The 53,228-nt window shown below is 64.0% G+C and carries 63 protein-coding genes and 1 pseudogene (1 of these 64 running past the window's edge); 25 read left to right on the forward strand and 39 right to left on the reverse strand.

The genetic code is table 11. From position 1 onward, the window contains the following. Together LQT98_RS00375 and hemL are read right to left on the reverse strand one after the other, a co-directional pair. Positions 1-819: pseudogene (locus LQT98_RS00375) on the reverse strand (DEAD/DEAH box helicase); the annotation flags it as partial. A 40-nt stretch (positions 820-859) separates the two neighbouring features. After that, a complete protein-coding gene (gene hemL, locus LQT98_RS00380) occupies positions 860-2,137 on the reverse strand; it encodes a glutamate-1-semialdehyde 2,1-aminomutase (protein ID WP_231460732.1) in 1,278 nt (425 codons plus the stop codon). A gap of 156 nt (positions 2,138-2,293) precedes the next feature. Here hemL and LQT98_RS00385 point away from each other — a divergent pair, with 156 nt between their 5' ends. Then, positions 2,294-2,887 (forward strand): DJ-1/PfpI family protein, encoded by a 594-nt coding sequence (locus tag LQT98_RS00385; RefSeq protein WP_231460733.1) that lies wholly within the window; start codon positions 2,294-2,296, stop codon positions 2,885-2,887. A 45-nt stretch (positions 2,888-2,932) separates the two neighbouring features. Here LQT98_RS00385 and LQT98_RS00390 read toward each other — a convergent pair whose 3' ends face one another. The 6 genes from LQT98_RS00390 to LQT98_RS00415 all read right to left on the reverse strand — a co-directional run bounded on the left by LQT98_RS00390 (position 2,933) and on the right by LQT98_RS00415 (position 5,833). Continuing rightward, positions 2,933-3,394 (reverse strand): CYTH domain-containing protein, encoded by a 462-nt coding sequence (locus tag LQT98_RS00390; RefSeq protein ID WP_048409006.1) that lies wholly within the window; start codon positions 3,392-3,394, stop codon positions 2,933-2,935. A 55-nt stretch (positions 3,395-3,449) separates the two neighbouring features. Further along, entirely contained in the window at positions 3,450-3,920 is a 471-nt protein-coding gene (locus tag LQT98_RS00395) for a hypothetical protein (RefSeq protein WP_048409005.1), read from the reverse strand. Positions 3,921-3,933: 13 nt separating this feature from the next. Beyond that, positions 3,934-4,350 (reverse strand): CopD family protein, encoded by a 417-nt coding sequence (locus LQT98_RS00400; RefSeq protein WP_107802058.1) that lies wholly within the window; start codon positions 4,348-4,350, stop codon positions 3,934-3,936. Between the two features lie 73 nt (positions 4,351-4,423). Beyond that, complete coding sequence (locus tag LQT98_RS00405) at positions 4,424-4,780, reverse strand: MmcQ/YjbR family DNA-binding protein (RefSeq protein ID WP_231460734.1); 357 nt, start codon at positions 4,778-4,780, stop codon at positions 4,424-4,426. A 2-nt stretch (positions 4,781-4,782) separates the two neighbouring features. Then, positions 4,783-5,601 (reverse strand): M48 family metallopeptidase, encoded by an 819-nt coding sequence (locus tag LQT98_RS00410; protein WP_231460735.1) that lies wholly within the window; start codon positions 5,599-5,601, stop codon positions 4,783-4,785. Positions 5,602-5,668: 67 nt separating this feature from the next. Next, on the reverse strand, positions 5,669-5,833 hold the full coding sequence (locus LQT98_RS00415; RefSeq protein WP_039756174.1) for a rubredoxin: 165 nt from the start codon (positions 5,831-5,833) through the stop codon (positions 5,669-5,671). Between the two features lie 108 nt (positions 5,834-5,941). On the opposite strand from LQT98_RS00415, the gene thiD reads away from it, so the two are divergent. Beyond that, positions 5,942-6,784: a bifunctional hydroxymethylpyrimidine kinase/phosphomethylpyrimidine kinase gene (gene thiD / locus LQT98_RS00420; protein ID WP_231460736.1), complete on the forward strand. Its 843-nt coding sequence runs from the start codon at positions 5,942-5,944 to the stop codon at positions 6,782-6,784. After that, the gene (thiE, locus tag LQT98_RS00425; protein WP_231460737.1) at positions 6,768-7,394 is read left to right on the forward strand and encodes a thiamine phosphate synthase; all 627 of its coding nucleotides are present in this window, start codon (positions 6,768-6,770) and stop codon (positions 7,392-7,394) included. The genes thiD and thiE overlap by 17 nt, the downstream gene beginning before the upstream one ends. 45 nt (positions 7,395-7,439) lie before the next feature. Here the strand turns inward: thiE and LQT98_RS00430 are convergent, their stop codons facing one another. Together LQT98_RS00430 and LQT98_RS00435 are read right to left on the reverse strand one after the other, a co-directional pair. Further along, positions 7,440-7,724, reverse strand: coding sequence for a hypothetical protein (locus LQT98_RS00430; RefSeq protein ID WP_048409001.1), 285 nt, complete (start codon positions 7,722-7,724; stop codon positions 7,440-7,442). Between the two features lie 478 nt (positions 7,725-8,202). Next, on the reverse strand, positions 8,203-9,000 hold the full coding sequence (locus LQT98_RS00435; protein WP_048409000.1) for a hypothetical protein: 798 nt from the start codon (positions 8,998-9,000) through the stop codon (positions 8,203-8,205). Between the two features lie 236 nt (positions 9,001-9,236). On the opposite strand from LQT98_RS00435, the gene LQT98_RS00440 reads away from it, so the two are divergent. Next, a complete protein-coding gene (locus LQT98_RS00440; RefSeq protein WP_231460738.1) occupies positions 9,237-9,608 on the forward strand; it encodes a cupin domain-containing protein in 372 nt (123 codons plus the stop codon). Here LQT98_RS00440 and LQT98_RS00445 read toward each other — a convergent pair. The 9 genes from LQT98_RS00445 to LQT98_RS00485 form a co-directional block, all read right to left on the reverse strand. Next, positions 9,562-10,416, reverse strand: a complete 855-nt coding sequence (locus LQT98_RS00445; protein WP_231460739.1) for an amidohydrolase family protein — start codon at positions 10,414-10,416, stop codon at positions 9,562-9,564. The genes LQT98_RS00440 and LQT98_RS00445 overlap by 47 nt on opposite strands. Before the next feature lie 10 nt (positions 10,417-10,426). Further along, on the reverse strand, positions 10,427-10,681 hold the full coding sequence (locus LQT98_RS00450; RefSeq protein WP_048408997.1) for a hypothetical protein: 255 nt from the start codon (positions 10,679-10,681) through the stop codon (positions 10,427-10,429). A 40-nt stretch (positions 10,682-10,721) separates the two neighbouring features. After that, positions 10,722-11,990 carry an MFS transporter gene (locus LQT98_RS00455; protein ID WP_048408996.1) on the reverse strand — a complete coding sequence of 423 codons (1,269 nt, stop codon included), beginning with the start codon at positions 11,988-11,990 and terminating at the stop codon, positions 10,722-10,724. 75 nt (positions 11,991-12,065) lie between these two features. Then, the gene (locus tag LQT98_RS00460) at positions 12,066-12,800 is read right to left on the reverse strand and encodes a GntR family transcriptional regulator (RefSeq protein ID WP_197081406.1); all 735 of its coding nucleotides are present in this window, start codon (positions 12,798-12,800) and stop codon (positions 12,066-12,068) included. A 470-nt stretch (positions 12,801-13,270) separates the two neighbouring features. Next, complete coding sequence (locus LQT98_RS00465) at positions 13,271-15,292, reverse strand: NADPH-dependent 2,4-dienoyl-CoA reductase (protein ID WP_048409026.1); 2,022 nt, start codon at positions 15,290-15,292, stop codon at positions 13,271-13,273. A 230-nt stretch (positions 15,293-15,522) separates the two neighbouring features. Then, positions 15,523-16,305 (reverse strand): outer membrane protein OmpK, encoded by a 783-nt coding sequence (locus LQT98_RS00470; protein ID WP_048408994.1) that lies wholly within the window; start codon positions 16,303-16,305, stop codon positions 15,523-15,525. Positions 16,306-16,496: 191 nt separating this feature from the next. After that, positions 16,497-16,829 (reverse strand): MGMT family protein, encoded by a 333-nt coding sequence (locus tag LQT98_RS00475; protein WP_048408993.1) that lies wholly within the window; start codon positions 16,827-16,829, stop codon positions 16,497-16,499. 6 nt (positions 16,830-16,835) lie between these two features. Next, complete coding sequence (locus LQT98_RS00480; protein WP_269325873.1) at positions 16,836-17,486, reverse strand: MBL fold metallo-hydrolase; 651 nt, start codon at positions 17,484-17,486, stop codon at positions 16,836-16,838. Positions 17,487-17,714: 228 nt separating this feature from the next. Then, positions 17,715-19,697: a methyl-accepting chemotaxis protein gene (locus LQT98_RS00485; RefSeq protein WP_231460740.1), complete on the reverse strand. Its 1,983-nt coding sequence runs from the start codon at positions 19,695-19,697 to the stop codon at positions 17,715-17,717. 203 nt (positions 19,698-19,900) lie between these two features. On the opposite strand from LQT98_RS00485, the gene LQT98_RS00490 reads away from it, so the two are divergent. Continuing rightward, positions 19,901-20,707, forward strand: a complete 807-nt coding sequence (locus LQT98_RS00490) for a nucleotidyltransferase domain-containing protein (protein ID WP_231460741.1) — start codon at positions 19,901-19,903, stop codon at positions 20,705-20,707. 96 nt (positions 20,708-20,803) lie between these two features. On the opposite strand, the gene LQT98_RS00495 is transcribed toward LQT98_RS00490, so the two are convergent. Next, on the reverse strand, positions 20,804-21,253 hold the full coding sequence (locus LQT98_RS00495; RefSeq protein WP_231460742.1) for a hypothetical protein: 450 nt from the start codon (positions 21,251-21,253) through the stop codon (positions 20,804-20,806). 373 nt (positions 21,254-21,626) lie between these two features. Between LQT98_RS00495 and LQT98_RS00500 the strand changes: the two genes are divergently transcribed. From LQT98_RS00500 to LQT98_RS00550, 11 genes are all read left to right on the forward strand, one after another. Further along, positions 21,627-22,010, forward strand: coding sequence for a GPW/gp25 family protein (locus tag LQT98_RS00500; RefSeq protein WP_231460743.1), 384 nt, complete (start codon positions 21,627-21,629; stop codon positions 22,008-22,010). Further along, a complete protein-coding gene (locus tag LQT98_RS00505; RefSeq protein ID WP_231460744.1) occupies positions 22,007-22,741 on the forward strand; it encodes a phage tail protein I in 735 nt (244 codons plus the stop codon). Before LQT98_RS00500 ends, LQT98_RS00505 begins: the two co-directional genes overlap by 4 nt. Positions 22,742-22,771: 30 nt before the next feature. Continuing rightward, positions 22,772-24,193 (forward strand): phage tail protein, encoded by a 1,422-nt coding sequence (locus tag LQT98_RS00510; protein WP_231460745.1) that lies wholly within the window; start codon positions 22,772-22,774, stop codon positions 24,191-24,193. Continuing rightward, positions 24,190-24,762, forward strand: a complete 573-nt coding sequence (locus tag LQT98_RS00515) for a hypothetical protein (RefSeq protein WP_231460746.1) — start codon at positions 24,190-24,192, stop codon at positions 24,760-24,762. Before LQT98_RS00510 ends, LQT98_RS00515 begins: the two co-directional genes overlap by 4 nt. 96 nt (positions 24,763-24,858) lie before the next feature. After that, positions 24,859-26,004: a baseplate assembly protein gene (locus LQT98_RS00520; RefSeq protein WP_231460747.1), complete on the forward strand. Its 1,146-nt coding sequence runs from the start codon at positions 24,859-24,861 to the stop codon at positions 26,002-26,004. Continuing rightward, complete coding sequence (locus LQT98_RS00525) at positions 25,997-26,653, forward strand: phage tail protein I (RefSeq protein WP_053074283.1); 657 nt, start codon at positions 25,997-25,999, stop codon at positions 26,651-26,653. The genes LQT98_RS00520 and LQT98_RS00525 overlap by 8 nt, the downstream gene beginning before the upstream one ends. Then, positions 26,650-27,336: a phage tail-collar fiber domain-containing protein gene (locus LQT98_RS00530; RefSeq protein WP_048408987.1), complete on the forward strand. Its 687-nt coding sequence runs from the start codon at positions 26,650-26,652 to the stop codon at positions 27,334-27,336. The genes LQT98_RS00525 and LQT98_RS00530 overlap by 4 nt, the downstream gene beginning before the upstream one ends. 193 nt (positions 27,337-27,529) lie before the next feature. Then, positions 27,530-28,330, forward strand: coding sequence for a hypothetical protein (locus LQT98_RS00535; protein WP_231460748.1), 801 nt, complete (start codon positions 27,530-27,532; stop codon positions 28,328-28,330). Between the two features lie 14 nt (positions 28,331-28,344). Then, positions 28,345-28,617, forward strand: a complete 273-nt coding sequence (locus tag LQT98_RS00540) for a hypothetical protein (protein ID WP_231460749.1) — start codon at positions 28,345-28,347, stop codon at positions 28,615-28,617. A 239-nt stretch (positions 28,618-28,856) separates the two neighbouring features. After that, on the forward strand, positions 28,857-29,495 hold the full coding sequence (locus tag LQT98_RS00545; RefSeq protein WP_231460750.1) for a hypothetical protein: 639 nt from the start codon (positions 28,857-28,859) through the stop codon (positions 29,493-29,495). Positions 29,496-29,497: 2 nt separating this feature from the next. Next, positions 29,498-29,734, forward strand: coding sequence for a phage tail assembly chaperone (locus LQT98_RS00550; protein ID WP_231460751.1), 237 nt, complete (start codon positions 29,498-29,500; stop codon positions 29,732-29,734). A 68-nt stretch (positions 29,735-29,802) separates the two neighbouring features. Here the strand turns inward: LQT98_RS00550 and LQT98_RS00555 are convergent, their stop codons facing one another. Genes LQT98_RS00555 through LQT98_RS00565 form a run of 3 tightly spaced genes read right to left on the reverse strand, consistent with a single transcriptional unit; the run spans position 29,803 to position 35,552 of the window. Further along, positions 29,803-31,203 carry an efflux transporter outer membrane subunit gene (locus LQT98_RS00555; protein WP_048408983.1) on the reverse strand — a complete coding sequence of 467 codons (1,401 nt, stop codon included), beginning with the start codon at positions 31,201-31,203 and terminating at the stop codon, positions 29,803-29,805. Continuing rightward, positions 31,196-34,342 (reverse strand): efflux RND transporter permease subunit, encoded by a 3,147-nt coding sequence (locus LQT98_RS00560; protein WP_231460752.1) that lies wholly within the window; start codon positions 34,340-34,342, stop codon positions 31,196-31,198. The genes LQT98_RS00555 and LQT98_RS00560 overlap by 8 nt, the downstream gene beginning before the upstream one ends. 19 nt (positions 34,343-34,361) lie before the next feature. Next, a complete protein-coding gene (locus LQT98_RS00565; RefSeq protein WP_231460753.1) occupies positions 34,362-35,552 on the reverse strand; it encodes an efflux RND transporter periplasmic adaptor subunit in 1,191 nt (396 codons plus the stop codon). A gap of 202 nt (positions 35,553-35,754) precedes the next feature. Between LQT98_RS00565 and LQT98_RS00570 the strand changes: the two genes are divergently transcribed. From LQT98_RS00570 to murA, 5 genes are all read left to right on the forward strand, one after another. Beyond that, positions 35,755-36,402 (forward strand): TetR family transcriptional regulator, encoded by a 648-nt coding sequence (locus LQT98_RS00570; RefSeq protein ID WP_231460754.1) that lies wholly within the window; start codon positions 35,755-35,757, stop codon positions 36,400-36,402. A 147-nt stretch (positions 36,403-36,549) separates the two neighbouring features. Continuing rightward, on the forward strand, positions 36,550-37,455 hold the full coding sequence (locus LQT98_RS00575; RefSeq protein ID WP_048407931.1) for an ABC transporter ATP-binding protein: 906 nt from the start codon (positions 36,550-36,552) through the stop codon (positions 37,453-37,455). Continuing rightward, on the forward strand, positions 37,452-38,207 hold the full coding sequence (locus tag LQT98_RS00580; RefSeq protein WP_048407932.1) for an ABC transporter permease: 756 nt from the start codon (positions 37,452-37,454) through the stop codon (positions 38,205-38,207). Before LQT98_RS00575 ends, LQT98_RS00580 begins: the two co-directional genes overlap by 4 nt. A gap of 20 nt (positions 38,208-38,227) precedes the next feature. Then, positions 38,228-38,476 carry a BolA family protein gene (locus LQT98_RS00585; protein ID WP_231460755.1) on the forward strand — a complete coding sequence of 83 codons (249 nt, stop codon included), beginning with the start codon at positions 38,228-38,230 and terminating at the stop codon, positions 38,474-38,476. Between the two features lie 6 nt (positions 38,477-38,482). Beyond that, a complete protein-coding gene (murA, locus tag LQT98_RS00590; RefSeq protein ID WP_231460756.1) occupies positions 38,483-39,736 on the forward strand; it encodes a UDP-N-acetylglucosamine 1-carboxyvinyltransferase in 1,254 nt (417 codons plus the stop codon). Between the two features lie 216 nt (positions 39,737-39,952). Here murA and LQT98_RS00595 read toward each other — a convergent pair whose 3' ends face one another. From LQT98_RS00595 to dapC, 9 genes are all read right to left on the reverse strand, one after another. Next, a complete protein-coding gene (locus LQT98_RS00595) occupies positions 39,953-40,288 on the reverse strand; it encodes a zinc ribbon domain-containing protein YjdM (RefSeq protein WP_048412700.1) in 336 nt (111 codons plus the stop codon). 74 nt (positions 40,289-40,362) lie between these two features. Continuing rightward, entirely contained in the window at positions 40,363-41,172 is an 810-nt protein-coding gene (locus LQT98_RS00600) for an MlaA family lipoprotein (RefSeq protein ID WP_231460757.1), read from the reverse strand. Between the two features lie 16 nt (positions 41,173-41,188). Further along, positions 41,189-41,482, reverse strand: a complete 294-nt coding sequence (locus tag LQT98_RS00605) for an STAS domain-containing protein (protein ID WP_231460758.1) — start codon at positions 41,480-41,482, stop codon at positions 41,189-41,191. Further along, complete coding sequence (locus LQT98_RS00610; protein WP_231460759.1) at positions 41,482-42,111, reverse strand: MlaC/ttg2D family ABC transporter substrate-binding protein; 630 nt, start codon at positions 42,109-42,111, stop codon at positions 41,482-41,484. Before LQT98_RS00610 ends, LQT98_RS00605 begins: the two co-directional genes overlap by 1 nt. A gap of 87 nt (positions 42,112-42,198) precedes the next feature. Beyond that, positions 42,199-42,666, reverse strand: coding sequence for an outer membrane lipid asymmetry maintenance protein MlaD (gene mlaD / locus LQT98_RS00615; protein WP_048407938.1), 468 nt, complete (start codon positions 42,664-42,666; stop codon positions 42,199-42,201). Positions 42,667-42,677: 11 nt separating this feature from the next. Beyond that, positions 42,678-43,463, reverse strand: a complete 786-nt coding sequence (gene mlaE, locus LQT98_RS00620) for a lipid asymmetry maintenance ABC transporter permease subunit MlaE (protein ID WP_048407939.1) — start codon at positions 43,461-43,463, stop codon at positions 42,678-42,680. Beyond that, entirely contained in the window at positions 43,456-44,274 is an 819-nt protein-coding gene (locus LQT98_RS00625) for an ABC transporter ATP-binding protein (protein ID WP_048407940.1), read from the reverse strand. Before LQT98_RS00625 ends, mlaE begins: the two co-directional genes overlap by 8 nt. 348 nt (positions 44,275-44,622) lie before the next feature. Beyond that, positions 44,623-45,444, reverse strand: coding sequence for a 2,3,4,5-tetrahydropyridine-2,6-dicarboxylate N-succinyltransferase (gene dapD, locus LQT98_RS00630; RefSeq protein ID WP_231460772.1), 822 nt, complete (start codon positions 45,442-45,444; stop codon positions 44,623-44,625). A gap of 84 nt (positions 45,445-45,528) precedes the next feature. Then, complete coding sequence (dapC, locus tag LQT98_RS00635) at positions 45,529-46,722, reverse strand: succinyldiaminopimelate transaminase (protein ID WP_231460760.1); 1,194 nt, start codon at positions 46,720-46,722, stop codon at positions 45,529-45,531. A 49-nt stretch (positions 46,723-46,771) separates the two neighbouring features. Between dapC and LQT98_RS00640 the strand changes: the two genes are divergently transcribed. Both LQT98_RS00640 and LQT98_RS00645 read left to right on the forward strand, forming a co-directional pair. Beyond that, positions 46,772-47,686 carry a DMT family transporter gene (locus LQT98_RS00640; RefSeq protein WP_048407942.1) on the forward strand — a complete coding sequence of 305 codons (915 nt, stop codon included), beginning with the start codon at positions 46,772-46,774 and terminating at the stop codon, positions 47,684-47,686. Next, positions 47,683-48,255 carry a GNAT family N-acetyltransferase gene (locus LQT98_RS00645; protein ID WP_231460761.1) on the forward strand — a complete coding sequence of 191 codons (573 nt, stop codon included), beginning with the start codon at positions 47,683-47,685 and terminating at the stop codon, positions 48,253-48,255. Before LQT98_RS00640 ends, LQT98_RS00645 begins: the two co-directional genes overlap by 4 nt. A 12-nt stretch (positions 48,256-48,267) precedes the next feature. Here the strand turns inward: LQT98_RS00645 and LQT98_RS00650 are convergent, their stop codons facing one another. Further along, positions 48,268-48,489 (reverse strand): SlyX family protein, encoded by a 222-nt coding sequence (locus LQT98_RS00650; protein ID WP_048408029.1) that lies wholly within the window; start codon positions 48,487-48,489, stop codon positions 48,268-48,270. Positions 48,490-48,499: 10 nt separating this feature from the next. Further along, positions 48,500-49,813 carry a Na+/H+ antiporter family protein gene (locus tag LQT98_RS00655; protein WP_048407944.1) on the reverse strand — a complete coding sequence of 438 codons (1,314 nt, stop codon included), beginning with the start codon at positions 49,811-49,813 and terminating at the stop codon, positions 48,500-48,502. Between the two features lie 324 nt (positions 49,814-50,137). On the opposite strand from LQT98_RS00655, the gene LQT98_RS00660 reads away from it, so the two are divergent. Both LQT98_RS00660 and LQT98_RS00665 read left to right on the forward strand, forming a co-directional pair. Continuing rightward, a complete protein-coding gene (locus tag LQT98_RS00660) occupies positions 50,138-50,434 on the forward strand; it encodes a DUF2325 domain-containing protein (protein ID WP_048407945.1) in 297 nt (98 codons plus the stop codon). After that, positions 50,431-50,586, forward strand: coding sequence for a hypothetical protein (locus LQT98_RS00665; RefSeq protein ID WP_231460762.1), 156 nt, complete (start codon positions 50,431-50,433; stop codon positions 50,584-50,586). Before LQT98_RS00660 ends, LQT98_RS00665 begins: the two co-directional genes overlap by 4 nt. A 16-nt stretch (positions 50,587-50,602) precedes the next feature. Here the strand turns inward: LQT98_RS00665 and rlmH are convergent, their stop codons facing one another. The 5 genes from rlmH to LQT98_RS00690 form a co-directional block, all read right to left on the reverse strand. Then, positions 50,603-51,073, reverse strand: a complete 471-nt coding sequence (gene rlmH, locus LQT98_RS00670; RefSeq protein WP_048407946.1) for a 23S rRNA (pseudouridine(1915)-N(3))-methyltransferase RlmH — start codon at positions 51,071-51,073, stop codon at positions 50,603-50,605. 73 nt (positions 51,074-51,146) lie between these two features. Beyond that, on the reverse strand, positions 51,147-51,515 hold the full coding sequence (gene rsfS / locus LQT98_RS00675) for a ribosome silencing factor (protein WP_048407947.1): 369 nt from the start codon (positions 51,513-51,515) through the stop codon (positions 51,147-51,149). A gap of 173 nt (positions 51,516-51,688) precedes the next feature. Further along, positions 51,689-52,327, reverse strand: coding sequence for a nicotinate-nucleotide adenylyltransferase (nadD, locus tag LQT98_RS00680; protein ID WP_231460763.1), 639 nt, complete (start codon positions 52,325-52,327; stop codon positions 51,689-51,691). Positions 52,328-52,331: 4 nt separating this feature from the next. Next, positions 52,332-52,910 carry a beta-class carbonic anhydrase gene (locus LQT98_RS00685; RefSeq protein ID WP_048407949.1) on the reverse strand — a complete coding sequence of 193 codons (579 nt, stop codon included), beginning with the start codon at positions 52,908-52,910 and terminating at the stop codon, positions 52,332-52,334. A 252-nt stretch (positions 52,911-53,162) separates the two neighbouring features. Then, positions 53,163-53,228, reverse strand: partial view of a DUF2804 domain-containing protein gene (locus LQT98_RS00690; protein WP_048407950.1) — the end only. Its footprint extends 972 nt past the window's final position; 66 of the gene's 1,038 nt are visible here — the last part of the coding sequence; its start codon lies off the right edge, out of view; its stop codon occupies positions 53,163-53,165.

Consider the following 53,228-nt stretch of genomic DNA (forward strand, 5'->3'; position numbering starts at 1 on the left):
GGCGTGGACCTGGCGCTGACGGGCGCGTTCGGCGGCGAGGTCGCGCTTGAGCTGCAGCGCGACGCCGTCCACGCTCACCACCAGTCCGGGCGCGCCGCGTCCGGGCGCGTACAGCGCGCTGGCCGGGTGCGGACGCACTTTCAGCTGCAGCCGCAAGCCGGTCTCGTCCAGCCGCAGCAGCGCGCGCAGAACGGCGTCGGCCGGCTGGCTGGGCAGGCTGTCGTCGAAGCTGGCGCTGACGTCGTGCAAGGGCAGTTCCGGCGCGATGTCGCGGATGGCGTCCAGCACTTTCTTGCGGGCGTGCCAGGGCAGGCTCAGGCTGTGGCCAAGCAGGGCGGCGATCTGGCGCACTTCCTCGTCCAGCCGGTAGACCGCGAGCCGGTCCGGCGCCAGCTTGCGCCACAGCACGCCGGCGCAGGCGGCGATGCCGGGCGGGCTTAGCCGCAGGGAGATCTGTTCGCCCTGGCGCTCGAGTTCCAGCGCCACTTGGCCGGCTTCCACCCGCAGCGGCTGTTCCGGCGCGTCGGCCCAATACAGCGCCGGGTGGCCGACCAGCAGCGGCAGCGCGGCTAGCGCGTCCAGCGCCGCGTGCCCGTCGGCGGCGATGTCGGCCTGCAAGGCGGCCAGCGCGCGCAGGATCAGCCGGTCCTGGCCGCTGAGCCAGTCCAGTTGCTCTTGTTCCGCCAGCAGCCTGGCCAGCGGCAGGCGCCGGCCGCGGCCATGGCCGTCGGGACCTCGCGTTTGCTCGCAGGGCTGCAGTTCGACGCCGGAGGCTTCGATGCGCAGCCGCCAGGCCAGGCGGGTGGCAGGGATGTGCATGCGGGAAGGCGCCGCCGCATCGAAGCGGCGGCGTTCAGGCTTAGACGCGGCTCAGCGCGCGGGCGGCGGCGGCCAGGGTCTGCTCGATGAGGTCGTCGCTGTGGGCGCTGGAGACGAAACCGGCTTCGTAGGCGGACGGCGCCAGGTAGACGCCTTCGTCCAGCATCGCGTGGAAGAAGCGCTTGAAGCGTTCGATGTCGCAGCGGGTGGCTTCGGCGTAGGACTTGGGCGCGTGCTCGCTGAAGTAGAAGCCGAACATGCCGCCCACGCTGTCGCTGCTCATGGTCACGCCGGCCGCGCGCGCGGCGTCGGCCAGGCCCTGGGCCAGGCGCGCGGTGCGGCGGCCCAGCTCTGCGTGGAAGCCCGGCTGCTGGATCAGCTTGAGGGTGGCGAGGCCGGCGGCCACCGACAGCGGATTGCCGGACAGGGTGCCGGCCTGGTAGACGTTGCCCAGCGGCGCGATGCAGGCCATGATGTCGGCGCGGCCGCCAAAGGCCGCCAGCGGCATGCCGCCGCCCACCACCTTGCCCAGCGTGGTCAGGTCCGGCTTGATGCCGTGCAGGCCCTGGGCGCAGTTCAGCGCCACGCGGAAGCCGGTCATCACTTCGTCGTAGATCAGCACCGCGCCGTGTTGCTCGGTCAGGCTGCGCAGCGCCTGGACGAACTCGGCCGAGGGCTGGATCAAGTTCATATTGCCGGCGATCGGTTCCAGGATCACGCAGGCGATCTGGTCGCCGATTTCGCGGAAGGTCTTGTCCAGCTGTTCGACGTCGTTGTACTGCAGCACCAGGGTGTGCTTGGTGCAGTCGGCCGGCACGCCGCCGGAGGACGGGTTGCCGAAGGTGAGCAGGCCGGAGCCGGCCTTGACCAGCAGGCTGTCGGAGTGGCCGTGGTAGCAGCCTTCGAATTTGACGATGAGGTCGCGGCCGGTGAAACCGCGCGCCAGGCGGATCGCCGACATGGTGGCCTCGGTGCCGGAGGAGACCAGGCGCACTTGCTCGACCGAGGGCAGCAGCTTGCGGATTTCCTCGGCGATCAGCACTTCGCCCTCGGTGGGCGCGCCGAAGGACAGGCCGCCGACGGCCGCTTCCTGCACCGCGCGCACCACGTCCGGGTGGGCATGGCCGACGATGGCCGGGCCCCAGGAACCTACGTAGTCCAGATACTGTTTGTCGTCGGCGTCCCAGAAGTAGGCGCCTTCGGCGCGCTTGACGAAGCGCGGCGTGCCGCCGACCTGGCCGAAGGCGCGCACCGGCGAGTTGACGCCGCCGGGGATGGATTTCTTGCCACGTTCAAACAGTTCCAGATTGCGGGACATGTGCGTTTCCTTGTCGGGCGGCCGCGGCCGCGGGTGTGTTCGGATTGGGCGCGGGCGCTGGACCCGCCATTGGCCGCTATTTTAACCGAGGCTGGTGTGGGTGGGCTATGAGTGATATATGCTTTTGACCATGTCATTTTCGATAGAGAACGCGTCATGAAAAAAGCCGTATTTTTCTTATTGGATGAGTACGCCGAGTGGGAAAGCGCTTTTCTGGCCAGCCGGCTGGCGATGAGCAAGCAGTGGTCGGTGGCCACGGCCTCCTTGGAGCGGGGCGTGTGCAAATCCATGGGCGGTTTTACAACGGTTGTTGACTACTCTCTGATGGATATTCCCGGCGATACCGCGCTGTTGGTTTTAGTCGGCGGCAACGGCTGGGGCCTGGACAGCCCTGAGTTGAGGGAGAGGGTTGCCGCTTGCTTGGCAACAGGGGGTGTCGTGGCGGCAATTTGCGGGGCGGTGGATTTTTTGGCGCGAAATGGCTTGTTGAATGATTATCGCCACACCGGCAATGCCCAGCATTTGTGGGCGGAATATCCGGAATATCGCCATCACGCAGGCTTTATCGCAGCGCAAACGGTGCGGGATAGAAACCTGATCACGGCGAATGGAACCGCGGCCATGGAGTTTTCGGAAAGCGTATTAAAATCTGTGCACGCGGGTGATGCGGCGGGAATAGAGATGGAGCATAGGCTATTCAGAATGGGCTACCATGATTACGTTCTGCAATATGGCAACCCATTCGCATAGCGCTGATCCAAGCTGGAAGTAGCCTATAGCGGCAGACCGGCAAGACTACCAGCGGCTATAAGGGTTCTTGGACAGATAGGCGTTGGTGTAGCGGCCGTCCTCGGTGACTTCCGCGCCTATCCATTCCGGCTTGTCGAAGGGGGTGCTTTCATCCGGCAGTTCGATTTCTGCCAAGACCAGGCCGGCGTTTTCGCCGAAGAATTCGTCCACTTCCCAGATGAAGCCTCCATGCTCGATGCGGTGGCGCAGCTTGTCCACCACCATCGGGCACATCGCTCCCATGATGGTTTGCGCGTCGGCCAGCGGCACCGGGTATTCGAACTCGTGGCGGCTGACGTTGCTGATATTGCTTTTCAGCGTCAGCCAGGCTTGGTCGCCGACCACGCGCACGCGCACGGTGCGCTCCTTTTCCACCGATAGATAACCCTGGCGGTATTGCACGCCGGGGGCCAGGCCGCGCCAGGCGTCGCCGATGACGACGAAGCGGCGTTCGATTTCCACTGCCATTTCTTGCTCCTGAGAGCCTGTTCAATGCCGACACGCGGCGGCGATTGAACCGGTTCTAATGGGCGATCTGTTCGCCCTTGGGTTTGCCACAGGCTTCCGCGCGCGGCGAAATCTGCAGATACAGCGATAGGCTGCTTTGTTGGGACACCACGCCGCTGGCCTGGCCGTAAGGCGTGGCGCGCTGCGGCCAGCTGCCCACCAGTTCCGGCTGCGCGCCGATCAGGGTCTGGGCGCTGATCATGCGCTTGCCATCCTGGTCGCTCCAGCTGGCGCTGGCGCTCAGCAGCGGCTTGGCCTGGGCGCGCACCGCGGCGACGTTGCCGCCGATGCTGAGCAGGGCGTCGCCCACTTCGCGCTGGCCGGAGAAGGCGCCCTTGGCGTCCACGCACATCGGCAGCCGCAGCAGTTCGGCGCCGTCGCGGCGCAGCGTGGCCACCACTTCCGGCGGCAGCGCCGGCTTGGGCGGCAGCGGGGTGGCGGCCCAGGCGGGCAGACAGCCCAGCCACAATGCAATCCATTTGCGCATGCGATCCATCTCCTCAGAACGGTTTGACCACCACCAGAATCACCACCGCCAGCAATACCAGCACCGGCAGTTCGTTGAACACGCGGAACCAGGTATGGCTGCGGCGGTTGGTTTTGGCGGCGAAGTCGCGGTAGAGCTTGCCGCAGCAGCCGTGGTAGCCGACCAAGAGCAGCACCAGGGTCAGCTTGGCGTGCAGCCAGCCGCCGCCGATGCCGAAGCCCAGCCACAGGCCAAGACCGGTGGCCAGCGCCAGCGCGGCCAGCGGGGTCATGAAGCGGTAGAGCTTGCGCGCCATCAGCAGCAGGCGCTGGTATTCGGCGTCCTGTTCCGCCAGCGCCAGGTTCACGTAGAGGCGCGGCAGGTAGAACAGCCCGGCGAACCAGGACACCACGAAGAAGATGTGGAAGGCTTTCAGATAAAGGTAGCTCACGATGTCCTTGTCGTTGCGGAGGGTCTGTCCATGGGTGTCGGCGCCGGGCGGCGCCGGGCCTGGCCGGCGGTGTTCACGCCGACGCCTCGTAGCGTTGCCTGAGCGCCTTGGGCAGCTTGGCCAGCACCAGGCGCCGCGCGTCGGCGAGGCCGACGTGCAGCTGTTCCAGGCTCAGCGCCTCCAGCGACGACACTTCTATCCAGCGCGCCCGCGCCAGATACGGCGCCGGTCGCACGCCGGGCAGGCCGCTGAGGACGAGAAAATCGTCGGCGGCCACCTTGTACATCACCGTGTCGTCGTGGAACAGCGCGAACATCTTGCTTTCCAGGCTGAGCACGCGCCGGGTTTCCCACTTGATGTCGAACTGGGCGCCCGGCAAGGCGCGGGCCTGGGCCAGCAGCGCGTCCACGTCCTCTTTGCTCAAGCCCATGCTCAGCCTTTCTTCGCCGCCTGGTACAGCGGCATCACTTGCGGGATGCGCTGCTGCAGGTCGCGGATGCGGGTGGGGCCGGACGGATGGGTGGACAGGAATTCCACGCCGCCGCCATTGCCGGCCGCCTGCATCTTGTTCCACACATTGACCGCGGCGTTGGGGTCGTAGCCGGCGCGCGCCATCAGTTCCAGGCCCATGATGTCGGCCTCGGATTCCATGGTGCGGCTATTGGGCTTGGACAGCGCCACATCGGTGACCATGGCGGCCATGTCCATCTGGTTCTGCTTGAGACCGGCCACCGCGCCCACCAGCGACAGGCCGACTTGCTGGGCGTAAGCCTGGCTCATGCCCTCGCGCGAGTGTTCGCGCAGCGCGTGCGAGATTTCATGGCCGATGACGGCGGCCAGTTCGGCGTCGCTCAGCTTGAGCTTGGTGATCAGGCCGGAGTAGACCATGATCTTGCCGCCGGCCATCGCATAGGCATTGGGTTCGTCATTGCGCATCACATTGACTTCCCAGCGCCATTTGGCGGCGTCGGGACGGAATACCGGCGCCTGGGCGATCAGGCGCTGGGATATCCGGCGCACCCGCGCCGTCATCGCCGCGTCGGTATTGAGCTGGCCGCCGGCGCGCGCCTTGCCCAGCTGCTGGGCATAGGATTTGGCCGACATCTGCTCCACTTCCTGGCTGGACAGCAGCATGGTCTGACCGCGGCTGACGCCGACGGCGCCGCCCTGGGTGGTGTTGACCTGGGCACAGCCGGCCAGGGTGGTTGCGGCCAGCAGGGCGGCCAGGGTTTGACTCCAGAAACTTTTCATTGCGGTATGGCCTCGTGGCCGCTTGTCGGCGGCGCGGCGGAGCATCCCGGCGGGCGTTGGCGCCGGCTCAGATTTCCACCATTTCGAAATCGTCTTTGCGCGCGTCGCAATCCGGGCAAGTCCAGTTGGGCGGAATGTCTTCCCACTTGGTGCCCGGCGGGATACCATCCTCCGGACGGCCGGCTTCCTCGTCGTAGATAAAGCCGCAGATCAGACACATCCAAGTACGCATCGCATCACCTTGTGATCGAGTAAAACAGTTATTCTAAGAGTGGTCCGCGACACTGACAATGCGCCTGCCGGCCGCTCCGCCCATATACAGAACGAAGAGGTTTCCGTCTTGACCACTCAGCCCACTCCTCCCGTGGTCCTTACCCTGGCGGGCTCGGACCCTTCCGGCGGCGCCGGCATCCAGGCCGACATTCTGACGCTGGCCAGCCTGGGATGCCATCCTTTGTCGGTGATCACCGCGATTACGGTGCAGGATACCGTCGGCATCAATGACTTTATGGTGCTGGACGCGGACTGGGTCAATGACCAGGCGCGTTTTCTGATGGAAGACATTCCGGTCACCGCTTTCAAGATCGGCATGCTGGGCAGCGTGGAGAACGTGGCGGTGGTGGCGCAGCTGATCGCGGACTACCCGGACATCCCGGTGGTGCTGGATCCGGTGCTGGCCAGCGGCGGCGGCCACGAGTTGGCCGACGAGGACCTGATCGCCGCGATGCGCGACATGCTGATTCCGCAGGTGTCCATCCTGACGCCCAACAGCATAGAAGCGCGGCGCATCGCCAGCAACGACGCCGACGAGGACGAGGATCTGACGCTGGAGCAGTGCGCGCAGCGCATCCTGGCGCTGGGCTGCCCGCACCTGCTGATCACCGGCACCCACGAAAACACCAAGGAAGTGGTCAACCAGCTGTACGGTCCCGGCGGCCTGGTGCGCTCCGACGCCTGGGAGCGTCTGCCGGGCAGCTACCACGGCTCCGGCTGCACGCTGGCCTCGGCCATCGCCGGCATGCTGGCCACCGGCCTGTTGCTGCCGGAGGCGGTGCGCGAGGCGCAGGAGTACACCTATCAATCCCTGATCAACGGTTTCCGTCCCGGCATGGGCCAGTTCCTGCCCGACCGCATGTTCTGGGCGCGCGGCGACGAGGACGAAGACGATGCCGCCCAGGCTTGAGGGCTTGTACGCGGTCACGCCGGACACCGTGGACAGCGTGAGCTTGCTGAGCCAGGTGGCGGCGGTGGCGCCGCACATCGACATCCTGCAATACCGCAACAAGAGCGAGGACGCGGCGCTGCGGCTGGAACAGGCGCGGGCGCTGGCCGATCTGTGTCGGCGTCATGGCGTGCTCTTCATCGTCAACGACGATGTGGAGCTGGCGGTGCAGACGGGCGCCGATGGCGTGCACTTGGGGCGCGATGACGCGGCGCTGAGCGCGGCGCGGCGGCGGCTGGGCGCGGCGGCGGTGATAGGCGCTTCTTGTTACGACAGCCTGGAGCGGGCGCGGCGCGCGGTGGAAGCCGGCGCCAGCTATATCGCCTTCGGCGCGGTGTTTCCATCCGCCACCAAGCCGCAAGCGGCGCAGGCGCCGCTGAGCCTGTTCGCCGCCGCGCGGGCGCTGGGCGCGCCCATGGTGGCGATAGGCGGCATAGACGCCGGCAATGCCGGCCAGGTGTTGCGGGCGGGGGCGGATGCGCTGGCGGTGATCGGCGGCCTGTTCGCGCGGCCCGATCCCGCCGCCGCCGCGCGCGAACTGGCCGAGGCTTGCCGCCGGGCCGGCCGCTGAAAACAAAACCGCCGCGCTGGGCGCGGCGGTTGGCGGAGGGAAGGCTCAGCCTGGCGCTGGGCGCGAACTGCCGGCTATCAAGGCCCTGCTCACTTCCCCTGGCTTGATGATGCCGTGTTCCACGCTGTAGGCCAGCAGCTCCAGCAGATAGTCGTGGCGGAAAATCAAGGACCCTTCCCATTCACTGCCCTGTTCGCCCTGGATGGCGGGCAGGGTGATGATCACGCGCTCGCCGTCTATCGTGTCCAGCGCGAACGCTTCCACGTTTCTGGCGATGCCGGATAAGGATCTGGCGGAAGGCTTGCCATAATTCAAGGCGCGTATGCTCATTGCTGACTCCTGTCGCATCGTGGTTTCTCTTTGGCCCGCGTTGATCTTGAAATGGCCCCGCGCTTGCCGCGGACGCCGGCTTGGCGCCGTTGGCCGCTGCGCGGAGGCCTGATACCTCGTCGCGTTTTCTGACCGCGCCAATCTGTTGTCGGCGTCGGTGTTGGGTGCAGCTGAAGTTTTGATTTAGACCCGCTAACAAAACCCCTGATCCTGCGTTGCGCTTCCTTGTCGTGCTACGGGTACTGCCTGCGTCGGCGCGCCTTGGCTCAGGTTCTCTGCGAGGTGTTGTTAGCGGCTCTTAGTCGCTGTCGGGCGCCGCGCGTGCATGGCGGCATGTCGGCGGGGGATGGCAGTCCGTCCGCGCGGCAGGCTGTCCCGCGCGGGCGTTGCCCGCGCAGCCTACCGCTTCAGGCTCAGAGCATAGTCTTTTTATGCTTTTTGAGTAACTCCAGGAAAATGGAGAATCGCCGGGAAGGCGTCATAGCTGCTTGGAACCGATCAGGCGGCTGAACAGCGAGGCCGGCATTTTGCGATGCATGCCGGCGGCGATCAGCGCGTCGCAGAGCTCGGCACGGCGTTGCGACGGCAGCCCCAGCTTTTCACAGATATAGTTCTTGCTCTTGATGATGGAGTCCGCCACCCGGGTTTTGGGCTTGGGCCGGTATTTATTCATGAAATCGGCGATTTGCTTGAAATCCCAATTCAATAGCAGCAGGAAACTCACTTCCTGTTCGTATTCGGTCAGTTCCACGTCTTGCAGTTTGAATTTGCCTTGCACCTGTTCAATGCTGCAGCCGGAGCCGAACTCCAGAATGTAATTGGGCATCAGGCTGATGAAGTTGGCGACTTCGATTTCATGGGCGTAATAGACGGTGCCGAGGATGGCGCGCGTAGGCTCGTGCCGGAGCAGATGCTTGGAAAACACCCGTGCCTTGAGACCGTCGCCGTATTCATGCACGTTGAGGATGGATGCTTTGGCGTTGGGGTCGCCGCCGCGCATCAGCGCCAGGTCTTCCTGCACATAGCAATCGGCGAACTGGGCGGTGCCTTCGCAGGGCATTTCCTTGTCCAGGCGGTCGATGACATCGGCGCCGCGCGCGAGCGCCACGATCCTGGCGTAGGCGTCGCTGGCCACCAGATGGCGCGAGTTGACGTCCTTGGCGCCGACTATCATGTCGGTTTGACCGGAGAGCTGGAAGATGGACTCGCGGAACTTCGACACAAATTCGCTTTGCTCCTCGGAGAAATGTTCAGGGGATACGAGTTGGTAGTCCATAGGTGCCGCCAGAGGGTAGTGGTTTGTCATGTCGGTGCTGGGCACTTATAGGTTTTTTGTTCCGATAATGTCAATGCGAAGGGCTGTTTGGAATTGATTAACTGTACTAAAGGATGGAGCCGGCAAAATGGGCGAGGGATTGGCGACTTAGCGAATAGGCTATAGGCTTCGCATCTTTTTGTTTATTTGGCGCGCGAATTTTTTCGCTCGATAGTACTGTTTAATTTAGGAATGTAATGAACGTAATTGATTGGAAATCGGAGCTGGACCAAGGCATATACGACGGCAGTGTCGGCATCAAGATTGTTAAATTGGCCGGCGACGCCGGTTTTAGCACTTATTTGACCGAAATCGCGCCCGGCGTGGCGATCAACGGCCATTACCATTGTCATGGCGACGAGCACTACCACATCGTCAGCGGCAGCGGTGAGATGAGACTGGTGGATGTGGCCACCGGCGCGGCGCGCGAGCACGCGGTGGCGGAGCAGTGTTCCTTCGTGGTGCCGGCCAACACCCAGCACCAGCTCAGCAATACCGGCGCCGCGCCGCTGGTGTTGATGTTCAGCTGTCCGGCCAGCCATCTGGCGGACGACCGCCATTTTCTGTAGCGGCCGGCGCGTCGAAACGGAACAGTTCGGCCGGGGTGTCGTGGGTGATTTGCCGGCGGCGCCCGGCGTCCGGCAGCCACTGCTCCAATAGTTCCAGCGTGCGAGCGTAGCGGATGGAGCCGAATTGGGTGTGCGGCCAATCGCTGCCCCACAGCATGCGCTCCGGGCCCAGCGCGCCGTCGAGCAGCGGCAGCGCGGCGCGGGCGATGTCCTCGCCACGGCCGGCCAGGCCGTTGCGGTAGGCGGCGGAGATCTTGACCCAGATGCGGCCGCTGGCGGCGCCGGCGTCCAGCAAGTAGCGGAAGCCGGGGTCGTCGACGCCCAGCGCCGGGTGGGGGCGGCCGAAGTGGTCGATGACCACCTTGACTCCGGCGTCCAGCAGCGGCGGCAGCAGCAAGGGCCAATCCTGCGCCGGACGGTGCACTTCCACCTGCCAGCCCAGCCTGGCGGCGCGCGCCAGGCAGCGGCGCCACGCGCGCGACCTCAGGTCCGGCAACGGTCGGCCGAACAGATTCAGCCGCAGGCCGACCACGCCGGCGGCGTCCATGTCGCGCATCGTCGCCAGCGGGCAGTCCGGCTCGATCACCGCGATGCCGCGCAAGCGGCCGGCGCCGCGGCGCAGGCCTTGCAGCAGATAGCCGTTGTCACAGCCCAGGAAGCTGGGCTGCACCAGCACGCCGCCACGAATGCCGAATTGGTCCAGTTGCGACAGATAGGCCGGCAGCGTGGCGTCGCGGTAGGGCTTGTAGCGCAGCGGGGCGGTGCCGACCAGCCGGCGCAGGAAGATGTGGGCGTGCCCGTCTATCATCGGCCTGGCATCAGCCGCAGGCCTGACAGGCGGTCGCGCCGCGATCCAGCGCCGCGTCGATGTCGGCGGCGTCCAGCACCTGGTGCTTGATGCTGTGGGTGAGCAGGGCCAGCAGATAGTCGCGCCGGAAAATCGGCGAGCCTTCCCATTCGCTGCCCTGCGTGCCCAGGATGATGGGCGAGGTGATGATGACCCGTTCGCCTTCTATGGTGTCCAGCGCGAACTCTTCGTCGCTGATGCGGTTGGCGATGTCGTTTAGTGGCATAGATGTCTCACAATGACGGTGAAAGTGCGCGACGCTCGGCTCAGGCCGACGCTTGGGCGTCGCGGGCGCGCGGCTCGCGCGAATCGACGGGCTCGTCTTGCAGCGGCTTGCCCTTGGTTTCCGGCAGGCAGAACACCGCCAGCGCCACGATGGAGTAGGCCAGCGCCGCGCTGACGCCGATGGAGGCGCCCAGTGTCCAGCCGTCGCTCAGATAGCCGACCAGCAGCGGGAAGCCGGCGGACAGGATGCGGCCGAAGTTGTAGCAGAAGCCCACACCCGCGCCGCGCATGCCGCTGGGGTAGAGTTCATTGAACAGCGCGCCCAGGCTGGACGGAATGCCGGCGGAGAAAAAGCCCAGCGGGAAGCCCAGGACCAGCATCAGTTGATTGCTCAGCGGTGCGAACACATAGATCAGCACCGTGGCCACGCAGCAGATCGAGAACAACAGCAGGTTGAGGCGGCGGCCGATGCGGTCGAGCAGATAGGCGCTGGCCATGCAGCCGCACCAGAAGGCGACGATGATCACCGCCAGGTAGCCGCTGGTGCCGAGGATGGACAGGTGGCGCTCGGTCTTGAGGAACATCGGCAGCCAGGTCATCAGCGCGGCGTAGCCGCCGTGCGCGCCGACGCCGATCAGGGAGCCGATCAAGGTCATGCGCAGCACGCTGGGCTTGAAGATGTCCAGCAGCGGCACCGCGGGCGCCGCCTGGCGCTCGCGGCGCGGCGGCTCGGGGATGTGGCGGCGGATATAGATGATGAAGAAGGCCGGCAGGATGCCGATGGCGAACATCACGCGCCAGGCGATTTCCGCCGGAAACAGCAGGAAGATCGCCGAATACAGCAGCACCGACGCGCCCCAGCCCACCGCCCAGGCGCTTTGCACCGAGGCCATCGCCTTGCCGCGGTGTTCCGGCCGGATGATTTCCGCCATCAGCACCGCGCCGGCCGCCCATTCGCCGCCGAAGCCGAAGCCCTGCAAGGCCTTGAGCACCAGCAATTGCTCATAGCTCTGGGCGAAACCGGACAGCAGGGTGAACAGCGAGAACCAGATGATGGTGATCTGCAGCGCCAGCACCCGGCCGATGCGGTCCGACACCGCGCCCATGATCCAGCCGCCCAGCGCCGAGGCAACCAGGGTGACGCTGCCTATCAGGCCGGCCTCGGCCTTGCTCAGGCTGAAGGCGGCGATCAGCGCAGGGATCGCCAGGCTGAACATCTGCACGTCCAGCGCGTCCAGCGCCCAGCCGCCGAAACAGCCCCAGAAGGTCTTGCGCTCGCCCTGCGATACCTGCTTATACCAATGCAACATGGTGCTGCCCTTTATGGTTTTTGCTTGTTGTCGATGCGCGGCGCGCGCCACTGCCATGGCGCGCGCGGCGTGGAATCAGCGGATGTCCGCCTGGTAACGGAATTTGTCGGCGCGGCCGCGCACGCTGCGCCATTCCAGCGGGCTGCCGTCATAGGCCTTGGCCAGGCGTTCCAGCACGATGGCCGGGGTGCCGGGCGTCAGTTGCAGCAGTTCGGCGTACGGCGCGGCGATGGCTTCGGCGGTCAACGATTCACGCGCCGAGGCCACTACTTGGTGACAGCAATCCTCGTACAAGGGATAGAGCAGGTCGCCGAAGCTGGGCAGCGGAATGGCCAGCAGCGCCTGGAAGCGCGTCGCCGGCAGCCAGATCGATTCCGCCAGCAGCGGTTCGCGGTCCAGGTAGCGCAGCCGGGTCAGGTGGATGGCCTGGCCGCCGGACGGCAACTGCAGGCTGTCGGCGATGGCCGGCGGCGGCGTCAGCTGTTCGCGGTGCAGAATCCTGGCTTCGGGGATGCGGTATTTGCCATCGGCGTCGTGGAAGCGGAAAAAGCGCAGCAGCGAGGACTGGAAATTGGCCGGCTTGATGAAGGTGCCCTTGCCCTGGCGGCGTTCCACCATCTCGTCGGCCACCAATTGGTCCACCGCCTTGCGGATGGTGCCGATGGAGGTGTGGAAGCGCCCGACCAGCTCGGCCTCGGTGGGAATCGCCTCGCCGGGTTTCCAGACTCGGTTGGCGATGTCGCGCGCCAGCGCGTCGCGGACTTGCTGGTACAGGGGCAGACGCAGATCCGCCTGACGCATGTCAGTCATATGGTCATATATATGAATTAAAGCAATGGGCGCAACGATGACAAATAAGTGTGCAATGAACAAGAGCTAAAACGTTTTATCAGGGTAAATCTGTCCTAAAGGACTGTGTTTTTGGCATGGAAGCAACGCCTTGGCTTGCGAGGCCGTCGGGAGGGCATGGAGATGGAGAGGCGGAGGAAGCGCCGTACCTGGAAAGGCGGCTGGTAGAGGACGTGGCTCTGGAGATCGGCCTGAACGCGTGGCGCGGCGCGTTCCCGGCCGTGGGCCAGCCATGTCTTTACGGCATGGCTGGCCGGGGAAGCAGGATCGCGAGCGGGTGGCAGGCTTTTAGAAGCTGTTCAAAATCTCGCGAGCACGAGCGAGACAGGGCGAAAACCGCTTCGAAATGCTCATGTACCACCTGTACATTCCGCTTTCTCAACGGTTTTCAACGCCGTATCGCCGAAGCACAGCAGACTATGAACAGATTCTTAGAGGGCTGCGGCGAGACGCGAGCCTTGATCTATCGCCCGCTTGGCGTCCAGCTCCGCCGCCACGTCGGCGCCGCCGATCAGATGCACCGGCTTGCCGGCGGCCTGCAACGGCGCTTGCAGTTCGCGCAGCGGGTCCTGGCCGGCGCAGATGATCACATTGTCCACCGGCAGCAGTTGGGTTTCGCCCTTCACCGTGATGTGCAGGCCGGCGTCGTCTATCTTGTCGTAGCTGACGCCGGACAGCATGCGCACCTGTTTCATCTGCAGGCTGGCGCGATGGATCCAGCCGGTGGTCTTGCCCAGGCCTTCGCCCACTTTGCTGGTCTTGCGCTGCAGCAGGTAAACCTCGCGCGGGCTGGGATGCGGCCGCGGGCCTTGCGGACTGAGGCCGCCCGGATGCTCCACCGTCATGTCCACGCCCCATTCGCGCATGAAGGCGGCGGTGTCCAGCGAGCTGGACTTGCCTTCGTGGGTCAGGAATTCCGCGGTGTCGAAGCCGATGCCGCCGGCGCCGATGATGGCGACGCGCTTGCCCACCGGTTTGCCGTGCTTGAGCACGTCCAGGTAGTTGAGCACCTTGGGATGATCGACGCCGGGAATCTGCGGGGTGCGCGGCGCGATGCCGGTGGCCAGCACCACTTCGTCGAAGCCGGCCAGGTCCGCCGCCGCCACGCGGGTGTTCAGCTTCAGTTCCACCCCGCTCAGTTCCAGCTTGCGCTTGAAATAGCGCAGGGTTTCGTAGAACTCTTCCTTGCCGGGGATGCGCTTGGCCACATTGAACTGGCCGCCGATTTCCGCCGCGGCGTCGAACAGCGTCACCTGATGGCCGCGTTCCGCCGCCACCGTGGCGCAGGCCAGGCCGGCCGGGCCGGCGCCGACGATGGCCAGCTTCTTGGCCTGGGCGGCTTGTCCGTAGTTCAGTTCGGTTTCGCGGCAGGCGCGCGGGTTGACCAGGCAGCTGGTCAGCTTGCCCTGGAAGATGTGGTCCAGACAGGCCTGGTTGCAGCCGATACAGGTGTTGATCTCGTCGCCGCGGCCGGCGGCGGCCTTGTTGACGAAGTCCGGATCGGCCAGGAAGGGGCGCGCCATCGACACCATGTCGGCGCAGCCGTCGGCCAGAATCTCCTCGGCCACTTCCGGAGTGTTGATGCGGTTGGTGGTGATCAGCGGAATCTTCACCTTGCCCATCAGCTTCTTGGTGACCCAGGCGAAGCCGCCGCGCGGCACCATGGTGGCGATGGTGGGCACCCGCGCCTCGTGCCAGCCTATGCCGGTGTTGATCAGGGTGGCGCCGGCTTTTTCGATCTCGCCGGCCAGATGCGCCACCTCGTCCCAGGAGCTGCCGTCCTGCACCAGGTCCAGCATGGACAGCCGGTAAATGATGATGAAATCGCTGCCCACCGCGGCGCGCACCGCTTTCACGGTTTCGATGGCGAAGCGGATGCGGTTTTCGAAGCTGCCGCCCCAATCGTCGTCGCGCTTATTGGTGGCGCGGGCGATGAATTGATTGATCAGATAGCCTTCCGAGCCCATCACTTCCACGCCGTCGTAGCCGGCCTGCTGTGCCAGCCGCGCGCAGCGGGCGAAGTCGGCGATGGTTTGCCACACATCGGCATCGGACAGCTCGCGCGGTTTGTAGAAGTTGATCGGCGCGATCAGCGGCGAGGCGGACACGCATTTTTCCTGGAAGCTGTAGCGGCCGGAGTGCAGGATTTGCAGCGCGATCTTGCCGCCGGCGGCATGCACCGCGTCGGTGACCAGCTTGTGGTGCGGCACCTCGGCCTCGTCGGCCAGCATGGAAGCGCCTTCGGCGACACAGCCTTCCGGGTTGGGGCCCACGCCGCCGGTGACGATCAGACCCACGCCGCCGCGGGCGCGCTCCGCGTAAAAGGCCGCCATTTTCTCGAAGCCTTGCGGCGCTTCTTCCAGGCCGGTGTGCATCGAGCCCATCAGCACGCGGTTCTTCAGCGTGGTGAAGCCCAGGTCCAGCGGGGCCAGCAGGTGCGGGTATGCCGTCATGTTTTCGTCCTCGTGTTGGTTTCTCGCGTAGCTCATTGTGGTCGCGGCGCGCATGCGGCGCCAGCGCGGCGGGCAAGTGTTTGATTGACTTGGTTTGCCTGTGTTGGCGTTGAAGATACTTACTGGTAAGTAAGGTGTCAATCGGCCTTGCGATCCAGCCAGCCGCTGACGATGACGGATATGAAAAAAGCCACCGCGAAGGGTGGCTTTGGTTTCCAGGCCCGTGGGGCTTAGAAGTTGTATTTCAGCGAGTAGATGACGGCGTTCTCGTTGCCGGCCACGCCCAGCTTGTTGACGGCGTAGCGGTATTGCAGACCAGCGGTCATGGACTTGATCGGGGTCCACCACAGGCCGATGGCGCCGTTCTGGCCGGTACGGCGTTGAGTCGTGCCGGTCGGGCTGGCCAGGGTGGTGTATTCCTTGGCGCGGTCGAATTCGGTTTCGTGCCACTGGGTCACCGAGAACGGCTGACCGAAGGCGGTGAAGTCGAAACCGGCGACATAACCGGCCATATAGCCGTTCATATTGGCGCCGACGCCGTATTTCAGTTCCTGATGCACGCCCAGGAAGGGCTTGAACCACACTTTGCCGAAGCTCAGGTCGGTGCCCAGGCCCAGCACGCGGTTCTGGTCAAAGAAGTTGTGGCCGCGGGTGTCGTAAACGTGGGTGTACAGCTTGACCGGCACGCCGCCCACTTCCGCCAGGTTGAAACGCGCAACTACTTTGGTGGTGTAACGACGATCGCCCGCCGGGATGTCCTTGTCGTTGCGGTTCCAGTTCTCCAGGTCGAAGAAGCCGTAAACATCGCCCCAGGAACGGCCGATGCCGCCTTCGGCTTCCAGGTACTGGAAGTTGCGCTTGGCGCCGAACGGGCCGGCTTGCGTGCGATCCAGGGTGCTCGGCGACCAGTTCAGCTGGTTGAAGCTGACATTGCCGAAGGAGTAATCACCGGCTTGCGCCACGGTACAGCCGCCCACCAGAGCCAGGGCCAACAGCAGATTGCGAGTTTTCATTGTTTCACCAGATTATTGTGCGTGTAGCGTGTAGTGCGCGCGGACAGACCTGTCGGCGCGGGCGCAGACTAGCTCAGAAATATTCGTTTGCAAAGTATTTACAATCGGCCTGTCGCATTTTTGTCATTTTATGTAAATGCGATGTATTTTGAGCTGTAGATATTTGGTGTGAAACATTAAATGTTGCGGAACTACAACTTTTTGCTACAAAAATGCGCGTCCGGCCAGCCATAACGCCGCAAATCCACCTTGCCGGCCGCGCTCAATTCCACGCCGTCTTCTTCCAGCAGCAGACGCTGCCAGTCGGCCTGCTCGCTGCCCGGGCGCGAGATGCGGCCGCCAGCGCCCAGCACTCGGAACCAGGGCACGCTGACGCCGTCCGGCAAATGGCTGAGCAGCCGGCCGACGTGGCGGGAATGGCGCGGATAGCCGGCCTGTTCCGCCAAGGCGCCGTAGGTGGTGACCCGGCCGGGCGGCAGCGCCAGCAATAGCGCGATCACCTTGCGTTCGAATTCGGGCGGCATCGCGGCTCAGCGATAGCGCGGGTTGGCGACGTAGGGATTGCTGTGTTTTTCCTCGCCTATGGTGGTCAAGGGGCCGTGGCCCGGCACCACCGTGGTGTCGTCCGGCAGCAGGAACAGCTTTTGCTGGATCGCGTCGATCAGCTGCTGGTGATTGCCCATGGGGAAATCGGTGCGGCCGATCGAGCCCTGGAACAGCACGTCGCCGGCGATCAGCAGCCGCGCGCCGGCGCTGTGGAACACCACATGGCCCGGGGTATGGCCGGGGCAGTGAATCACGTTCAGCGTTTCCTCGCCCACGCTGACGCTGTCGCCTTCCTCCAGCCAACGATCCGGCGTCAGCGCCTCGCTGCGCGGAAAGCCGAACATATGGCCTTGTTGCGGCAGCTGGTCCAGCCAGAAGCTTTCCGCGCGCTGCGGGCCTTCAATCTTGACGCCCAGTTGCTCCGCCAGCCGCGCGGCGCCGCCGGCGTGGTCGATATGGCCGTGGGTCAGCAGCAGTTTTTCCACCGTCAGGTTCTGGCGGGACACCCAATCGGCGATGCGTTCGATGTCGCCGCCGGCGTCCACCACCGCGGCGCGGCGGGTGGCGTCGCACCACAGGATGGAACAGTTCTGGGCAAACGGCGTGACCGGGATCACGTGGAAATGCAGGGACATGGCGCGCTCGATTCAATGGGGATGGCCGGATTGTGGCATGAGTCGGCGCCGATGAGGAGAGGCCGGCCCGGAGCTTAGAAGCTGTTTACGATCTGCTGCGCGTCGGCGGAATAGTTAGACAAGGGCATTGAAACCCGCTTCGAAATGCTCATGTACCACGAGTACATTCCGCTTTCTCAGCGGTTTTCGCCTTGTCTCGCTCTTGCTCGCGAGACTTTGAACAGGCTCTTACAGCTTGAACTTGCCGATCAGCGTATCCAGCTCCTCGCCCAGGCGCGCCAGCAAGGTGGTGGCCTGCTGCGCCTGGCTGATGGATTCGTCGGTTTGCAACAGCATGCCGTGGATGTTTTCGATGTGGCGGGCGATTTCCTGGCTGGCGCTGGATTGCTCCGAGGTGGAAGCGGCGATATCGCCCACCGATTCCACCACCTGCTGCGCATGGCCGCTGATCTGCTGGATGGACTGCGCGGAGTCCTCGGCCAGCTTCACGCCCTGGTCCACCTGGCGCAAAGCGCCGTCCATGCTGTCGGCCGCCTTGCTGGTGTCCTGCTGCATGGTCTGGATCACGCCGGAGATTTCCAGCGTGGCCTGGGCGGTGCGTTCGGCCAGCTTGCGCACTTCGTCCGCCACCACCGCGAAGCCGCGGCCCATCTCGCCGGCGCGCGCCGCTTCTATCGCCGCGTTCAAGGCCAAGAGATTGGTCTGGTCGGCGATGTCGCGGATCACCGACACGATGCCGCTGATCTGGGTAGAGCGCTGCTGCATACCGCCCAGCACCTCGGCCAGTTCGCGCACCGTCTGCGAAATGCGGCCGATCTCGCGCACGGTGGCGTCGACATTGGCCGAGGCCTCGCTGGACAGCGTGTCCGCCTCGCGCGCGCGCTGTTCCGCCACCCGCGCCGATTCCGCGATATGACTGACGCTGACCGACAACTGTTCCACGCTGGCGGCGGTGGCGTTGGCGGCCTCGGACTGGCGCGCCGAACTGCCGCGGATCTGGTCCACGTCGCCGGACAGCTGGCGCACCGAACCCAGCACGTCGCCGGCGTGGCGGCGCACGTCCAGCATCATCGCGCGCAGCGAGCCGGTGAAGGTGTTGAAGGCGCCGGCGGCCAGGCCGATCTCGTCGCGGCTTGAGATGGGCAGCGCGCGGGTCAGATCGCCGCTGCCCGAGGCCAGCTCGCTCATCGCCGACTGCAGGCGGCCCAGCGGACGCAGCAGGCGGCTGAGCGTGGCGCCCAGCAGCAGCAGGATCAAGGCCAGGATGCCCAGGCTGATCAAGGCCGATTGCCAACTGGCGGCGCGCACCGGCGCGAACGCCTCGCTCAGCGGAATGGAGATGCGTACCGCCCATGGCATGCCGGCCTCGCCGACGGTGACGGGCATGATGAAGTGACGGAAGCCGTCGTCGCTGTCGTATTCCGCCGGCTGGCCGTTCTTGATCGCCGCCTTGGCCGTCGCCGGCAGAGTGGCGTCGGCCTTGCCGTTCAGCGCCGGGTCACGGCCGGCCAATTGCATGCCGCTATTGGAATACAAGCTCATGAAGCCGCGCTGGTAGGGCTGGACCTTGGCGGCCAGCTCCTGCAGATGGCCCAGCGCGATATCGCAGCCGGCCACGCCCAGCGCCTTGCCGTTGACCAGCAGCGGAAAGGAAATGGTGCCCATCAGGATCTTGATGTCGGGATCGACATAGGGTTCGGTCAGCATCGGCTTGCCGGTCTTGCGCGGCTCGGTGTAGTAGGCGCTGTCGTCGACGCCCTCGGCGCCCCACACCACGTCGACCTTGCCGCTCTTGCGATACCAATACACCCCGCTGCGGCCGGTCTTGTCGTTGTGCTCCTTGCCGGCCAGTTCCGCGTCGCGGCCATCCAGCGCATTGGGCTCCCAGATCGCCCAATAGCCGACCGCGTCCGGATTATTGGGCAGTTGGCCCTTGACGATGTCGGACAGCAAGGCGCGGGCGTTGGGCGGCAGATTGTTCTTCACCGCCACCGCGGATTCCGCCACCACCTGGGCCGAATCGTAGGTCTTGCCCAGCAGCCGCTGCACCTGGCCGGCCTCGCTTTCCGCCAGCAACTTGGCATTGTCCAGCACCGCTTGCTCGGCGTTCTGATAACCGGCATAGATATTGACGCCGGCCAGCACGCAAAAACCGATCAGGATCAACAGGCCGGAACCGGCCAGAATCTTGCCCTTGATGGTGGTGATCATGGTTTTCCCCATCGCTTCATATATGTTCTTCCCCGGTAGCATCATTGGAAGCGGACGCCGGCTGCCTGGCCGATTATTATGGTTCTGGCCCGCCGGCGGCGCTGATCTCCGATGACATCCGCCATTTGTATTAAATAGCTTAAAAAGGGTAAAGGGAAATTTTGCAAACGATGGGAGGCGTCCTCAAGGACAAGGAGATGTCGATGCAAGAGCAGACCCGTCCGCAGGAGGCGGACGGCAAGGCGGACGCGGCGCGGCGGATGGTCCTGGCGCGGCTGGCGCGAGTGGAGGCGGAGCACGGCGTGCGCATTCTTTACGCGGCCGAAGGCGGCAGCCGCAGCTGGGGTTATGCGGCGCCGGACAGCGATTACGATGTGCGTTTCGTCTATCTGCACCCGGCACCATGGTACGAGTTCGGCGGCCAGCGCGATGTGATCGAGCTGCCGTTGGCCGACGGCCTGGACATTAGCGGCTGGGAACTGCGCAAGGCCTTGCGGCTGACCCTGGGCGGCAACGCCGCGCTGCTGGAATGGCTGGCCTCGCCGCAGGTCTACCGCCAGCATGCGGCGGCCTGCCGGGTCTTGCGGGAACTGGGGCCGGAGCACTTCGCCGGCGAGGCGGCCTATTGGCATTATCTGGCGGTGGCGCGCAAGAACTACCGCGGCCGCAAGCTGGAGCAACAACTGCGACTGAAAAAATACCTGTACGTGCTGCGGCCCTTGTTGGCGGCGCATTGGGTGAAGGCGCGGCGCAGCCCGCCGCCGTTGGCGCTGGAGGAACTGGCAGCTCAGACTCTGGGCGACGCCGGTCTGCGCGCGGAGCTGGCCGGCCTGCTGGCCTTGAAGGCCGCCGGCGCGGCGCCGGAATACGGGCCGGCCACGCCCGGCCTGCAGGATTACATCGATAGCGCGATGCAGGCCTACGAAGCGGCGGCGCGACCACGCCGCCACAGCGACTGGGCGCGGGCGGACGCTTTGCTGGAGCAAGTGCGTTTGGCTTGCGGCGCTTGAATCGGCGGCAAAGACCGTGAGGTGGTGGGCCGTGTCTGACGGCGCCACCCTCCCGACAAAAGGGAGGGGGCGCGTAGCGATACCGGCGCTGGCCCGTCAGCGATTGCGCAGGCGGATGCGGCGGAAGTGCGCCTCCAGACTGATCCGCTGGCCTAGCGCCAGATAGAGCTGATGTTGGCTATCGACATGGCGGTAGACCCGGACCCGGTCCGCGCCCAACAGCATCATGATTTCCAGATAGTTGAAGAAGCCCATCCACTGGCCGCGTCCGTCGCGGTCATCAAAATCGATGTCGCGCGCGACGCGACTGAGCAAGCCCTTGCCAACGTATTCGCGGTTGTCCTTCAGCCATTGCAATAGGTGAGCCGCGCATTCGCGGCCATAGGCGCTATCGGCGGGATAGTCCTTGCTGGGCGCGGGCATGTGCCAGTAATGCGCATAGGTGCGGCCGGGGCAAAGGCGGACAAAGGGGAGCAGGGCTTCTTGGCGTGCCAGCGAGTTCAGTTTGTAGCGGCGGCGCGGGGGAAAGGTTTGAGCGTGATGCATGGTGTTTCTCCTGCTGTGACACAAGATAAACCACCTGCCGGGGAAGGCTGAGGTATTGGGCAGGCGCGTGGCAGGATTGGCGTACCGAGCTATGAAACCGGCGAGTGCATAGCACTCTCCCACCACACGCCTGCCAAGTTGGCAGAGCCATGGGTGTACTGCTTGCATAATTTCATAGCAACGGGACGCCAATCCCGTGTGCCGCATGTGGGCGGCAACGTGAGGATTGTTGCCGACCGGGTGCGGAGGGTCAAGGCATGGAGGCAAGGCTTGCGCCACATGCGGCGGTGTCCGCGAAATTGTCCTTGTAATTCAACTGTTTCCCTAACCGGCTTTAAAAGCCCCACGACGGGCGATGCGGCATCATGTCGCTATGACCCGAATATCCGACATCTCCTCCTTGCACTGGCAGCCGGCCTTGCAGGCCCGCGATCAGGCATCCCCCGCTGACATCGTCGAGAACCTCGACGACATCCATCAGGCCATGCGCATCATCCTGGGCACGCCCAAGGGCAGCGATCCGCTGCGGCCGGAGTTTGGCAGCGATTTGTTCCGTTACCTGGACTACCCGGTGGACCGCGCCCGGCCGCACGTGGTGCGCGAGGCGGTGGAGGCGATCAGCCATCCGCTATACGGCGAGCCGCGCGTGACCGTGGCGCGGGTGCTTTACAGCGTGGGTGGCAACGGCGACGCCAGGCTCACCGTGCAGTGGCGGCTGGCCGATGGCGTGATCCGCGAAACCGAGCTGCGGCTATGAGCGGCGCCGTGGCGAAGGCGGGCGGGGTGGCGCCCAATATCCTGGCCAATGACCCGCGCTTCGGCCATCTGGCACAGCTCACTACCCGGCTGGGCGACGCCGATCTGAGCACGCTGCTGGTTTACCTGGTGGATCAGGTGGACGCCGGCTGGCTGCCGGCGCTGGCGGAGCAGTTCCATGTCGCCGGCGACGAGGGCTGGCGCCTGAGCCAGGGCGCGCGCCAGCAACGCGAACTGATCAAGCAGTCCATCCATCTGCATCGCAGCAAGGGCACGCGCTGGTCCTTGCAGCAGGTGTTGGCCACGCTGGCCTTGTCCGGCCAGATCAGCGAATGGTTCGAATACGCCGGCAAGCCCTATCACTTCAAGATCCACATCGACCTGGCCGCGCGCGGCATAGCCGCCGCCACGCTGACGGCGCTGGAGGCGATGATCAACGAATACAAGAACGCCCGTTCAGTGCTGGAGCTGCTGGCGCTGGTATTGAGCAACCGCAGCGCCGTGCCGGTGCTGGCGCTGGCCACCCAGGGCGGCGAATTGGCCACGGTCTACCCGTTCCAGCTCGAATCGTTGCAGCAGCGCGCCAGTTTGAACGCGGCGCTGGCGCTCGACAGCGTGGAGGCCGCCACAGTCTATCCGTTTCAGACCACGGCGCTGCGGCAGCAGGCGCCGGTGACGCTGGGCCTGGCGTACGCCAGCGTCGAGACGGTCACGCTTTATCCCGCAGCATGAGACCCCTTGAATCTTATCCAGGAGCAATCGATGGCCAATGAGTTTTTCACGCTTCTCACCGCCAGCGGCAAGGCCAAGCTGGCGGCGGCGCAAGCCAACGGCGCGCCGCTGCAGATCAGCCAGATGGCGGTGGGCGACGGCGACAATGGCGGGTATTACACGCCCAGCGAGAGCCAGACCGCGCTCAAGCACGAAACCTGGCGCGGCGCGCTCAACCATCTGGCGGTGGATACTAACAACCCGAACTGGGTGGTGGCGGAGGCGGTGCTGCCGGACACCGTGGGCGGTTTTTACATCCGCGAGGTGGGCTTGTTCGATAGCCGCGGCGATCTGATCGCCATCGGCAAATTTCCGGAGAGCTACAAGCCGCTGCTGGCGGCCGGCGCCAATAAGCAGCTCTATGTGCGCATGATTCTGGAGGTGTCCAATACCGCGGCGGTAACGCTGCTGGTGGATCCCAGCGTGGTGCTGGCCACGCGCTCCGCGGTGGAGCAGCGCATCGCCGAGGAGTTGGCGAAGCGGGACCTGCCCTTGGCCGCTTTGCCGCTGCCCTGCGTGGCGACGGCGGACAACCGGGCGGCGCTGACCGCGGCAGCGGTGGCGGGCCAGGGCGGCACGGTATCGGTGCCAGCCGGCATCGCCATCAGCCTGGGCCAGGACACTCAATCCGGCGGCGGCAAAACAGGGACTTTGATTACCAACGCCTGGACTAGTCCGGTATTGGCGCCCGGCAGCGAGTATTTCCTGCGCGCCCAGATCGTGTCCGGTGTCTTGACTTGCTATGTGCAGAAGGGGGCGTTGACCGACGCGACGCCGGCGTCCTTGAAGGGCGCCGCCAATGGGGCGTCCGGCGGCGGTTTTTTCTCCACGGCCTTGGATGTTTGCTTGGCCCGGGTGATCACCGGCGCGGCCGGCAGCGCCCCGGTGATACAGAAAGTGATCAATCGCGGCGCAGCCAGCTGGTCGGTGACGATGAATGGCTCCGGCACCGTTTATCTGCCGTTCGACCCCTTCATCAAGACCGGGCGGATCACCGCATCGACGATAACGCCGCATCCGACGCAGATTTCGAGCGTTAGCCATGGCAGTGGCGGCTGGACCGGAGCCGCCTATTGGCTGGGTTACCCGACAGGGGTAGGGGGGGGTACGCCCAGCATGGGTAGTTATTTGGGGTGGATTGCCGGCGCGGCCGTGATCATCACTTCCAATAACGTGGTTGGCGACGCGGTGGTATCCACTTGCACCGGCATGTTCGAGCACAGCGCCGGCAAGTCGATGTGGCAGGTCTTGCAGATGGAGCACCAAATCGGCGACGCCACTGGCGCGAACGGCGATGAGCATTTGATGGGGGAGGGCACCAAGAACCTGCTGCCCGCCGATTACGATAATGGCCTGGCCATCAGTTACAGCAACTGCGTCAATGCCTTGCTGACCTGGGAGGTGGTGCGATGAGAATTGTGGAAAACCTGCTGTCTTACGATGGCGAGCTGCGCCCGGAACAGCCTTCCGCCGATCATGTGTGGACCGGCGTGGAGTGGCGGTTTGACGCCGCCTTGCAAGCCGAACGGCTGGAGCAGCAGCGGCTGGCGCAGTGCGCGCGCCTGGATGCCGAGGCGGATGCGCAGGCCAACTGGCATGCGATTTCGCCGCCGCGCCTGGCCGAATACCAACGCGCCGCCGCCGAGGCGCAGGCGTTCAAGGACGCCGGCTACAAGGGCGAGGCGCCGCCGGCGGTGCGCTCCTGGGCCGAGGCCAAGGGCTGGGACGGCCAGCGGGCGGCGGACAGCATCCTGGCCAAGGCTGCGGCCTGCGAGCAGGCGTTGTACACCATCCGCGACGCGCGGCTGAAGGGCAAGGAAGCCGTGCGCCAGGCCGCGGACGAGGCGGCGGCGCGTGTGGCGGCCGACGAGGCGCTGTCCCGGCTGCAGCAACTGGCCGCCGGCGATTTCGCCGCCGCCGCGCCGGAGGCCGAAGCTGGCCGCGCCGGCAATTTGTTCAAGTTCTTTTCCAAACGGCTTTAAAAGCCAGGCGGTGGCTTGATGGCGGATCATGCCGCCATCCACCCCCGCTTCGACCTTCCGTGCCGGCCGCGGCGCTCCATTCAAGGACGTGTTTTCATGACCCCAGATTTGCCCAAGTTCATTGATGACGATCCGCATACCGTCACCGCCGAGCTGATCGACGCCTATCAAAAAATGAGCGGCAAAACGCTCTATCCCGGCCAGGTGGAACGCTTGCTGATCGACCTGATCGCCTACCGCGAAAGCGTGGCCCGCGCCGCCTTCAACGACGCCGGCCGCCAGAACCTGGTGGCCTTCGCCCGCGCGCCGATGCTGGATTACCTGGGCGAACTGGTCGGCGTCAGCCGGCTGCCGGCCCAGCACGCGCGCTGCACGGTGCGCATCGCCTTCACCCAGCCCTTGACGCTGGCGCAGCTGATTCCGGCGCAGACCCTGGTGGCCGGCGGCGGCGTGCAGTTCCAGTCCTTGGCCAGTCAGATCGCGCCGGCCGGCAGCAGCAGCATCGAGGTGCCGGTCAGCGCGGTGGAAGCGGGCGCCGCCGGCAACGGCTTCGTGCCGGGCCAGATCAACACCCTGGTGGATGAGCTGGAGGTGGACGCCAGCGTGGTCAATATCGACACCAGCGCCGGCGGCGCCGACGCCGAGGACGACGAGCGCCTGCGCGCGCGCATCCGGTTGGCGCCGGAGTCGTTCAGCGTGGCCGGCAGCGCCGCCTCCTATCGCCACCACGCGCTGCGCGCGCATCAGGACATCGCCGACGTGGCGGTGATCAGCGCCAGCCTGCAACAGCAGAACGGCGAATTGCAAAGCGCCAACCAGGTGCCGCCCGGCGTGGTGCGCCTGTATCCGCTGACCAAGACCGGCATGCCGCCGGACAGCCTGCTCAGCGTGGTGGCCGCCGCCTGCAGCGCCGACCGGGTGCGGCCGCTGACCGATCTGGTGGAGGTGCTGGCGCCGGAGGATTACGGCTACCAGGTGCGCGCGCGGCTGACGCCGTATCGCGACGTCGATCCCAAGACGGTGCAGCAGCAGGCGCAGGCCGCCGTCGGCGCTTTCGTGCAGGCGCAGGCGGAGCGGCTGGGCCGCGATATCGTGCCGTCGCAGCTGATCGCCACGCTGTCGGTGCCCGGCGTCTACCAAGTGGTTTTGCTGGAGCCGGCCGCCACCCGGGTGGTACCGCCGCAGGGCTGGTCGCACTGTACTGGCATCCAGCTGGAGATGACCGGAGGCCAGGATGGCTGACATCACGCCCAATCTGCTGGCGCGGGACGCGCGTTTCGGTCCGCTGGCCAAGCTCAGCGAACGCCTGGGCGACATCGATCCCGGCGGCCTGCTGGTCTATCTGGTGGATACGGTCAAGCCGGATTTGCTGCCGCTGCTGGCCGAACAGTTCCACATCGACGGCGACGAGGGCTGGTTGCTGACCCAGACCGAGCAACAACGCCGCGACCTGATCAAGCAGAGCATAGAGCTGCACCGCCACAAGGGTACGCCCTGGGCGCTGCGCGAAGTGTTCCGCATCCTCGGCGTGACGGTGGAACTGGAGGAATGGTGGCAGCGCCGGCCGCCGGCCGCGCCCTACACCTTCGAATTGACCGCCTGGGCCAATGACAATCTGCTGCCCGGCCAGGCCTTGCTCAATCCCGATCTCTACCGCCGGCTGCGGCGCATGGTGGAGCTGGCCAAGCCGGCGCGCAGCACTTACCGCTTCAAGCTGGGCGCGCGTTTCAACGGCCGTCTGGGCCTGGCCTCGGCCGCTCAGGCGCGCGCGCTGATCCGCCGCAGCGCAGAAGCGGCGCCGATGCGGCTGGAGCCGCAGCAGCCGTTGGCCCTTTCATCCGCCGCGCAAATCTATAGCGTGGTCCACGTCACCATGGAGGCATCGTTGTGAGCACCCCTTTAGCACCTCTTATCACCGCCGCGGGCCTGGCCGCGATCTGGCGCGCCAGCAATGACGGCGTGTCCGCGCAGATCACCCACATCGCCTTGGGCGACGGCGCTTACGCACCGGCACAGGGCCAGACCGCCTTGCGCAGCGAACAGGCGCGCTATCCCATCGCCGGCGGCGAACGGCTGGGCAATACCCAGATCCATCTGACCGCCATCGCCGACGACGCCAAGGCGTTCTGGGTGCGCGAGATCGGCTTCATCCTGGCGGACGGTACCTTGCTGGCGGTCTGGTCCGACCCGAAGGCGGCGCTGGCCTACAAGGCGGCGGATGTGCAATTGCTGCTGGCCTATGACCTGGCCTTGAACGCGCTGCCGCCGGACAGCGTCACCATCCAGTCCAGCGGCGCCGGCCTCAATCTGAGCCTGGCCAGCGAACTGGCGGAACTGGCTGCGGCCCAGATCGGCGAAGCCAACCGCGGCCTGGGGCGCGACGAGCGCATCCGCGCGCAGGACGGGCGTTTGCAGGCGCTGGAGCCGCAAGTGACCGCCTTGCAAAACCGCAGCCAGGCGCTGGAACAGGAACATGCCGCCGATAAACGCTCCGGCCTGGAGCTGGCTACTGCCAATGCGGCGGCCATCGTCAATATGCAGCATTTGTTCGTCAAACAACGTCTGGGCGCATGAGCGCCGGGGCTGCGTCGCAGCCCCACTCCCCCTGGCCAATGTGGCTATCCCCGCAGTGATCCCTGTTTTTCCCGCGCCGCTTCCGGCACTTCCCCATTGCTATGTGTTTCCGTTTCCAGGCTGAGGTCTGGGGACGCGTTGTCTTGGATGGTCTCAAGGCCATGTATCGCAGTAGAACTTTTAGGAGAGCGTGATGAGTTTGGAGAGCAATATCGCCGAGTTGGTGAAATCGGCCAATGGTTTGACCGATGCCGTTCATGGAAAGATCGGTGAAATCGATCAGAAAGTCGGTCAGAAAATCACCGAGTTGAATAATTGGAGAACCGGTCATTGGAATGAGCATCCGGCCATCGCCGTGAATTTCAATGCCCGGATGACGGCAGTGGGGGGCGAGGGTGATAAGAAACTGCCGCTAGCTTTGGGTGTACATGCTGGTGGGGATTTTTGGGGCAAGTTCGATGCGGCATTGATTCCTGTGACGCCGGGAGAAGAGCCGGCATCCCGCCCGCCCATCGTTCGCGAGTTATTGCAGTATATGAAGAGCGATGATCGGCACTTTTCTGCCAATTTCAATATCCTGCACTTGACGGTGAAGAAAGTCAGTGAGGGCTTCGGTCCCTATGTTTTTTTTGTTCCCTATCAACACGTCAAGATGGGCGCTTTTACCAGTGTGGCGCTGTATCACAAGGTGATTGGTCAAGGAGACTGGAACTGGATGGATAACAGTAAAAAAGGAGTTTGGAATCAGGTTACCCATCATTTTCTATCAGCTCACGCTGGGGCTTATACCCATGTCGATATTGCTTTATCCAATGCTCAAGTAGGTGATCAGCTGTATCTGGCATTGCCGCAAATTATTCCAGGGGTATGGAATCCAGAGCTTCGCCTGCCGCAACTATACAATATTTTTGACCCTGTTATTGATGTGATTGGTAATAGCACGATCAGTGGCCTCGGCGGCGTATTTGCCAATATCAATAACAGCAATCGTTAAATCAGGGAGTTGATATGAGTACTGAAATGAAACCTTATTCCGATATGCAGGATGATATTGGCTTGATCGTGACGGATAAAGGACTAGAACGGCCTGCGGTGGTATGGGCGCGTGATACTTGCGCCGCCTATATCCATCGTTATTACCCTGTGCATGTGCAGTTGAATGTGCTGCGGACCGGCTCGGAAGATGAACGCAAGAAGATGAGTGTCTTCATCGATGCCTGCCGGGTCTGGAGCAATCAAAAATCTGCTACGAGCGCTGAGTTGGAAAAAATCAAGCCGTGATATTAAGTCGGCGTGCCGAGCTGAGCAAATGGCTTGGCTAAATCTGAATGAACCGCGCTTCCGTATCATGGAGCGCGGTTTTCGCCTTTTTTGCTAAAGCGGCTTAAAAGCCGTGGTTTTCCGTAAGTGACACAATGTCTCCATGTCAGCGCTGAAGCTGTTCACGCCGGAAGGGCGGTGGACGAACACATGGTTGAATTTAATTCAATCCACTCTGTGATGAACCATTGGAGAGCATGATGAGCTTGGAAAGCAATATCGCGGAACTGGTAAAAGCGTCGAATGCGCTGACCGGTACGGTGAACGGCAAGATCGCCGACATCGACCGGCGCGTTGATGTCAAGGTTCAGCAAATGGAAGATTGGCGAAATGGTGCGCGGCAAGAGTTTGCAAGTATTGCAACTCAGACGATTGCAGTGGGAGGGGCGGCAGATCACTGGTATCCAGTTGTAATCAGTCTGCCAAGCCGCAAGGCAATGGATATATTTATCGCGCGCTATACTCATGAAGATAGTGATAAATACGAAAAATTTAATGGGGCGATGTTTCTACACCTGTGTGGCGTCAATGGTGAGTGGGGCGGCGTTCCTCCTCTATTGTATCCTCAGGCATACTCTTATAAGGCTGGGTTATTCGAAAAATTGCCTCCTGTTGCTGATTTCGGAATTACGGCGTTTGGCATGAAGGCTGTTGTCTGGCTGTTGGGAGCGCGTCATTATAATGTGACGACTTCCGTGCCTGCGATCATTGAAGTGTTTAGCCAAGAGATAGGAAATGTCGTGTATGACCACCCTAATCCCCAATATGTAATAAAGTTGGATGCTCTCCAAGGAGTGTCTGGGGCTATGGTCGTTAACGGTTATCTGCGAGGTGCGTGAAAATGGAACAGAATCAATTGGATCAAGTTGTAATTCAGCATATTGAACAGGGCTTATTGATGGATTTGCGTATGCGGCGCACTACGCTGTTGCGTGAGAGTGATTGGACGCAAATGCAGGATGCGGCACTGAGCTCTGAGCAAAAGGCTGCATGGCAAGCATATCGTCAAAAGTTGAGAGATCTGCCAGGAGCCATTACAGATATCCAGCGTGTTACTTGGCCGGCGCGGCCGGCCTGAGCTTAGCGAGACAGATAGGTAACAAAAAACCCCGCCATCCGGCGGGGTTTGTCGTTTGCTGCTGCGAATCAGGACTTGGCCGGCGTTTCCCAGCCGCCGCCCAACGCCTTGTACAGGCCCACCACCGCGTTCAGATGGTCCAGCCGCGCGCTGACCAGGCCCAACTCGGCCTGGAAGCTGTTGCGCTGCGCGTCCAGCACGTCCAGATAGCTGGCGTAACCGTTGTCGTAGCGCAGGTTCGCCAGGCGCAGCGACTTGTTCAAGGCCTGGAACTGCGTGGTCTGCGCCGCCTGGATGTCGCGCGCGGCGCCGTAGCCGGACAAGGCGTCCAGCGCGTCCTTGAACGCGCTCTGCACCGTCTTCTGGTACTGCGCCAAGGCTTGCTTCTGCCGCGCGTTGGCTGCGTCGACGGCGTAGCCGGTCTGGCCGAAGTTGAACACCGGCGCCGCCAGATTGCCGACAAAGCTCCAGGTCCGCGTCGGGCCGGTGAACAGGGTGTCCAGCGACAGGCTTTGCGAGCCTAGCGCCCCGCTCAGGCTGATGCTGGGGAAGTAGGCCGCGCGCGCCACGCCGATGCGGGCATTGGCCGCAATCAGCTGCTGCTCGCTGGCGGCGATGTCCGGCCGCCGCTCCAGCAGGCTGGAGGACAGACCGGCCGGCACTTCCGGCGGGGCCGACAGCGCGTCCAGGCTTTGGCCGCGCTGGATGCCGCCGGCCACCAGCTGCTTGGGCGAGTGGCCGAGCAGCACGCCCAGCGCGCTTTCGGTCTGTTCCAGCGCGCTGGCGATCTGCGGCACCTTGGCGCGGGCGGAAGCCGCTTCGGCCTCGGCCTGCTGCTGGTCCAGTTCCGAGATCAGGCCGCCCTTGAAGCGCTTGGTCTGCAGTTTCAGCGATTCCTCGCGGCTTTGCAGCGTGCGCTTGGCGATGTCCAGCTGAGCGTCGTAGGCGCGCAGCTGGAAATAGGTCTGCGCGGTTTGCGCGGCGATCGCCAGTTTGGAGCTGTCGCGGGCGAAGCGGCTGGCGGCGAAGTCGGCGCGCGCCGCCTCGTTACCGCGGCGCAGCTTGCCCCACAGGTCCAGTTCCCAGGACGCGGTGAGGTTGGCATTGCGTACGTCGCTGACCAGCGGCGCGCCCGGCGTAGTTGTGGTGGCCGAAGTGCGGCCGCGCTGGTAGCCGGCATTGGCGTTCAGCGCCGGCAGCAGCTGGGCCCGGGCGATGCCGGCCTGGGCCGCGGCCTCGTCGACGCGGGCGGCGGCGGCGGCCAGGTCCTGGTTGTGTTCCAGCGCTTCGGCGATCAACTGATCCAGCACCGGATCGTTGAACTGCTTCCACCAGTCCATGGCGATGGCCGGGTTCTGGGCCTGGGCGCTGTCCGGCAGCTCCAGCTTGGGGCGGCTGTAGTCGGGGCCGACCGCGCAAGCGGTCAGCGCCAGCGCCACCAATGAGGGAATCAGGGCGCGTTTAAGCATCGGCCTTGTCTCCTGCCTCGGCCGTAGGCTGAGGCTGTTTCGGTTTGCTGAACTTCATGATGAGCATGAAGAACATCGGGATGAAGAAGGTGGCGATGAAGGTGGCGGCCAACATGCCGCCCACCACGCCGGTGCCGATCGAGTGGCGGCTGGCGGAGCCGGCGCCGCTGGAGATCGCCAGCGGCATACAACCCAGCACGAAGGCCAGCGAAGTCATCACGATAGGACGGAAACGCAGCTTGGCGGCGGCGATGGCGGCTTCGACCACGCTCAGTCCTTCTTCTTCCATTTGCTGGACGGCGAACTCCACGATCAGGATCGCGTTCTTGGCCGACAAGCCGATCAGGGTGACCAAGGCCACCTGGAAGTAGACGTCGTTGGCGAGACCGCGCAGCCAGTTGGCCATCAGCGCGCCGAACATGGCGAAAGGCACCGCCATCAGCACGCTGATAGGCAGGCTCCAGCGTTCGTACTGCGCCGCCAGGATCAGGAACACCATGATCATGCCGAAGCCGAACACCACGGCGGAAGAGCCGCTGGTGGATTTCTCCTGGAAGGCGGAACCGGTCCACGCCAGCGTATAGCCGTCCGGCAAGGTTTCCTTGGCCACGGCTTCCAGCACGTTCAGCGCCTCGCCGGAACTGAAGCCTGGGGCGGGGCCGCCCACCAGCTTGGCCGCCGGGAAGATGTTGAAACGCTCCAGGCTTTCCGGGCCGGTGGTGTGCTTGATGGTCACCAGCGCCGTCAGCGGGATCATATTGCCGTCCTGCGAACGCACATAGATGTTGCGCAGGTCTTCAACCCGGGTGCGGAAGTCCGCCTCCGATTGCAGCTGCACGCGGAAGGTGCGGCCAAACTTGTTGAAGTCGTTGACGTAGAGCGCGCCGAAGGTGCTCTGCATGGTGTCGAACACGGTGTTGACCGGCACGCCCAGGGACTTGGCCTTGGCGCGGTCCAGCTTGACGTAGATCTGCGGCACGCTGGCGGAGAAGGTGGTTTGCACCCCCTTCAGTTCCGGACGCTTGGCGGCGGCGGCCACCAGTTTCTTGGTGACTTCGCCCAGTTCCACCGAGCTCGCGCCACCGCGGCTTTGCACATAGGCCTCGAAACCGCCGGTATTGGACATGCCGGAGATCGGCGGCGGGTTGAAGGCCAGCACGATGCCGTCGGTAATGCCCATCATGCCCTTGGCGAAGGTATCGCCCACCACCGCCTGCGACGACAGATTGGGCGCCTTGCGCTCATCCCACGGCTTCAGGGTGATGAAGGACACGCCGGCATTGGTCTTGTTGCCGCCAGTCAGAATGTCGAAGCCGGCGAAGCTCATCACGTCCTTGACCGCCGGGTTCTTGCTGGTCATCGCGTCCAGCTTGGTCATGGTGGCCGAGGTGCGCTGCATCGACGCGCCATCCGGCAGGAAGGCGGCGGCGATGATGTAGCCCTGGTCCTCGTCCGGCGCCAGGCTGGACGGGATCATGCGGAACAGGCCAACGCAGATGGCGATCAGGCCGGCGAACAGCAGGATGCCCACCGCGCTGCGCTTGATCAGGAACACCACGCCGCGGGAATAACCCTGGGTCAGGCGATCGAACCAGTTGTTGAACCAGACGAAGAAGCGGGCCGGGTGTTGATGGCCTTCCTTCAACAACAGCGCGCACAGCGCCGGGGTCAGGGTCAGGGCCACCAGGCCGGAAATCGACACCGACACCGCGATGGTGATGGCGAACTGCTTGTACATCTGGCCGGCGATGCCGCCGAGAAAGGCGACCGGGATGAACACCGAGCACAGCACCAGCACGATGGCGACCAGCGCGCCGGATACCTCGTCCATCGCCTTGAAGCTGGCTTGCAGTGGCGATAGCTTTTCCTGCGTCATCAGGCGTTCGACGTTTTCCAGCACCACGATGGCGTCGTCCACCACGATGCCGATGGCCAGCACCAGGCCGAACAGCGTCAGGGTGTTGATGGTGAAGCCGAAGGCGTACATGCCGGCGAAGGTGCCGATGATGGAGACGGGCACCGCCAGGCAGGGAATCAGGGTCGCGCGCCAGTTCTGCAGGAACAGGAACACCACCAGGAATACCAGCACCATGGCCTCGCCCAGCGTGGAATACACTTCCTTGATCGACACTTCCACGAACTTGGTGGTGTCGTAGGGGATCGCGTAGTTCAGGCCTTTGGGGAAGCTTACCGCCAGCTTCTGCATCGTCTGTTCCACGGCTTGCGCGGTGGCCAGCTGGTTGGCGCCCGGGGCCAGGAAGATGCCGATCGGGATGGTCGGGCGGCCGTTGTGCGTGCCGGTGAAGTCATAGGACAAGGCGCCCAGTTCCACGCGCGCCACATCCTTCAAGCGCACGGCGGAGCCGTCCGGGTTGGAGCGCAGGATGATGTTCTCGAACTCTTCCGGCTCGGACAGGCGGCCCTGGGTGGTCACGGTATAGGTGAAGTCCTGCTTGCCCTTGACCGGTTCCGCGCCCACCTTGCCGGCGGCGAACTGCGCGTTCTGCTCGCGGATGGCGGCGGCCACGTCGCTGGGCGTCAGCTTGAGCTGGGCCAGACGATCGGGCTTCAGCCACACGCGCATCGAGTAGTCCTGGCCGGCGAAGTTGATCACGTCGCCCACGCCCGGCACCCGCTTCAGTTCGTCCACCACGTTCAGCAGCGCGTAGTTGCTGATGAACAGGGTGTCGTAGGTCTTGTCCGGCGAGAACAGAGAAATCACCTGCAGGAAGGCAGAGGATTTCTTGGTCACGTTCACGCCCTGCCGGCGCACTTCTTCCGGCAGCTGCGACAACACCGACTGCACGCGGTTGTTGACGTTGATGGTGGCCTGGTCGGCGTCGGTGCCGATCTTGAAGGTCACGCTCAGCGACAGCTTGCCGCTGGAGGAACTGGTGGACTGGACGTAAAGCATGTCGTCCACGCCGTTGATCGCCTGTTCCAGCGGCGAGGCGACGGTATTGGCGATCACCTCGGCGGACGCGCCCGGATAGCTCGCGCTCACCGAGATCATCGGCGGCACGATTTCCGGATATTGCTCGATGGGCAATGCCTTGAGGGCGGCCAGGCCCGCCAGCGTGATCACGATGGAGATCACACTGGCGAAAATGGGCCGCCTGATGAAAAAGGCGGAAAACATGGATGGTTACCCCTTTGCCTTATTGTTTGGGCGCAGCTGCGGGCGCGCTGGCGTCGGCCTTGAACGGATGCGGTTTCACGTCCGCGCCCGGGCGCAGTTTGATGATGTTGTCCACCACCACCTTGTCGCCGGCTTTCAGGCCGCTTTCCACCAGCACGTCCAGGCCCACATCCTGGGACACGGTGATGGGACGCGGCTGCACCTTGTTGTCGGCGCCGACGACCCATACCATCTTGCCCTGCTGCGAGGTCAGCACCGCGCGCTGCGGCACGGCGATGGCGTTGCTGCGCTTGGCGCCTTGCAGGATCACGCGCACGAACTGGCCGGGCAGGATGCTGCCGTCCGGGTTGGCGAAGGTGGCGCGCGAACGGATGGTGCCGGTGCCGGCGTCCACCAGGCTGTCGGTGAAGTTGAGCCGGCCGCTCTTGTCGTAGGACGAGCCATCGGTCAGCTTCAACTGCACATTGAAGTGGCCGTTGGCGGCCAGTTTCAACTGGCCGGAGTCCTGCATCTTGCGCAGATTCATCATGTCGCTGTCGGACATGCTGAAGTTGACGTAGATCGGGTCCAGCTGCGACACCTTGGTCAGCAGGCTGCCGTCGGCGGTGGTGGACACCAGGCTGCCCTCGGAACGGGTTTCCTGGCTGGTCATGCCGGAAATCGGCGCGGTGACGCGCGCGTAGCCGAGGTTGATCTTGGCCTGCTGCACCTGAGCCTGGGCTGCGGCGACCGAGGCCTTGGCGGCTTCAAACGCGGCCAGGCTGTCGTCGCGGTCCTTCTGGCTGACCGCGTTTTCGCGGAACAGCGGAGTGATGCGGTCGTAGTCCTGCTTGGTGCGCGACAACTGGGCCTGCTGCACTTGCAGATTGCCCTGGGCCTGGTCCAGCGTGGCTTTCAGCGGTTCCGGATCGATCTGGAACAGCAGGTCGCCCTGTTTCACCGGCTTGCCCTCGGTATAGGCGCGCTTGAGCAGAATGCCGCCCACACGGGCGCGCACTTCCACTTCACGCGAACCGGCGGCCTGGCCGACGAATTCGAAGGATACCGGCACATCGCTGGGCGCGATGTCGATCACGCCAACCGGCATCGGAGGCATGGCGCCGGCGTGTTGGTCGGGTTTCTTGCCGCAGGCCATCAGGCTGGCGGCCAGCGCGGTCAGCAACAGCCAGTGCCCGCCTTTCTGGGCGAAGGTGTTTCCTTGCATCTTCATGGGATGTCCTCAGGAATGTGGATGTGGGATAGGAATTGTTATAAATAAAATGTACTGCAATTTTTCTTTGATAGTGGAATTCGATCATGAGTGAGTCGCGATATTTTACATACATGCGTGTACGTATGTAAAATACTCGCAGCGACGCATTGTGATATGGTGCGGGCTTCCGACAGACCCTTTTAACAGCGATACGTTCAACATGGCACGCAAAACCAGAGAAGAAGCCGAACAAACGCGGTACTTGCTGCTGGATACGGCGGAGCAGCTTTTTAGCGAGAAGGGTGTCTCCAAAACGACACTGGCGGACATCGCTAGCGCCGCGGGACTGACGCGCGGCGCGGTGTACTGGCATTTCCAGAACAAGCTGGACTTGTACCGGGCGATGCTGGATAGGATGGGCGGGCAGTTTGATGACATCAGCGAGCAATTGTTGAAAACGGCACACTCTAGTCCGGCACTGGCCTTGTGGAACCACAGCCACAGGCTGCTGACCATGATAGGGGAAAACCAACAAGTCCGTCGTATTTTACTCATTCTGTTTATGCGGAGCGAGCATGTCGGCGAACTGGCTCCCATCCACGACGAGTGTGTTGCGCATATGCAGGAAACCCGCGAGCACCTGAGCACGGTGGTGCAGATGGCGGTGAGCGCCGGGCAGACCCTGCCGTATGTGCAGCCGGACACCGTGGCCGAAGTGCTGCAATCCATGCACCACGGCCTGATCAACCGCTGGCTGGCGGATGGCAGCCAGACCAATCTGGGCGAGAATGCCACACAACTGTTGCAATATGTCTACCGTGGAATTTTCTTGCCGGAAGTGATGGAGCAACTCTCCCCTCAAGCCTAGTGTCCGTTGGCGCTCGTTTTCTCGCTCGGCGCAGCGGTAAAACAAATATCAACAGACCCTTTCCAGCGCTATAATTGACCTTTTTTGTCAAACCATTAGCGCCGTTGGCGGCTTGAGCCGCGCGGCGTTGTCGGTGTTACCCCTCTCATGCCCCAGGCTATTGAAATTCAGGCGGTAAGCAAGCGCTATGGCCAGCTACAGGCGCTGGACCAGGTCAGCTTCACCGTCGCCCCCGGCGAATTCTTCGCCCTGCTCGGCCCCAACGGGGCCGGCAAGACCACGCTGATTTCCGCGATGGCCGGCTTGTCGCGGCCGGACAGCGGCAGCATCCGCATCATGGGCCACGACGTGGTCGGCGATTTCCGCGCCGCCCGCAAGGCGCTGGGCGTGGTGCCGCAAGAGCTGGTGTTTGATCCCTTCCTGTCGGTGCGCGAGACGCTGCGCTTTCAGTCCGGCTACTTCGGACTGGCGCGCAACGATGACTGGATCGACGAGCTGCTGTTCAAGCTGGGCCTGGCCGACAAGGCGCACAGCAATATGCGCGCGCTGTCCGGCGGCATGAAGCGCCGGGTGATGGTGGCGCAGGCGCTGGTGCACCGCCCGCCGGTCATCGTGCTGGATGAACCCACCGCCGGTGTCGACGTGGAACTGCGCCAGAGCTTGTGGGTGTTCGTGCAGGAGCTGAACCGCGCCGGCCACACCATCGTGCTGACCACGCATTACCTGGAAGAGGCCGAGGCCTTGTGTTCGCGCATCGCGATGCTGAAAAAGGGCCGACTGCTGGCGCTGGAGAGCAAGGACAAGCTGCTGGCGCACAGCGCGCGCCGCGAAGTGGCGCTGTTGCTGTCCGGCGAGCTGCCGGCGGCGCTGCAAACAATGAAACTACGCGACGAAGACCGGCGCGTGGTGCTGCAGCTGGAGCATCTGGGCCAGTTGGAAGCCGTGCTGGCCGCGTTGCGCGAAGCTGCGGTGGAAGTGCGCGAGCTCAATGTGGTGGAGACGGACTTGGAAAGCGTGTTCGTCAAGATGATGAATGGAGGGCCGCAGCCATGACCGGCTTCATGACCCTGTTCAAGAAAGAACTGGTGCGCTTCTGGAAAGTGGCGTTCCAAACCGTGGCCGCGCCGGTGCTGACCGCGCTGATGTACCAGCTGATCTTCGCCCATGTGCTGTCGCGCCATGTCGAGGCCTACCCGGGCATCAGCTACACCGCCTTCCTGATTCCAGGCCTGGCGATGATGTCGATGGCGCAGAACGCCTTCGCCAACAGCTCCAGCAGCCTGATCCAGTCCAAGATCACCGGCAACATCGTGTTCCTGCTGCTGCCGCCGCTGACCGCGCTGGAGTTCTTCGGCGCCTATCTGCTGGCCGCCATCGTGCGCGGCCTGGCCGTCGGCGCCGGCGTGCTGCTGATCACCGGCTGGTTCGGCCTGCCGCTGCCGGCTCAGCCGCTGTGGGCGCTGACCTTCGCCGTGCTCGGCTGCGGCGTGCTGGGCGCGCTGGGCATCCTGGCCGGCATCTGGGCGGAAAAATTCGACCAGCTGGCCGCTTTCCAGAACTTTCTGATCATGCCGCTGACTTTCCTGTCAGGCGTGTTCTATTCGATCAACAGCCTGCCGCCGTTCTGGTACGCCGCATCGCATCTGAATCCGGTGTTCTACATGATAGACGGCTTCCGCTACGGCTTCTTCGGCCAGGCCGATGTCAGCCCCTGGCTGTCGGCTGGGGTGGTGGGCGGCAGCTTCGCCGTGCTGGCGGGCCTGACGCTCTGGCTGATCAAATCTGGCTACAAACTGCGCCACTGAGCGCATCCACGGGATTTCTCATGCTTACTCCGCAACAAGTCAAACAGTATATCGAGGCCGGCCTGGCCTGTACCCATCTGGAAGTGGAGGGCGACGGCCACCACTTCTACGCCACCATCGTGTCGGCGGCTTTCGAGGGCAAGCGCCTGATCGACCGCCACCGCCTGGTCAAGGAAGTGATCGCCACCCGCCTGGCCAGCAATGAAATTCACGCTCTGTCCATCGTCAAGGCCGCTACGCCCGACGAATGGCAAAAACTGCAAGGCTGATCCGTCATGGATAAATTGAAAATCATCGGCAACGGTCCGCTCAACGGCGAGATCCGCGTTTCCGGCGCCAAGAACGCCGCCCTGCCCATTCTGTGCGCCAGCCTGTTGACCGGCGACACCATGCGCTTCACCAATGTGCCGATGTTGCGCGATATCGCCACCACCCAGAAGCTGCTGCAAGGCATGGGCGTGCGGGTGATGACCGACAATGTGCACGAAATGGAAATCACCGCCGGCCACCTGGACAGCCTGGTGGCGCCGTACGATCTGGTGAAGACCATGCGCGCGTCCATCCTGGTGCTGGGCCCGACGCTGGCGCGCTTCGGCGAGGCCACGGTGTCCCTGCCGGGCGGCTGCGCCATCGGCAGCCGGCCGGTGGATCAGCACATCAAGGGCCTGGTGGCGATGGGTGCCGAGGTCAGCATCGAGCATGGCTATGTCAAGGCCAAGGCCCGCCGTCTGCGCGGCGCGCGCATCATCATGGACATGGTGACCGTGGGCGGCACCGAGAACTTGCTGATGGCGGCGACGCTGGCCGAGGGCACCACCATCCTGGAAAACGCCGCGCGCGAGCCGGAAGTGACCGATCTGGCCAACTGCCTGGTGGCGATGGGCGCCAAGATCAGCGGCATCGGCACCGACCGCCTAGTGATCGAGGGCGTGGAGCGTTTGCATGGCGCCGATTACGCGGTGATGCCGGACCGCATCGAGGCCGGCACCTTCCTGGTGGCCGGCGCGATGACGCGCGGCCACATCGTGCTGCGCAACGCCGCGCCCAAGAGCATGGAGGCGGTGCTGGACAAGCTGGCTGAAACCGGCGCGGTGGTGGAGTGCGGCGACGACTGGATCTCGCTGGACATGAAGCGTCGCCCGCAGGCGGTTAACTTCCGCACCTTGCCGTATCCGGCTTTCCCCACCGACATGCAGGCTCAGCTGATGACGCTGAACTGCGTGGCCGAGGGCGCCGGCGTGGTGACGGAAACCATTTTCGAAAACCGCTTCATGCATGTGCCGGAATTGAACCGCATGGGCGCCAATATCGAGGTGGAAGGCAATACCGCCATCGTCAAGGGCGTGGAAAAGCTATCCGGCGCCACGGTGATGGCCACCGATCTGCGCGCGTCGGCCAGCCTGGTGATCGCCGGCCTGGTGGCCGAGGGCGAAACCATCGTCGACCGCATCTACCACCTGGATCGCGGCTATGAATACATCGAGAAGAAGCTGGGCGCGGTAGGCGCGCTGATCGAACGCATCAGCTAAGAGTCTGTTTACAATCTGCTGCGCGTCGTGAAACATGACACGGTGAGTACCGCTTCGAAATGCTCATGTACCGTAGGTACATTCCGCTTTCTCAGCGGCAACGCTTTGTCTCGCTCTAGCTCGCGAGATCGTAAATAGGCTCTAAGCGATAAGCTTGCTTTTGCAATGAAAAACGCCACGGCTCAGGCCGTGGCGTTTTGTTTTGGCGCGCGGGATTTACGCTTTCTTGACGAACTCGGACTTCAGGCTCATCGCGCCGATGCCGTCGATCTTGCAATCGATGTCGTGATCGCCGTCGACCAGGCGGATATTCTTCACCTTGGTGCCCACTTTCACCACCAGGGAGGAGCCTTTGACTTTCAGGTCCTTGATCACGGTGACGCTGTCGCCGTCTTGCAGCACATTGCCGTTGGCGTCCTTGATCACGCGGGCTTCTTCCGCCGGCGCGGCTTGCTCGCTCCATTCGTGCGCGCACTCCGGGCAGACATACATCGCGCCATCCTGGTAGGTGTATTCGGATTTGCATTGCGGACAGGCTGGCAGATTGCTCATGGCGTTTCCTGTTTGAGAGGTAGATAGAAGAACGCTGCCGGCCTGTTGAGGCGCCGGCAGCGGAGAGAGCGGATTTACTGCGCGGCGGAGGCTGCGGTCTTGGCGACGGGGGCTGCTGCGACCGGCGCCGAGCTGTCCATCTTGCCGCCTGGGGAATCAAGCAGGTCGTCGAGGTTGAAACCGTCCGCCGGCTGGGTCGGATTAGGTAGGCCCAACTGCTGCGCGCGCAACTGCATATAGGCGTCGCGGGTATAGCTGTACGGATCCAGCGCCGCGGTGCTGAGCATCGCTTCCACGCCCAGGTAGCGGGCGCGGGTGTTCACGCCGTACAGGCCGTAGAAGCCCACCGCCTGCCAGGTGGTGTCGTAGAACATCTTTTCCGGGCCGGGACCGGCCAGCGAGGCGGTCAGGCCGGCGCCGTCGCGCACGGTGGAGGGGCCGAAGAAGGGCAGCACCAGGTAGTTGCTGTCATGCCAGCCCCAGGCGGCGAAGGTGTCGCCCAGCGTGGTCTTGTTGTTCTTCAGCCCGGCCTGGCTGGCGATGTCGATCAGGCCGAACAGGCCGAAGCCGGTGTTCATCGCCACCCGCATCACATCGTTCAGCGCTTTTTCCGGCTCGGCGCGCAAGGCGTTGGACAGCGCGCTGTAGACATCCTTGAGGTTGTCGAAGAAATTGCCTACGCCGGTGCGTACCGGTGATGGTGTGATGGCCTTGTAGCCCTCGGCCACCGGTTTGATCACGTAGCGGTCGGCGGTGTCGTTGACCTGATACATCGCCCGGTTGTAGGGCTCGAAGCGGTCGTAAGGCACGCTGGGATTGCTGGCGCAGCCGGCCAGGGTCAGCGCCAGCGTCAAGCCGGCCAGCGCGGGTTTCAGGGGCGACATAAGTCCTCTCCGCATATCAATCCGCCGCCGTGGCGGACAGCAGCTCCGCCAGCGAGTACAGGTCCAGCAGGGCGCTGAGCCCGCTCGGCCAGTTTTCCAGAGCCAGCGCGTGGCCGGCCGCATCGGCGGCGCGGCGCGCGCCTAGCAACAGGGCCAGCGCGGCGGAGTCGGCGCTGGTGATGCCGGATAAATCCAGCCGCAGCGGCGCTTCACCGGCCAGCTTGGCCAGCGGCGCGGCGAGCGCGCCGCAGCTGTCCATATTCAGTTGGCCGCTGAGACGAGCGCGGCCAGGCGCGGTGTGTTCCAGCATTAGCGGTTGCCCTTGGCCGCCGGTGCGGCGGCTACCGGCGCCGCGTTTTTGTTCTGCAGCAGCTTGATCAGGCCGTCCACGCCGTTCTTGCGCACTTCCTCATTGAAGGAGTTGCGGTAGACGGTGACCAGGCTGGCGCCTTCCACGCTGACGTTATAGATTTTCCAGCCTTGCGCGCCCTTGTTCAGGGTGTAGTCCACCGCCACCGGGCTGGCGTTGCCCGGCAGCGTCACCGCGGTTTTCACCGTGGCGTCGCGGTCGCCGTTGCTCATCACCGGGTTGGGCTTGACGTCGACCTGGGCGGTCTTGAAGCGGGTCATGGTGGCGGAATAGGTGCGCACCAGCAGGGTCTGGAACTGCTGGGTCAGCTGGGTGCGCTGCTCGGCGCTGGCCTGACGCCAGCCCAGGCCCACGGCCAACGCGGTCATGCGCTGGAAGTCGAACATCGGCACCGCCAGGGTTTCCGCCTGCTGGCGGATCTGCTTGGTGTTCTTGCCGTTGTCCTGCTTCAGCACATCCAGGATCTGGCGGGAGGCATCCTTGATCACATCGGTGGGGGCATCGCCGGCGGCATGGGCCACGGCGGACAGGCCGAACAGCAAACAGCAGAGTGCGAGTAGTTTTTTCATCGTTTTTCCAATCGGTAAGGCTGGCGGGGCGGGGTAGCGCCCGGAGCCAGCCGGTTTTCCAGTGGCGGGATGCCCCGTCAGTGCGCCTTATTTGTCGGCGCTTTTTTCGGTAAAGCCGGTCATGAATTTGCCGATCAATTGTTCCAGCACCATGGCCGAGGAGGTGATGGTGATGGTGCCGCCCGGGGCCAGATTGGTTTCCGAACCGCCTTGCAGCATGCCGATATATTGTTCGCCCAGCAGGCCGGCGGTCAGAATCGACGCGCTGGCGTCGTCGCTGAGCTGATAGGCTTTATCTATGTTCAGAGTCACGCGGGCGCGATAAGTTTTCGGGTTGAGCCGGATGTCGGCCACGCGCCCGATCACCACGCCGGCCTCCTTGACCGGCGCCTTCACCTTCAGGCCGCCGACGTTGTCGAAGTCGGCATACAGCACGTAAGTCTGATTGGCGCTTTGCGGCACCAGGTTGGCGACCTTGAGCGACAGAAAGGTGACGGCGGCGATGCCCAGCGCCACAAAGATGCCTACCCACAAATCAATAGTAGAGCGTTTCATTCGGGTTTTTCCTAGAACATGAAGGCGGTCAGGATGAAATCCAGCGCCAGAATGACCAATGCGGAGGTGACCACGGTCCGGGTGGTGGCGGCGGAAATGCCGCTGGCCGTCGGAGTGGCGTCAAAGCCTTCGAACACGGCGATCAGGGTGACGGCGACGCCGAAGCACAGGCTCTTGATCAGGCCGTTGACCACGTCGAAGTGCAGGTCGACGTTGGCTTGCATCTGCGACCAGAAGGTGCCGACGTCCAGGCCTATCATCACCACGCCGACCAGATAGCCGCCGAAGATGCCGACCACGTTGAACAGCGCGGCCAGGATGGGCATGGAGATCACGCCGGCCCAGAAGCGCGGCGCCACCACGCGGGCGATGGGGTCCACCGCCATCACGCTCATCGCGTCCAGTTGCTCCGTGGTCTTCATCAGGCCGATTTCGGCGGTCATCGCGCTGCCGGCGCGGCTGGCGAATAGAAGCGCGGCCAGCACCGGGCCCAGCTCGCGCAACAGCGCCAGCGCCACCACCGCGCCCAGCGCGTCGGCGGAGCCGAACTTGGCCAGGGTGCTATAGCCTTGCAGGCCCAGCACCATGCCGACGAAGAGGCCGGACACCAGGATGATGATCAGCGACATCACGCCGGCGAAGTAGATCTCGCGTATGGTCAGCTGCGGCCGCAGCAGGCTCTGCGCGCTGCCGCGCAGGATGGCGACCAGGAAGCGGCAGGCGAAGCCCAGCCGCCAGACCGCGTTGATGGTGAGATGGCCGAGCTTGCGCAGCGGCGCGGTGATCAGATCAAGCATGGCTGTCTCCGCTGAGTCCCAGATCCGCGGCGAGCGAGCGCTCCGCCGGGTAGGCGTAGTGCACCGGGCCGTCGGCTTCGCCCCAGATGAACTGGTGCACCCAGGGCGAATCCGAATTGCGCACCTGATCCGGCGTGCCTTGGGCGACGATTTCGCCGCCTGCGACGAAGAGCACGTGGTCGACGATTTCCAGCGATTTGTGCACATCGTGGGTAACCATCACCGCGGTGGTGCCCAGCGCGTTGTTGAGTTTCTTGATCAGGTGGGCGATCACGCCCAGCGAGATCGGGTCCAGGCCGGTGAACGGTTCGTCGTACAGCATCAGCTGCGGGTCCAGCGCGATGGCGCGCGCCAGCGCCACGCGGCGCGCCATGCCGCCGGAGAGCTCGGCCGGCATCAGCTGCTGGGTGCCGCGCAGACCGACGGCTTCCAGTTTCATGGTCACTAGGTCGCGGACCATGCTGTCCGGCAGCTTGGTGTGCTCGCGGATGGGGAAGGCGACGTTGTCGAACACCGACAGATCGGTGAACAGCGCGCCGAACTGGAACAGCATGCCCATGCGGCGGCGGTGCTGATAAAGCTCGGCGGCGCTCATCTTGGCGATGTTCTTGCCGTCGACCAGCACTTCGCCGGATTGCGGGCGGTTCTGGCCGGAGATCAGGCGCAGCAGCGTGGTCTTGCCACTGCCGCTGCCGCCCATGACGGCGACCAGCTTGCCGCGCGGAATGGCGAGGCTGAGATTTTTCAGAATGGGCCGCTCGCCATAGGCGAAGCTGACGTTTCTGAACTCGATGAAGTTGTCAGAAGACACAAAGTTTCCAGATTGCGTGCAAGAAGCCGCGGACGGCTTCGGTTGAAACGGCGGACCCGGAGCGGTGCGATGGCGGTCCGTTCAGGCAAAGCGGTTGTTGGCAGCGCTTGATTATCAGGCCGCTTGAGCCGGATGAGGCGCTGTTGGAAAGCGGCCGCTTTTTTTGCCGATTCTTTTCGAACTGGAGATTTTATAGATTTGTCGTGAAGTAGCCAAATTTCAGAGGTGGAAGCGATGCAAATATGCTGCATTGCAATGAGACCGGCGGGCCCGCCGGTCTGCGGCAGAGGCGGACAGTTTCGGGAAAAACTGTCCGCCAGCGCCGGCAGGGCGGCGCCAGGCTCGCGTTTAGACGCCGCGCAGCAACTCGTTGATGCTGGTCTTGCTACGAGTCTGAGCGTCCACTTTCTTTACGATCACCGCGCAGTACAGGCTGTGGCTGCCGTCCTTGCTGGGCAGGTTGCCGGACACCACCACCGAACCCGGCGGCACGCGGCCGTAGCTGACCTCGCCGGTTTCGCGGTCGTAGATCTTGGTGGATTGGCCGATGTAGACGCCCATGGAGATCACCGAGCCTTCGCCGACGATCACGCCTTCGACGATTTCAGAACGCGCGCCGATGAAGCAGTTGTCCTCGATGATGGTGGGGTTGGCCTGCAACGGCTCCAGCACGCCGCCGATGCCGACGCCGCCGGACAGGTGCACGTTCTTGCCGATCTGGGCGCAGGAGCCGACGGTGGCCCAGGTGTCCACCATCGCGCCTTCGTCGACATAGGCGCCGATGTTGACGTAGGACGGCATCAGCACGGTGTTCTTGGCGATGAAGCTGCCCTTGCGCGCCACCGCGCCTGGCACCACGCGGAAACCGGCTTCCTGGAAGCGGGCCGGGGTCCAGTCGGCGAACTTGGTGTCGACCTTGTCGAAGTAACGGTTGACGCCGTCGTCGGAGAGTTCATTGTCGCGGATGCGGAAGGACAGCAGCACCGCCTTCTTCACCCACTGGTTCACCACCCAGTCGGCGCCCTGTTTCTCCGCCACGCGCAGGCGGCCGGCGTCCAGCTCGGCGATCACCTGGCCGATGGCGGACTTCAGTTCGGCGGAAACGGTGGCGGGCGTGATCTCGGCGCGCTTCTCAAACGCTTCTTCGATCAGGGTCTGGATCGGATGCATGGTATTCAGTCCTTTGGCAATGTGGATGGAAGTCGTCATTCAATTCGCTTTCAAGCGGCCGCGCCGGAGGCGGGCCGTGTGGATTCAGGAGGTCTGGCGTTCGACGAAGGCGACAATGCGCTCGACGCCGGCCACGCATTCTTCCAGCGTGGCCACCAGCGCGACGCGGACATAAGCGGCGCCGGGGTTGACGCCGTGGGCGTCGCGCGCCAGATAACTGCCGGGCAGCACGGTGACGTGTTCTTCGGCGAACAGCGCCTTGGCGAAGTCTACATCATTCCCGTTTGGCACCTTGGCCCACAGGTAGAAGCCGGCATCCGGGCGCCGCACTTCCAGGCCCATCGCCAGCCGCGGCGTGACCGCGTCGAACTTGGCGATGTATTGCGCCCGGTTGGACTCGACATGATCCTCGTCGTTCCAGGCCGCCACGCTGGCCGCCTGCACCGTCAGGCTCATCGCGCTGCCGTGGTAGGTGCGGTAGAGCAGGAATTTGGCCAAGAGCGCGGCGTCGCCGGCGACAAAGCCGGAACGCATGCCGGGCACATTGGAGCGCTTGGACAGGCTGGTGAACATCACCAGCCGCTCAAAGCCGCGGCCCAGCTTGCGCGCCGCCTCCAGCCCGCCCAGCGGCGGCCGGCCGAAGTGGATTTCGGAATAGCACTCGTCGCTGGCGATGACGAAGCCATAGCGGTCGGACAGCTGGAACAATGTTTCCCAATCGGCCAGCGACATCACCGCGCCGGTGGGATTGCCGGGGCTGCACACGATCACCAATTGGGTGCGCTGCCACACCGCTTCAGGTACCTGGCTCCAGTCCGGCTGGAAGCGCTGTTCCGCCAGACAGTTGACATAATAGGGTTCCGCCCCGGCCAACAGTGCCGCGCCTTCGTAAATCTGGTAAAAAGGATTCGGGGATATCACGATAGGCGTTTGAGCGCCGCTGGCGTCTATCACCGTCTGCACAAAAGCAAACAAGGCTTCACGGCTGCCATTGACCGGCAGTATCTCGCTTTGCGCATCCAGATCCAGATCATAGCGTCGCCGCATCCATGCGGCGCAGGCCTGGCGCAGCGCCTCGCTGCCCAGTGTGGCCGGATATTGCGACAAGCCGGCCAGATTGGCTATCAGCGCCTGCTCCACCAGTTCCGGTGTCGGGTGCTTGGGTTCGCCTATCGACAGATTGATGTGCGGCTTGTCCGCCGGCGGCGTCACGCCGGCGAGCAGCGCGCGCAGGCGCTGGAAGGGATAGGGCTGCAATTGGGCCAGGCGGGGGTTCACGGTGTCTCCAAAACGAGCGCAAACAAACAGAATATCTTAAGAACAAGCGATGACACCTGTAAAACAAAAATTTCTCGCCATCTGCGGCATTCTCACCACCGCGTTGGTATGGGGGCTGATGTGGTATCCGTTCCGCAGCCTGAATCAGGGCGGCGTCAGCGTGGCGACCACCTCGCTGGTGGTCTATCTGGTGGCCATCGCGCTGGGGCTGATCACCTTCTTCGATGTCTACCGCCGCCAGTTCCGCTGGCAGCCGGTGCTGCTGTTGCTGGCCGCGGTGTTTGGCTGGTGCAACTACAGCTATACCTGGGCGGTGTCCGAGGGCCAGGTGGTGCGGGTGCTGCTGCTGTTCTACCTGTCGCCGCTGTGGACGGTGTTCCTGTCGCGGCTGATCCTGAAGGAGCGTTTGACCGGCAGTGGCTGGCTGGTGGTGGCGCTGTCGCTGCTCGGCAGCTTCATCTTCATCTACCGCCCAGGCTTGTTCGACGGAGAACTGCCGCTTAGCCACCGTTATGAGTGGCTGGCCTTGTCCGGCGGCATGGCTTTCGCATTGGGCAATGTGCTCAGCCGCAACGCCAGGGGCATTCCGGTGCCGGTCAAATCGGCGTCGATCTGGTTCGGCGTGGCGTCCATAGGCGCGATCAAGCTGGCGCTGGCCGGACAATTGGGCGGCATCCTGGAGATCCCGCCGCAAAGCTGGCTGGTGCTGGGTATTCTGGGCGTGACCCTGTTGTGCACCAGCGTGATATCGCAGCACGGCGTGTCCATTCTGCCGGCGACGCAGACGATGACGTTGATGCTGATGGAGTTGTTGTTCGCTGCTGCGTCGGCCTATCTATTGGCCGGAGAGGCGATGACGTCGCGTGAATGGCTGGGCGGCGCGCTGATCGCCAGCGCCAGCCTATTGTCGGGACGCATGAGCGCCAAGCCGGTGACGGCGCAATTGAAACAGGAGGCGGCATGATTACGATACGAGCGATGAAGGACAGCGATTTCGAACGCTTTTGGCCGGTGTTCCAAGCGGTGGTGGCGGCCAGGGAAACCTATGCCTTCGATCCGGAGCTGACACGGGAACAGGCGCGCGAGCTGTGGCTGCGGCTGCCGCTGCGCACCCTGGTGGCGGAGGAGGACGGCGTGCTGCTGGGCTCGTATTTTCTCAAGCCCAATGCCGCCGGCCCGGGCGGTCATGTCTGCAATTGCGGCTATATGGTGGCCGAAGCGGCGCGCGGCAAGGGCGTGGCGCGGCTGATGTGCGAGCATTCGCAGCGCTTGGCGCTGGACAGCGGTTTCCTGGCGATGCAGTTCAACTCGGTGGTGGCCAGCAACGAGGTGGCTGTGGCCTTGTGGCGCAAGCTGGGCTACGAGCAGGTGGGACGGCTGCCGCGCGCTTACCGCCACGCGCGGCTGGGCCTGGTGGACTGCCTGGTGATGTACAAGTGGCTGGGGCCGGAGCCGGCGGACATGCCGGAGCCGGCGCCGTTGATCGGCCGCAAGAATATCGAGGCGGTGGTGTCGCGGCGCCGGGGCGCTTGAGCCGCCTGCTCCTCAATAGTGCGGCGGAATCTCGTCGCGCAGGCTGAGGCCGGACGCGGCGTCGTCCGGCTGAGCCTGGCGGAATTGCTGGTAGAGCAGGCGCATTTGCTGCTGCAGCAATTCCATCTCTTTCTGCTGGCGCGCCACGGTGGCGTTCAGCGTGTCCAATAATTCGTCCTGGAAGGCGAGCTTCACTTCCATTTCGGCCAGGCGGGCATCGATTTGATCATCCATGCCGGCCATTCTACAACACCATCGCCGCAATCCAGCCGGCCGCCAGCACCGGCAGATTGTAGTGCAGGAAGGTGGGCAGCACGGTGTCGCGGATATGGTCGTGCTGGCCGTCCACGTTCAGGCCCGAGGTCGGGCCCAGCGTGGAGTCCGAGGCCGGCGAGCCGGCATCGCCCAGCGCGCCGGCGGTGCCGATGATGGCGACGGTGGCCAGCGGCGAGAAGCCCAGGTGCATGCACAGCGGCACGTAGATGGCGGTCAGGATGGGCACGGTGGAAAAGGACGAGCCTATGCCCAAGGTCACCACCAGGCCCACCAGCAGCATGGCGAAGGCGGCCACGCCCTGATTGCCGGCGAACAGGCCGGCGCTGGCGCTGACCAGCGCGCCCACCTGGCCGGTGGCTTTCAGCACCTCGGCGAAGCCCTGGGCGGTGATCATGGTGAAGCCTATCATCGCCATCATCTTCATGCCCTCGTTGAACAAGCCGTCCGCATCCTTCCATTTCACCACGCCGACGGCGAGGAACAGCAGGAAGCCCGCCAGCGCGCCCATGATCATGGAGTCGGTATACAGCTGCACCGCGAAGGCCAGCGCGATGGCCAGCAGCGCGGTCGTCAGCGATTTGCGGCTGACCCGGGCATGGGTGCGTTCCACGTTTTCTATCTTGCCCAGCGCGTAGTGGCGCGGCTTGCGGTAACTGACCAGCACTGCCCACAGCAGGCCGGCCACCATGCCCAGTGCCGGTATCGCCATCGCGTGCATCACATTGAGGCCGCGCACATCCATGCCGGATTTGGCGATATTACCCAGCAGGATCTGTTTCAGGAAAATATCGCCGAAGCCGACCGGAAACACCATATAGGGCGTGACCAGGCCGAAGGTGATCACGCAGGCGACCAGGCGGCGGTCCAGATGCAGCCGCGCCATCACATAGAGCAGCGGCGGCACCAGCAGCGGAATGAAGGCGATATGGATGGGCACCAGGTTCTGGCTGGCGATGCTGACCACGGCCAGCAGCAGGATCAGCGCCCATTTCAGCCTGCCCTGGGCGCCGCCGCGTTCCAGCCGCTTGATCGCCAGGTCCGCCATCGCGTGCGGCAGGCCGGATTTGGCGATGGCCAGCGCGAAGGCGCCCAGCAGGGCGTAGGACAGAGCCACCGCGGCGCCGCCGGTGATGCCGTTGTTGAACGCCTCCAGCGTGCGGGACAGGGACAGGCCGCCGCTAAGGCCGCCAACCAGGGCGCCGATCAACAGGCTGATGACGACGTGGGTGCGCAATAGCGCCAGCCCGAGCATGACCAGGACGGCCAGAAGAACTGCGTTCATTTGTATATACAGATCAAAGGGTTGGGCGAGTGTGCCGAGGGCGCGCAGCGTATCGGGTTTCGGTTTGGCTGTCGATGGTTTTGAGTTTTAGCTCGCCTCGGCGCTCGCCTTCGTCTGGCGGCGGAAGTGAGTCGATTTGTCTTTTCATTTCAGTATTTTATGTGGGCTGACGCCTGGCCTGGCCGCGATTGGGCGCGGCGCGGGATTTATATATTTGTTAGAAATAAAAAACTAATTTTATATATCTTTACTTGCGTAATGAGTCCGGCATAGAGTGGCTGCATGCCAAGGCGGCGAGTGGTGCCGCGCGAGAGGAGGTGGCTGATGAATGCCCTGCTGATAGGTGCGGACAGCCTGGGAAACATTCCGGCGGTTCTGCAAAGCTACAACATCCGGATTTCCCGCCACATCTGCGGGCGCAATGTCGCGCACCAGCGTAAGGCGCCGCTGCCGGGCAAGCCGGATCTGCTGATTCTGCTCACCGATTTCCTGGGACACAATGTGATGCGCAATTACCGCGACAGCGCCAATGCGCAAGGCATTCCCGTGGTGGCCTGCCGCCGTTCCGCCACCGCGGTGGAACTGCGCCTGCAACACGAGGGCTGGAGGAAGCTGTCATGATTTTTTCAGGCAATGAAAACTGGTTGAACGGCTTGGCGCGCGCCGAAGGCTCGGCGCTGCCGCAGGAGGATGACACGGTGGCCGTGGAGTGGGTCCGGCTGGCGCCGCAGAGCTTGCCGCCAGCGGCGGCGCAGGCCTCGCCGCCGGCTTGATCCGTCCTCGCGGTGTCTACTCGCGGTGGTAGGGGTGGTTGTTGAGGATGGAATAGGCGCGATAGATCTGTTCGGCCAGCATCACCCGCACCATGCCATGCGGCAGCGTCATCGCCGACAACTGCAGCAGCACGTCGGCGCGCTGCTTCAATTCCGCCGCCAGGCCGTCGGCGCCGCCGATGATGAAGACCACGTCATCTCCGCCGGCCATCCATTCCTTCAGGCCTTCGGCCAGGCGCACCGAAGTCCAGTTCTTGCCGCGCTCGTCCATCACCACCAGTCGCGCGCGCGGCGGGATGGCGGCGAGCAGCCGCTCGTGCTCGGCGGCAATGCCTTTTTCGGCGGTGACGCCGCCGCCGCGCTTCTCCGGCTTGATTTCCTTCAGTTCCAGCGTGATGTCGCGGCCGAAGCGCTTGGCGTAATCGCCGTAGGCTTCGTCCACCCAGCGCGGCATCTTGGTGCCGACGGCGAGAATGGTGATTTTCATTAGATTCAGGGCCAGTAAAAACACAAACGGGGACCAGGGTCCCCGTTGATTGCGGCTAGCGCTTGGTCTTGAGTCAGACCGCGGACCACGGGCGGCCGCCCGGCGGCAGGAAGCTGGGCTTCTGGCCGCCCCACAGCGCCTCGATGTCGTAGTAGTCGCGCACCGCCGGCAGCATCACGTGCACCACCACGTCGCCGGCGTCCACCAGCACCCATTCGCCGCTCTCGTGGCCTTCGCTGCCGACGATGTCGACGCCGGCTTCCTTCAGCTTGACGTGCACGCTGTTGGCCAGCGCCTTGACCTGGCGGTTGGAGTCGCCGGTGGCGACGATCATGCGTTGGAACAACTGGGTCAGATTGCTGGTGTCCAGTTCAACGATGTCCTTGCCCTTGACGTCTTCCAGGGCCTCGATCGCCAGCTTGGCAATATCTTGCACTTCCATAATGTCCTTTTCCTGTGCGGCTGTCCGCGCCGGCCGTGGCCGACAGCGGAACTGCCGCGGAATGGCGGGCGGGGCCGGCGCGCGCGGCGCGTCCGGCAGGCCTGCCGTATTGCTTGCGTGAATGGTTGCCGGCCGCCTTGGGCGGCCTGGCGGAAAATGGCCGGACACGGCGGCTATATTGTCCGGTATAGCCGGTGTTGGCGGATATAGGCCAGCACCGCGGGGGGCAGCACGTCATCCACCGCGTCGCCGCGCGCCAGGCGCAGGCGGATGTCGGTGGCCGCGATGTCTACCGGCGGCAAGGCCAAGGGGCGGATTGTACCGGATGCGGTTCGATTTGAAAAATCAGAGACTTGCCGGGCGCGCCACAAGGGCTGTATCGGCGCCGGCAACGCCGCCGGGTCGAAGCCGGGGCGCAGCGCCACGGCCAGGTTGGCGAAATGCAACAGTTCGTCCCAGCGCTTCCAGGTGTGCAGCGTGGCCAGCGAGTCGCCGCCGATCAGAAACCACAGTTCGGCATCGGGGCCCGACTCGGCGCGCAGCTCCGCCAGGGTGTCTATGGTGTAGGCGGCGCCGGGGCGGCGCACTTCGCGAGCGTCCACCGCCAGTCGCGGGTAATCGTCCACCGCCAGCTCGGCCATGGCGAGGCGCTGCGCCGGCGTGGCGTGCGGGCCATGGCTGCGGTGGTAGGGCCGGCCGGCCGGGACCAGCCTGACCTCGTCCAGCGCCAGTTCCGCGGCGAAGGCCTCGGCCATGCGCAGATGGGCGTTGTGGATGGGGTCGAAGGTGCCGCCGAACAGGCCCAGCCGCACCGGCTTACTCCTGCGCGTCGTCGTTCAGGTAGCCGTCGACGATGACTTCCAGCCGGCCGGTGGACGGGTGGATCACCATGCCGTGCACCGGCACGTCCTTGGGCATCAGCGGATGGTTGCGGATGGTGTGCACGGTGTGGCGCACGCTGTCGGACACGTTGTCGAAGCCCTTCAGCCAGCCGTCCAGGTCGATGCCGGCCGCGCGCAGCGTGGCGATGGTGTCTTCCGACACGCCGCGTTCCATCGCATGGTCCAGCACGCGCTGCGGATCGACCGCGCGCATGCCGCAGTCGCGGTGGGCGACCACGCAGATTTCGTCGGCGCGCAATTCGTACACCGCCATGATCAGGCTGCGCATCACCGAGCCCCAGGGGTGGGTGATCAGCGCGCCGGCGTTCTTGATCAGCTTGGCGTCGCCGTTCTTCAGGCCCATGGCCTTGGGCAGCAGTTCCACCAGGCGCGCGTCCATACAGGCCAGCACGGCCAGGCCTTTGCCTGGAAACTTGTCGGTCTTGAATTGCTCGTATTCGCGGTTTTCCACGAAGTGGCGATTGTGTTCAAGCAGAGCGCTTAATCTATCCATGATGGCAATCTCCTACAGAGAGTCGGTTCATGAGCGTTCTGGCGCGGTACAAAATGATCATGGACAGACTCTGACGATTGGTTTGGTCGTTTAGAGAAAATACTCGGTTGCGGGCGCATCCTACCACTGTTGTTCCGGCCGGTCTTGTATTTTCGCAAGCGTGGAATTGCCCTGCTTATGGCAGGGAATTGCAATGAACGTCAGGCAATGGCGGCGAATGGGCGCTGGCTTGCCGCATCGAGCGGGCTACGTTCACCAACGCGACAGATGGTCCTCGGTCACGCCCAGCAAATCGCGCACCAAGTGAACGGCGCCGCT

Source organism: Chromobacterium aquaticum, assembly GCF_021129195.1.
Classification (GTDB): Bacteria; Pseudomonadota; Gammaproteobacteria; order Burkholderiales; family Chromobacteriaceae; genus Chromobacterium; species Chromobacterium aquaticum.

Excerpts from the sequence above, each read along its gene's own strand:
- hemL (WP_231460732.1), bottom strand. The coding sequence starts at position 2,137 with ATGTCCCGCAATCTGGAACTGTTTGAACGTGGCAAGAAATCCATCCCC.
- LQT98_RS00385 (WP_231460733.1), top strand. The coding sequence starts at position 2,294 with ATGAAAAAAGCCGTATTTTTCTTATTGGATGAGTACGCCGAGTGGGAA.
- LQT98_RS00390 (WP_048409006.1), bottom strand. The coding sequence starts at position 3,394 with ATGGCAGTGGAAATCGAACGCCGCTTCGTCGTCATCGGCGACGCCTGG.
- LQT98_RS00395 (WP_048409005.1), bottom strand. The coding sequence starts at position 3,920 with ATGCGCAAATGGATTGCATTGTGGCTGGGCTGTCTGCCCGCCTGGGCC.
- LQT98_RS00405 (WP_231460734.1), bottom strand. The coding sequence starts at position 4,780 with ATGGGCTTGAGCAAAGAGGACGTGGACGCGCTGCTGGCCCAGGCCCGC.
- LQT98_RS00410 (WP_231460735.1), bottom strand. The coding sequence starts at position 5,601 with ATGAAAAGTTTCTGGAGTCAAACCCTGGCCGCCCTGCTGGCCGCAACC.
- LQT98_RS00415 (WP_039756174.1), bottom strand. The coding sequence starts at position 5,833 with ATGCGTACTTGGATGTGTCTGATCTGCGGCTTTATCTACGACGAGGAA.
- thiE (WP_231460737.1), top strand. The coding sequence starts at position 6,768 with ATGCCGCCCAGGCTTGAGGGCTTGTACGCGGTCACGCCGGACACCGTG.
- LQT98_RS00430 (WP_048409001.1), bottom strand. The coding sequence starts at position 7,724 with ATGAGCATACGCGCCTTGAATTATGGCAAGCCTTCCGCCAGATCCTTA.
- LQT98_RS00435 (WP_048409000.1), bottom strand. The coding sequence starts at position 9,000 with ATGGACTACCAACTCGTATCCCCTGAACATTTCTCCGAGGAGCAAAGC.
- LQT98_RS00440 (WP_231460738.1), top strand. The coding sequence starts at position 9,237 with ATGAACGTAATTGATTGGAAATCGGAGCTGGACCAAGGCATATACGAC.
- LQT98_RS00445 (WP_231460739.1), bottom strand. The coding sequence starts at position 10,416 with ATGATAGACGGGCACGCCCACATCTTCCTGCGCCGGCTGGTCGGCACC.
- LQT98_RS00450 (WP_048408997.1), bottom strand. The coding sequence starts at position 10,681 with ATGCCACTAAACGACATCGCCAACCGCATCAGCGACGAAGAGTTCGCG.
- LQT98_RS00455 (WP_048408996.1), bottom strand. The coding sequence starts at position 11,990 with ATGTTGCATTGGTATAAGCAGGTATCGCAGGGCGAGCGCAAGACCTTC.
- LQT98_RS00460 (WP_197081406.1), bottom strand. The coding sequence starts at position 12,800 with ATGACTGACATGCGTCAGGCGGATCTGCGTCTGCCCCTGTACCAGCAA.
- LQT98_RS00465 (WP_048409026.1), bottom strand. The coding sequence starts at position 15,292 with ATGACGGCATACCCGCACCTGCTGGCCCCGCTGGACCTGGGCTTCACC.
- LQT98_RS00470 (WP_048408994.1), bottom strand. The coding sequence starts at position 16,305 with ATGAAAACTCGCAATCTGCTGTTGGCCCTGGCTCTGGTGGGCGGCTGT.
- LQT98_RS00475 (WP_048408993.1), bottom strand. The coding sequence starts at position 16,829 with ATGCCGCCCGAATTCGAACGCAAGGTGATCGCGCTATTGCTGGCGCTG.
- LQT98_RS00480 (WP_269325873.1), bottom strand. The coding sequence starts at position 17,486 with ATGTCCCTGCATTTCCACGTGATCCCGGTCACGCCGTTTGCCCAGAAC.
- LQT98_RS00485 (WP_231460740.1), bottom strand. The coding sequence starts at position 19,697 with ATGATCACCACCATCAAGGGCAAGATTCTGGCCGGTTCCGGCCTGTTG.
- LQT98_RS00490 (WP_231460741.1), top strand. The coding sequence starts at position 19,901 with ATGCAAGAGCAGACCCGTCCGCAGGAGGCGGACGGCAAGGCGGACGCG.
- LQT98_RS00495 (WP_231460742.1), bottom strand. The coding sequence starts at position 21,253 with ATGCATCACGCTCAAACCTTTCCCCCGCGCCGCCGCTACAAACTGAAC.
- LQT98_RS00500 (WP_231460743.1), top strand. The coding sequence starts at position 21,627 with ATGACCCGAATATCCGACATCTCCTCCTTGCACTGGCAGCCGGCCTTG.
- LQT98_RS00505 (WP_231460744.1), top strand. The coding sequence starts at position 22,007 with ATGAGCGGCGCCGTGGCGAAGGCGGGCGGGGTGGCGCCCAATATCCTG.
- LQT98_RS00510 (WP_231460745.1), top strand. The coding sequence starts at position 22,772 with ATGGCCAATGAGTTTTTCACGCTTCTCACCGCCAGCGGCAAGGCCAAG.
- LQT98_RS00515 (WP_231460746.1), top strand. The coding sequence starts at position 24,190 with ATGAGAATTGTGGAAAACCTGCTGTCTTACGATGGCGAGCTGCGCCCG.
- LQT98_RS00520 (WP_231460747.1), top strand. The coding sequence starts at position 24,859 with ATGACCCCAGATTTGCCCAAGTTCATTGATGACGATCCGCATACCGTC.
- LQT98_RS00525 (WP_053074283.1), top strand. The coding sequence starts at position 25,997 with ATGGCTGACATCACGCCCAATCTGCTGGCGCGGGACGCGCGTTTCGGT.
- LQT98_RS00535 (WP_231460748.1), top strand. The coding sequence starts at position 27,530 with ATGAGTTTGGAGAGCAATATCGCCGAGTTGGTGAAATCGGCCAATGGT.
- LQT98_RS00540 (WP_231460749.1), top strand. The coding sequence starts at position 28,345 with ATGAGTACTGAAATGAAACCTTATTCCGATATGCAGGATGATATTGGC.
- LQT98_RS00545 (WP_231460750.1), top strand. The coding sequence starts at position 28,857 with ATGAGCTTGGAAAGCAATATCGCGGAACTGGTAAAAGCGTCGAATGCG.
- LQT98_RS00550 (WP_231460751.1), top strand. The coding sequence starts at position 29,498 with ATGGAACAGAATCAATTGGATCAAGTTGTAATTCAGCATATTGAACAG.
- LQT98_RS00555 (WP_048408983.1), bottom strand. The coding sequence starts at position 31,203 with ATGCTTAAACGCGCCCTGATTCCCTCATTGGTGGCGCTGGCGCTGACC.
- LQT98_RS00560 (WP_231460752.1), bottom strand. The coding sequence starts at position 34,342 with ATGTTTTCCGCCTTTTTCATCAGGCGGCCCATTTTCGCCAGTGTGATC.
- LQT98_RS00565 (WP_231460753.1), bottom strand. The coding sequence starts at position 35,552 with ATGAAGATGCAAGGAAACACCTTCGCCCAGAAAGGCGGGCACTGGCTG.
- LQT98_RS00570 (WP_231460754.1), top strand. The coding sequence starts at position 35,755 with ATGGCACGCAAAACCAGAGAAGAAGCCGAACAAACGCGGTACTTGCTG.
- LQT98_RS00575 (WP_048407931.1), top strand. The coding sequence starts at position 36,550 with ATGCCCCAGGCTATTGAAATTCAGGCGGTAAGCAAGCGCTATGGCCAG.
- LQT98_RS00580 (WP_048407932.1), top strand. The coding sequence starts at position 37,452 with ATGACCGGCTTCATGACCCTGTTCAAGAAAGAACTGGTGCGCTTCTGG.
- LQT98_RS00585 (WP_231460755.1), top strand. The coding sequence starts at position 38,228 with ATGCTTACTCCGCAACAAGTCAAACAGTATATCGAGGCCGGCCTGGCC.
- murA (WP_231460756.1), top strand. The coding sequence starts at position 38,483 with ATGGATAAATTGAAAATCATCGGCAACGGTCCGCTCAACGGCGAGATC.
- LQT98_RS00595 (WP_048412700.1), bottom strand. The coding sequence starts at position 40,288 with ATGAGCAATCTGCCAGCCTGTCCGCAATGCAAATCCGAATACACCTAC.
- LQT98_RS00600 (WP_231460757.1), bottom strand. The coding sequence starts at position 41,172 with ATGTCGCCCCTGAAACCCGCGCTGGCCGGCTTGACGCTGGCGCTGACC.
- LQT98_RS00605 (WP_231460758.1), bottom strand. The coding sequence starts at position 41,482 with ATGCTGGAACACACCGCGCCTGGCCGCGCTCGTCTCAGCGGCCAACTG.
- LQT98_RS00610 (WP_231460759.1), bottom strand. The coding sequence starts at position 42,111 with ATGAAAAAACTACTCGCACTCTGCTGTTTGCTGTTCGGCCTGTCCGCC.
- mlaD (WP_048407938.1), bottom strand. The coding sequence starts at position 42,666 with ATGAAACGCTCTACTATTGATTTGTGGGTAGGCATCTTTGTGGCGCTG.
- mlaE (WP_048407939.1), bottom strand. The coding sequence starts at position 43,463 with ATGCTTGATCTGATCACCGCGCCGCTGCGCAAGCTCGGCCATCTCACC.
- dapD (WP_231460772.1), bottom strand. The coding sequence starts at position 45,444 with ATGCATCCGATCCAGACCCTGATCGAAGAAGCGTTTGAGAAGCGCGCC.
- LQT98_RS00640 (WP_048407942.1), top strand. The coding sequence starts at position 46,772 with ATGACACCTGTAAAACAAAAATTTCTCGCCATCTGCGGCATTCTCACC.
- LQT98_RS00645 (WP_231460761.1), top strand. The coding sequence starts at position 47,683 with ATGATTACGATACGAGCGATGAAGGACAGCGATTTCGAACGCTTTTGG.
- LQT98_RS00650 (WP_048408029.1), bottom strand. The coding sequence starts at position 48,489 with ATGGATGATCAAATCGATGCCCGCCTGGCCGAAATGGAAGTGAAGCTC.
- LQT98_RS00655 (WP_048407944.1), bottom strand. The coding sequence starts at position 49,813 with ATGAACGCAGTTCTTCTGGCCGTCCTGGTCATGCTCGGGCTGGCGCTA.
- LQT98_RS00660 (WP_048407945.1), top strand. The coding sequence starts at position 50,138 with ATGAATGCCCTGCTGATAGGTGCGGACAGCCTGGGAAACATTCCGGCG.
- LQT98_RS00665 (WP_231460762.1), top strand. The coding sequence starts at position 50,431 with ATGATTTTTTCAGGCAATGAAAACTGGTTGAACGGCTTGGCGCGCGCC.
- rlmH (WP_048407946.1), bottom strand. The coding sequence starts at position 51,073 with ATGAAAATCACCATTCTCGCCGTCGGCACCAAGATGCCGCGCTGGGTG.
- rsfS (WP_048407947.1), bottom strand. The coding sequence starts at position 51,515 with ATGGAAGTGCAAGATATTGCCAAGCTGGCGATCGAGGCCCTGGAAGAC.
- LQT98_RS00685 (WP_048407949.1), bottom strand. The coding sequence starts at position 52,910 with ATGGATAGATTAAGCGCTCTGCTTGAACACAATCGCCACTTCGTGGAA.